Origin of the sequence: Aeromonas sp. R6-2 (assembly GCF_040908155.1) — a bacterium.
Taxonomy (GTDB): Bacteria; Pseudomonadota; Gammaproteobacteria; order Enterobacterales; family Aeromonadaceae; genus Aeromonas; species Aeromonas schubertii.
On record NZ_JBFODE010000006.1, the window covers coordinates 114731 to 169997 of the forward strand.

56 protein-coding genes (2 of these 56 cut by a window edge) are annotated in these 55267 nt (G+C 60.4%); 21 read left to right on the forward strand and 35 right to left on the reverse strand.

Annotated features, from left to right (window positions below):
* Positions 1–667: the 3' portion of a methyl-accepting chemotaxis protein gene (locus AB5Y48_RS00835; protein WP_050664863.1), read on the forward strand. It extends 860 nt beyond the left edge of the window; only the last 667 of its 1527 coding nucleotides appear in the window; its start codon lies off the left edge, out of view; its stop codon occupies positions 665–667.
* Here AB5Y48_RS00835 and AB5Y48_RS00840 read toward each other — a convergent pair.
* Positions 664–1401, reverse strand: a complete 738-nt coding sequence (locus AB5Y48_RS00840) for a hypothetical protein (RefSeq protein WP_050664864.1) — start codon at positions 1399–1401, stop codon at positions 664–666. The two genes, AB5Y48_RS00835 and AB5Y48_RS00840, sit on opposite strands and share 4 nt — an antisense overlap.
* Positions 1402–1603: 202 nt before the next feature.
* Between AB5Y48_RS00840 and AB5Y48_RS00845 the strand changes: the two genes are divergently transcribed.
* Entirely contained in the window at positions 1604–1927 is a 324-nt protein-coding gene (locus tag AB5Y48_RS00845; RefSeq protein WP_368163452.1) for a polyhydroxyalkanoic acid system family protein, read from the forward strand.
* 229 nt (positions 1928–2156) lie between these two features.
* Entirely contained in the window at positions 2157–3599 is a 1443-nt protein-coding gene (locus AB5Y48_RS00850; protein ID WP_368163454.1) for a wax ester/triacylglycerol synthase family O-acyltransferase, read from the forward strand.
* Positions 3600–3645: 46 nt separating this feature from the next.
* Here the strand turns inward: AB5Y48_RS00850 and AB5Y48_RS00855 are convergent, their stop codons facing one another.
* The 4 genes from AB5Y48_RS00855 to AB5Y48_RS00870 all read right to left on the reverse strand — a co-directional run bounded on the left by AB5Y48_RS00855 (position 3646) and on the right by AB5Y48_RS00870 (position 6952).
* Positions 3646–4440 carry a hypothetical protein gene (locus tag AB5Y48_RS00855; RefSeq protein WP_082177862.1) on the reverse strand — a complete coding sequence of 265 codons (795 nt, stop codon included), beginning with the start codon at positions 4438–4440 and terminating at the stop codon, positions 3646–3648.
* An 11-nt stretch (positions 4441–4451) separates the two neighbouring features.
* A complete protein-coding gene (locus AB5Y48_RS00860; RefSeq protein WP_136613519.1) occupies positions 4452–5126 on the reverse strand; it encodes a TetR/AcrR family transcriptional regulator in 675 nt (224 codons plus the stop codon).
* Positions 5110–6285, reverse strand: coding sequence for a patatin-like phospholipase family protein (locus AB5Y48_RS00865; RefSeq protein ID WP_368163455.1), 1176 nt, complete (start codon positions 6283–6285; stop codon positions 5110–5112). The genes AB5Y48_RS00860 and AB5Y48_RS00865 overlap by 17 nt, the downstream gene beginning before the upstream one ends.
* A 106-nt stretch (positions 6286–6391) precedes the next feature.
* A complete protein-coding gene (locus AB5Y48_RS00870; protein ID WP_368163456.1) occupies positions 6392–6952 on the reverse strand; it encodes a phasin family protein in 561 nt (186 codons plus the stop codon).
* A 263-nt stretch (positions 6953–7215) separates the two neighbouring features.
* On the opposite strand from AB5Y48_RS00870, the gene AB5Y48_RS00875 reads away from it, so the two are divergent.
* Entirely contained in the window at positions 7216–9186 is a 1971-nt protein-coding gene (locus AB5Y48_RS00875) for an SDR family oxidoreductase (RefSeq protein ID WP_060586134.1), read from the forward strand.
* A gap of 36 nt (positions 9187–9222) precedes the next feature.
* Here the strand turns inward: AB5Y48_RS00875 and AB5Y48_RS00880 are convergent, their stop codons facing one another.
* The 6 genes from AB5Y48_RS00880 to AB5Y48_RS00905 are packed head-to-tail and all read right to left on the reverse strand — an operon-like array spanning position 9223 to position 15178.
* On the reverse strand, positions 9223–10125 hold the full coding sequence (locus AB5Y48_RS00880; protein ID WP_050664871.1) for a triacylglycerol lipase: 903 nt from the start codon (positions 10123–10125) through the stop codon (positions 9223–9225).
* The gene (locus AB5Y48_RS00885; RefSeq protein ID WP_368163458.1) at positions 10122–11618 is read right to left on the reverse strand and encodes a SpoIIE family protein phosphatase; all 1497 of its coding nucleotides are present in this window, start codon (positions 11616–11618) and stop codon (positions 10122–10124) included. Before AB5Y48_RS00885 ends, AB5Y48_RS00880 begins: the two co-directional genes overlap by 4 nt.
* Before the next feature lies 1 nt (position 11619).
* The gene (locus AB5Y48_RS00890) at positions 11620–12291 is read right to left on the reverse strand and encodes a CpsD/CapB family tyrosine-protein kinase (protein WP_224160077.1); all 672 of its coding nucleotides are present in this window, start codon (positions 12289–12291) and stop codon (positions 11620–11622) included.
* Entirely contained in the window at positions 12291–14393 is a 2103-nt protein-coding gene (locus tag AB5Y48_RS00895; RefSeq protein WP_368163460.1) for an SLBB domain-containing protein, read from the reverse strand. The genes AB5Y48_RS00890 and AB5Y48_RS00895 overlap by 1 nt, the downstream gene beginning before the upstream one ends.
* Positions 14394–14411: 18 nt before the next feature.
* Positions 14412–14837 carry a hypothetical protein gene (locus AB5Y48_RS00900; protein WP_368163462.1) on the reverse strand — a complete coding sequence of 142 codons (426 nt, stop codon included), beginning with the start codon at positions 14835–14837 and terminating at the stop codon, positions 14412–14414.
* A complete protein-coding gene (locus AB5Y48_RS00905; protein WP_368163464.1) occupies positions 14834–15178 on the reverse strand; it encodes an STAS domain-containing protein in 345 nt (114 codons plus the stop codon). Before AB5Y48_RS00905 ends, AB5Y48_RS00900 begins: the two co-directional genes overlap by 4 nt.
* 243 nt (positions 15179–15421) lie before the next feature.
* On the opposite strand from AB5Y48_RS00905, the gene AB5Y48_RS00910 reads away from it, so the two are divergent.
* Complete coding sequence (locus tag AB5Y48_RS00910) at positions 15422–15910, forward strand: molybdopterin-binding protein (RefSeq protein WP_368163465.1); 489 nt, start codon at positions 15422–15424, stop codon at positions 15908–15910.
* 3 nt (positions 15911–15913) lie between these two features.
* Positions 15914–18085, forward strand: a complete 2172-nt coding sequence (locus AB5Y48_RS00915; RefSeq protein ID WP_368163466.1) for a response regulator — start codon at positions 15914–15916, stop codon at positions 18083–18085.
* A gap of 240 nt (positions 18086–18325) precedes the next feature.
* On the opposite strand, the gene AB5Y48_RS00920 is transcribed toward AB5Y48_RS00915, so the two are convergent.
* The 3 genes from AB5Y48_RS00920 to AB5Y48_RS00930 are packed head-to-tail and all read right to left on the reverse strand — an operon-like array spanning position 18326 to position 21230.
* Positions 18326–18961, reverse strand: a complete 636-nt coding sequence (locus AB5Y48_RS00920; RefSeq protein WP_050664875.1) for a sugar transferase — start codon at positions 18959–18961, stop codon at positions 18326–18328.
* Complete coding sequence (locus tag AB5Y48_RS00925) at positions 18958–20142, reverse strand: glycosyltransferase (protein WP_224160082.1); 1185 nt, start codon at positions 20140–20142, stop codon at positions 18958–18960. Before AB5Y48_RS00925 ends, AB5Y48_RS00920 begins: the two co-directional genes overlap by 4 nt.
* On the reverse strand, positions 20139–21230 hold the full coding sequence (locus AB5Y48_RS00930) for a glycosyltransferase (protein WP_224162429.1): 1092 nt from the start codon (positions 21228–21230) through the stop codon (positions 20139–20141). The genes AB5Y48_RS00925 and AB5Y48_RS00930 overlap by 4 nt, the downstream gene beginning before the upstream one ends.
* Positions 21231–21343: 113 nt before the next feature.
* On the opposite strand from AB5Y48_RS00930, the gene AB5Y48_RS00935 reads away from it, so the two are divergent.
* A complete protein-coding gene (locus tag AB5Y48_RS00935; RefSeq protein ID WP_050664877.1) occupies positions 21344–22705 on the forward strand; it encodes a Wzz/FepE/Etk N-terminal domain-containing protein in 1362 nt (453 codons plus the stop codon).
* A gap of 53 nt (positions 22706–22758) precedes the next feature.
* On the opposite strand, the gene AB5Y48_RS00940 is transcribed toward AB5Y48_RS00935, so the two are convergent.
* Positions 22759–23583 carry a DUF1194 domain-containing protein gene (locus AB5Y48_RS00940; RefSeq protein WP_368163468.1) on the reverse strand — a complete coding sequence of 275 codons (825 nt, stop codon included), beginning with the start codon at positions 23581–23583 and terminating at the stop codon, positions 22759–22761.
* A gap of 103 nt (positions 23584–23686) precedes the next feature.
* On the opposite strand from AB5Y48_RS00940, the gene AB5Y48_RS00945 reads away from it, so the two are divergent.
* Together AB5Y48_RS00945 and AB5Y48_RS00950 are read left to right on the forward strand one after the other, a co-directional pair.
* Positions 23687–24460, forward strand: coding sequence for an archaeosortase/exosortase family protein (locus AB5Y48_RS00945; RefSeq protein WP_368163470.1), 774 nt, complete (start codon positions 23687–23689; stop codon positions 24458–24460).
* Positions 24457–24924, forward strand: coding sequence for a hypothetical protein (locus tag AB5Y48_RS00950; protein ID WP_368163471.1), 468 nt, complete (start codon positions 24457–24459; stop codon positions 24922–24924). Before AB5Y48_RS00945 ends, AB5Y48_RS00950 begins: the two co-directional genes overlap by 4 nt.
* On the opposite strand, the gene AB5Y48_RS00955 is transcribed toward AB5Y48_RS00950, so the two are convergent.
* From AB5Y48_RS00955 to AB5Y48_RS00970, 4 genes are read right to left on the reverse strand one after another with little or no spacing between them, the layout of a single operon-like run.
* Complete coding sequence (locus AB5Y48_RS00955; protein ID WP_368163472.1) at positions 24893–25288, reverse strand: hypothetical protein; 396 nt, start codon at positions 25286–25288, stop codon at positions 24893–24895. The two genes, AB5Y48_RS00950 and AB5Y48_RS00955, sit on opposite strands and share 32 nt — an antisense overlap.
* A 49-nt stretch (positions 25289–25337) precedes the next feature.
* Positions 25338–27668 carry a hypothetical protein gene (locus AB5Y48_RS00960; protein WP_368163474.1) on the reverse strand — a complete coding sequence of 777 codons (2331 nt, stop codon included), beginning with the start codon at positions 27666–27668 and terminating at the stop codon, positions 25338–25340.
* Positions 27644–28804, reverse strand: coding sequence for a glycosyltransferase (locus tag AB5Y48_RS00965; RefSeq protein ID WP_368163476.1), 1161 nt, complete (start codon positions 28802–28804; stop codon positions 27644–27646). Before AB5Y48_RS00965 ends, AB5Y48_RS00960 begins: the two co-directional genes overlap by 25 nt.
* Positions 28801–29553: an acyltransferase gene (locus AB5Y48_RS00970; RefSeq protein WP_368163478.1), complete on the reverse strand. Its 753-nt coding sequence runs from the start codon at positions 29551–29553 to the stop codon at positions 28801–28803. The genes AB5Y48_RS00965 and AB5Y48_RS00970 overlap by 4 nt, the downstream gene beginning before the upstream one ends.
* Positions 29554–29797: 244 nt before the next feature.
* On the opposite strand from AB5Y48_RS00970, the gene AB5Y48_RS00975 reads away from it, so the two are divergent.
* From AB5Y48_RS00975 to AB5Y48_RS00990, 4 genes are read left to right on the forward strand one after another with little or no spacing between them, the layout of a single operon-like run.
* Positions 29798–31129 (forward strand): lipopolysaccharide biosynthesis protein, encoded by a 1332-nt coding sequence (locus AB5Y48_RS00975; protein WP_231686226.1) that lies wholly within the window; start codon positions 29798–29800, stop codon positions 31127–31129.
* Positions 31117–32469, forward strand: coding sequence for an O-antigen ligase family protein (locus tag AB5Y48_RS00980; protein WP_368163480.1), 1353 nt, complete (start codon positions 31117–31119; stop codon positions 32467–32469). Before AB5Y48_RS00975 ends, AB5Y48_RS00980 begins: the two co-directional genes overlap by 13 nt.
* A complete protein-coding gene (locus tag AB5Y48_RS00985; RefSeq protein ID WP_368163482.1) occupies positions 32462–33646 on the forward strand; it encodes a glycosyltransferase family 4 protein in 1185 nt (394 codons plus the stop codon). Before AB5Y48_RS00980 ends, AB5Y48_RS00985 begins: the two co-directional genes overlap by 8 nt.
* 3 nt (positions 33647–33649) lie before the next feature.
* Positions 33650–34693 carry a glycosyltransferase family 4 protein gene (locus AB5Y48_RS00990; protein WP_136613538.1) on the forward strand — a complete coding sequence of 348 codons (1044 nt, stop codon included), beginning with the start codon at positions 33650–33652 and terminating at the stop codon, positions 34691–34693.
* Between the two features lie 8 nt (positions 34694–34701).
* On the opposite strand, the gene AB5Y48_RS00995 is transcribed toward AB5Y48_RS00990, so the two are convergent.
* Entirely contained in the window at positions 34702–35688 is a 987-nt protein-coding gene (locus tag AB5Y48_RS00995; RefSeq protein ID WP_368163484.1) for a glycosyltransferase family 4 protein, read from the reverse strand.
* A 130-nt stretch (positions 35689–35818) separates the two neighbouring features.
* Here AB5Y48_RS00995 and AB5Y48_RS01000 point away from each other — a divergent pair, with 130 nt between their 5' ends.
* Positions 35819–36100, forward strand: a complete 282-nt coding sequence (locus AB5Y48_RS01000) for a YebG family protein (protein ID WP_050664889.1) — start codon at positions 35819–35821, stop codon at positions 36098–36100.
* Between the two features lie 173 nt (positions 36101–36273).
* Positions 36274–37557 carry a tyrosine-type recombinase/integrase gene (locus AB5Y48_RS01005; protein WP_368163485.1) on the forward strand — a complete coding sequence of 428 codons (1284 nt, stop codon included), beginning with the start codon at positions 36274–36276 and terminating at the stop codon, positions 37555–37557.
* A gap of 93 nt (positions 37558–37650) precedes the next feature.
* Here the strand turns inward: AB5Y48_RS01005 and AB5Y48_RS01010 are convergent, their stop codons facing one another.
* A complete protein-coding gene (locus tag AB5Y48_RS01010; RefSeq protein WP_157432334.1) occupies positions 37651–37824 on the reverse strand; it encodes a hypothetical protein in 174 nt (57 codons plus the stop codon).
* 253 nt (positions 37825–38077) lie between these two features.
* Between AB5Y48_RS01010 and AB5Y48_RS01015 the strand changes: the two genes are divergently transcribed.
* Entirely contained in the window at positions 38078–38341 is a 264-nt protein-coding gene (locus AB5Y48_RS01015; RefSeq protein WP_368163487.1) for a hypothetical protein, read from the forward strand.
* 302 nt (positions 38342–38643) lie between these two features.
* Here the strand turns inward: AB5Y48_RS01015 and AB5Y48_RS01020 are convergent, their stop codons facing one another.
* Positions 38644–38895, reverse strand: coding sequence for a DNA-binding protein (locus tag AB5Y48_RS01020; RefSeq protein WP_368163489.1), 252 nt, complete (start codon positions 38893–38895; stop codon positions 38644–38646).
* A gap of 272 nt (positions 38896–39167) precedes the next feature.
* Here AB5Y48_RS01020 and AB5Y48_RS01025 point away from each other — a divergent pair, with 272 nt between their 5' ends.
* Positions 39168–39362 (forward strand): DUF3653 domain-containing protein, encoded by a 195-nt coding sequence (locus AB5Y48_RS01025; RefSeq protein WP_227002243.1) that lies wholly within the window; start codon positions 39168–39170, stop codon positions 39360–39362.
* A gap of 252 nt (positions 39363–39614) precedes the next feature.
* Here AB5Y48_RS01025 and AB5Y48_RS01030 read toward each other — a convergent pair whose 3' ends face one another.
* The 9 genes from AB5Y48_RS01030 to AB5Y48_RS01070 all read right to left on the reverse strand — a co-directional run bounded on the left by AB5Y48_RS01030 (position 39615) and on the right by AB5Y48_RS01070 (position 48086).
* Complete coding sequence (locus AB5Y48_RS01030) at positions 39615–40580, reverse strand: BsuBI/PstI family type II restriction endonuclease (RefSeq protein ID WP_368163490.1); 966 nt, start codon at positions 40578–40580, stop codon at positions 39615–39617.
* On the reverse strand, positions 40577–42046 hold the full coding sequence (locus tag AB5Y48_RS01035; RefSeq protein WP_368163492.1) for an Eco57I restriction-modification methylase domain-containing protein: 1470 nt from the start codon (positions 42044–42046) through the stop codon (positions 40577–40579). Before AB5Y48_RS01035 ends, AB5Y48_RS01030 begins: the two co-directional genes overlap by 4 nt.
* Positions 42047–42504: 458 nt before the next feature.
* Positions 42505–43707, reverse strand: coding sequence for a zonular occludens toxin family protein (locus AB5Y48_RS01040; RefSeq protein ID WP_368163494.1), 1203 nt, complete (start codon positions 43705–43707; stop codon positions 42505–42507).
* Positions 43708–44022, reverse strand: coding sequence for a DUF2523 family protein (locus AB5Y48_RS01045; RefSeq protein ID WP_136613544.1), 315 nt, complete (start codon positions 44020–44022; stop codon positions 43708–43710).
* Between the two features lie 4 nt (positions 44023–44026).
* Positions 44027–45403, reverse strand: a complete 1377-nt coding sequence (locus AB5Y48_RS01050; protein ID WP_368163496.1) for a hypothetical protein — start codon at positions 45401–45403, stop codon at positions 44027–44029.
* Between the two features lie 119 nt (positions 45404–45522).
* Entirely contained in the window at positions 45523–45741 is a 219-nt protein-coding gene (locus AB5Y48_RS01055; RefSeq protein ID WP_368163497.1) for a Flexible pilin, read from the reverse strand.
* A gap of 298 nt (positions 45742–46039) precedes the next feature.
* A complete protein-coding gene (locus AB5Y48_RS01060) occupies positions 46040–46360 on the reverse strand; it encodes a hypothetical protein (protein WP_368163498.1) in 321 nt (106 codons plus the stop codon).
* Positions 46361–46399: 39 nt separating this feature from the next.
* Positions 46400–47848, reverse strand: a complete 1449-nt coding sequence (locus AB5Y48_RS01065; RefSeq protein WP_368163499.1) for a replication initiation factor domain-containing protein — start codon at positions 47846–47848, stop codon at positions 46400–46402.
* Positions 47835–48086, reverse strand: a complete 252-nt coding sequence (locus AB5Y48_RS01070) for a hypothetical protein (protein ID WP_368163500.1) — start codon at positions 48084–48086, stop codon at positions 47835–47837. Before AB5Y48_RS01070 ends, AB5Y48_RS01065 begins: the two co-directional genes overlap by 14 nt.
* A 125-nt stretch (positions 48087–48211) precedes the next feature.
* On the opposite strand from AB5Y48_RS01070, the gene AB5Y48_RS01075 reads away from it, so the two are divergent.
* The 4 genes from AB5Y48_RS01075 (at position 48212) to fabA (ending at position 52082) form a co-directional block, all read left to right on the forward strand.
* Positions 48212–48583: a helix-turn-helix domain-containing protein gene (locus AB5Y48_RS01075; RefSeq protein ID WP_368163502.1), complete on the forward strand. Its 372-nt coding sequence runs from the start codon at positions 48212–48214 to the stop codon at positions 48581–48583.
* Positions 48584–48846: 263 nt separating this feature from the next.
* On the forward strand, positions 48847–49290 hold the full coding sequence (locus AB5Y48_RS01080; RefSeq protein ID WP_368163503.1) for a hypothetical protein: 444 nt from the start codon (positions 48847–48849) through the stop codon (positions 49288–49290).
* A 183-nt stretch (positions 49291–49473) separates the two neighbouring features.
* On the forward strand, positions 49474–51450 hold the full coding sequence (locus tag AB5Y48_RS01085) for a Lon protease family protein (RefSeq protein ID WP_224160096.1): 1977 nt from the start codon (positions 49474–49476) through the stop codon (positions 51448–51450).
* 89 nt (positions 51451–51539) lie between these two features.
* Positions 51540–52082, forward strand: a complete 543-nt coding sequence (gene fabA / locus AB5Y48_RS01090; RefSeq protein WP_050664958.1) for a 3-hydroxyacyl-[acyl-carrier-protein] dehydratase FabA — start codon at positions 51540–51542, stop codon at positions 52080–52082.
* A gap of 49 nt (positions 52083–52131) precedes the next feature.
* On the opposite strand, the gene rmf is transcribed toward fabA, so the two are convergent.
* The 4 genes from rmf to rlmKL form a co-directional block, all read right to left on the reverse strand.
* Positions 52132–52314, reverse strand: coding sequence for a ribosome modulation factor (gene rmf, locus AB5Y48_RS01095; protein WP_082177869.1), 183 nt, complete (start codon positions 52312–52314; stop codon positions 52132–52134).
* A 162-nt stretch (positions 52315–52476) separates the two neighbouring features.
* On the reverse strand, positions 52477–54381 hold the full coding sequence (locus tag AB5Y48_RS01100; RefSeq protein WP_050664894.1) for an ABC transporter ATP-binding protein: 1905 nt from the start codon (positions 54379–54381) through the stop codon (positions 52477–52479).
* A gap of 9 nt (positions 54382–54390) precedes the next feature.
* Complete coding sequence (locus AB5Y48_RS01105) at positions 54391–54621, reverse strand: glutaredoxin family protein (protein WP_050664895.1); 231 nt, start codon at positions 54619–54621, stop codon at positions 54391–54393.
* Positions 54621–55267: the end of a bifunctional 23S rRNA (guanine(2069)-N(7))-methyltransferase RlmK/23S rRNA (guanine(2445)-N(2))-methyltransferase RlmL gene (gene rlmKL / locus AB5Y48_RS01110; protein ID WP_050664896.1), read on the reverse strand. It continues 1465 nt past the right edge of the window; 647 of the gene's 2112 nt are visible here — the last part of the coding sequence; its start codon lies beyond the right edge, outside the window; its stop codon occupies positions 54621–54623. The genes AB5Y48_RS01105 and rlmKL overlap by 1 nt, the downstream gene beginning before the upstream one ends.

The window sequence follows — 55267 nt, forward strand, 5'->3', positions numbered from 1 at the left end:
CAAGACCTCGGAAGCGACTGATGAGGCCAACCGTCACGTGGAGGCGGGTTTTCGCCAGGCGGGTCATGCCAATGAGGTGATCCACCAACTGGTCGACGAGGTGGAGCGGGTGGCCGCGCTTATTGAATCCCTGTCCAGCGAGAGCAGCAGCATTGGCACCATCGTCGAGGTGATCAATGCCATTGCCGAGCAGACCAACTTGCTCGCCCTCAATGCGGCCATTGAAGCGGCAAGGGCCGGGGATCATGGACGGGGCTTTGCGGTGGTGGCCGACGAGGTACGCACCCTCTCGGGGCGCACCCGCAGTTCAACCGAAGAGATCAGTGCCAGCATTCGCCGTCTGCAGCAGGCCACCAGTAATGTGGTCAGCGGGATGACCCAGAGCCGCGACCGGGCGGCGTCGGCTGGTTCCGAGGCTCAGGCCGTCCAAGAGGCGATGGCGGGGATAAAGGAGCAGGTGGGGCTCATCCGCGAGATGAACATGTACATTGCCCAGGCCGCCGAAGAGCAGCACTCGGTCGCCGAGGAGGTCAGCGGCAGCGTTAACCGAATCGCCAGCCTCAACAGCGATACCGCTGCCCGGGTCAATTCGACCGCGGAGGCGAGCAGCGACCTTCGCCATCTCTCCGGTGAGCTCGACCACCTGCTTAAAGAGTTTAAGGTTTAGCGGCCCAAACGGGCCGTTAACACCTCCACCCGCGAGGCAAACAGCCCCTCGATCACGGCCTGCTCGCGGCTGGCTATGGTGGCCAGAAACTCATCGGCCCGCCCCATGTGATGACAAGCCTGATACCCTCGCTCCACAAAAGAGAAGAGCTCGCCTAGCCCAGCCAGGTGGGCAGGTCCCGAGACAAGACGCAGGGTCGTCCCCGCAAACGCCTTTCTTGCCAATCTATCCAGGGTCTCGCCCAACTCGATCACCAGTGTGAGCTGATGCTCCCGGCTGGCCTGCTCTCCCACATCCAAAAAGGCATCGAGATAGTGTTGCGGGGTGATATGGTCGATGGTCTCCCTGCGTCGCAACGCCATCACCATGTGATAGTCGAGCTCTTCAGAGAGGGCGTCGAGCTCGATAGCCTTGGCCAGGACCTCCAGCCCTGATTGCGGCAAGACCCGCTCCGCCATGGGCATGACGCGCAGCAGATCCGCATCCCGCCGGGCACTGTCACCGGGCCCATAGAGATCGGTCAGGAAAAAACGGGCAGCCGGGGCATACCGCTTGCTCTCGAGGAGATCCCCATAGGTACACTCGAGTCGTTGAGCCTGCCACTGACGCACTCTGTCCCTGTCTCTGGCATCTTCCGGATGAGCCTGCATCAGCGCCCGCAGTTCGGCAACCTGCTTGAGATCGCGTTCGATGCGCTCAAGAGGAGGTTGGGCTGAGGGGAGGGAACGAGTCATAGTGCATCCTTCAAGATTGCGCTGTCATAAAGAGGTCGGCCATTTTACTGCGCTGCCACCCATTTTTCCCCTTCCCCTCGTTATTTGCCCTGTCGATACCATTAGTTTGTTATGTAAATCCCACTTATGTCGCCCTATCTCTTCACATGTTGTTCTCATGTGCTTAGTATCAGTAGCATTCGCCACCATTTGAGTATGATCCATGTTTCTCTATGAACCTCGTAGCAGCGGCTCCCTCTCCACCATACAGATTTCACGTCAGCATCAGTTGGGGCTCGCCGGTGCTCGTCTGGCCGCTGAGGCGATTGCCGCCGACCTGGCGAGCAATTATCAGCTCGATATGGAGTGGAGCGAGACACATCTGCTCGAATTTAAAGGCAGCGGTGTCGAAGGCTCCCTGACGCTGGGTGAGAGCCAACTCGAACTGGAAGTCAATCTTGGACTGTTTCTGTTGCCATTACGCAGTACTCTGGAGCAGGAGATCCTCGACTATATGGCTCATCGTATTCCCTGTCCTGCCGGTTGATATTACCACCTGTCAGAACTGGCTATTGACACTGCATGGGCACTTATACAGGTGCACGACAAATCATCGTTGAGTGAAATGAGGCTTTGGCCTTCATTTTTTATTTCTATCTTCCGGCGCGTAAAGGAATTCATAAGGGCTGGATAAGAATTCAAACATTATATTTGACTGCCGAACCATAGATGCACCGTATTGGACGTAATGTTTGAAACAATTTAAGGGAACTGACATGTCGTTGTGTGAAATGATCACTTGTGTCGATACCGCATGGTTGCGGATGGACAGACCCAATAATCTGATGCAGATAGTGGGTGTACTCATGTTTGACGGGCAACTCGATGAAGGGCAGCTGCGCCACAACCTGCTGCACACCATAGCCCAGCAACCCAGATTCAGACAGCGCGCCGTGTTGGAAGGCGGTGTCTATTACTGGCGTGAAGACACCGACTTCGATCTGGATCTCCACCTCAAGCGGGTCATTCTGCCGGGGGATGCGGGCCAACATGAGCTCGAGAAACTGGTCGCAGACTTTGCCTCGACCCCCCTTAACCCCCAGCGTCCTCTCTGGGAAATTCACCTGACTGACACCTCACTCGGGGGTCAGGCACTGGTGATGCGCTTCCATCATGCCATCGGTGACGGCTTCTCGCTGATCAAGGCCATGCTGACCATGATGGATGAGACCCCAACGCCAACCCGGGAGCGTGGACTCGGGCCAGCAGATCCCCATCACGAGCAACAGAGTGACGAGGATCACCATGGCAGCCGCCTGCTTCGAATGGGTCTGAAAATGACCGGCAAGATCTGGTCGAAATACATAGAGCTGGCCACCAATCCTGCTCGCATCATCGACTATGCGAAGATCACCCGGGATGTGACCTCCGAGCTGGTGACCATCGCCACGCTACCCGACGACAGCCCAACCCGTTTCAAGGGGGAGACGGGCAGTACCAAACGCGTCGCCTGGTCAGAGCAGATCCCTCTGCCCGATGTCAAGGCCGTGGGGCGCGTACTGGGTTGCTCTGTCAACGATCTGCTTATCGCCGCCGCAACGGGAGCGTTTCGTGGCTATCTGGAGGAGAAAGGAGACGGGACCGGCGATCTCTCCGTTCGCTCTCTGGTGCCGGTCAATATGCGCGGACCCCATGACAAGGGTGAGCTGGGTAATCGCTTCGGGCTGGTGGCGCTGGATCTGCCGGTCGATCTCGATAACCCGTTGCAGCGTCTCTACAAGGTGCGCGAGCGGATGCAGGCCTTGAAATCCTCGTGCCAACCCGCGGTGGTCCTGAACCTGCTCGAGGCGATAGGCATGGCCCCCAGGACGGTTCAGCAGCAGGTGGTCGAGGTACTGTCGGCCAAGGCCTCCATGGTGATCACCAATGTCCCGGGACCGCAACAGACCCTCTATCTGGCGGGCGCCCGGCTGCGTCAACCCCTCTTCTGGGTGCCCCAGGCCGGCGATATCGGCATTGGCGTCTCCATCCTCTCCTATGACGGTAAGGTGCAGCTGGGGCTTATCACCGACAAGAAGCGGATCCCGGACCCGGAGAAGATCGTCAATCGCTTCGCCCATGAGTTCGAACAACTGCTGTTGCTGGTACTGCTGGAGCCGGCCGACCTCCTTGAGGATCCCGAGGCCATCGAACACTATCTCTGCGCTGCCCAGGCATAAAAAGAAGGGCAGGCCATTGGCCTGCCCTTGCTCTTTGGGGTGTCCCTTACTCTTCGGCCACCTCTTCCCGGGCCGCTTCCACATCGAGGCGCTCCATGGCATCGAGGGGGTCGCATTCGGCGGCTTCGGCGTAGAGTGCCTCGGCCTCTTTCAGACGACTCTTGCCATGGAGCATGGCAATGGCGTTGGCATACTCCATGCGGGCGATGGCCGAGTCGGGCATCCACTCGAGGGCCGCCTTGAAGTGGCGCTCCACTTCATCCTTCTTGGCGCCGTAGGTAAGGCCACCTATCATGGCGCCCAACTTGTCGAGGATCTCCGCATGCCAGGCACCGAAGGCGATATGTGCCTCGGCATGATCCGGCGCCAGCGCCAGTGCCTTCTCAAGGCTCGCCCGCACCTTGTCCCCGAGCCCCTGAGAGAGGGCCTTGGAAACCGAGACCACTTGGCTATAGCGCCCCAGCGCCAGGGCGTGGAAGTACCAGGCATTGGCGTTGTCAGGATCAATTTTCTGCAGACGCTCGGCCTGGGCGGCCGCCTGCTCGAAGGCCTCACGCTTGGCATACTTGTCATCGAGCAGGTAGGAGGCGTGGATCACCAGGGCCTTGTTGACCACGTTGATCCCCTCATCACCGGCCGCGAGACCCAATTCGACAGCACGACCAAAGTCACCTGCATGGTAGGCCGCCCAGGCCTGCTGTACCGTCTCGTTATCGGGCCAGGGCTCGGCATCGCCGCGGTGCAGACGCTCCCAATGCTGAGCCAGCTTGTCGCCGGAGTAGTCATAGGCCGGGAAGGGGAAGGGGATAAATTCAGCCATCTTGTTCTCCATGTTGGACATCATGTCTCTCCCTAAGAAGCGGGACGTTGCGAGGTGTAGTGCTCCGCCAGCAGTTGCAGGTGCTCGCGGGCATCGGTTCTGAGATAAGGGGCGACCAGTTGCATCACCTGGTAGACGCCGAGGGCGATATCGGCATCTCCCCTTGGATTAAGGGCGCGCTGATAGGAGATCCAGAAAGTCCCTACCAACACCAGATTACGCGACAGGGCCTCCATCTGGGCTGCCGTGGCATTGAGCAATCGAGCCTGCTCCAGATGCAGGCACAAGGCATGCGCCGTGCGCTGCTTGCGGGCCAGCAAGGCGCGAAAATGGCTCTCTACCTGCCGATGGTTGCTCATTAACGTGCTGATATCATAGTAAAAAAAACGATATCGCCAAATTGACTCAAACATCAGATGCAAAAAAAGCCAGACATCCTCCGGCTCACCGGTCGGCTGGCTCATGGCATCAAGCAGGGGTGCCATTTGTAGCTCAAACTCCCCAAGCAGTGCCAACACTATCTCTTCTTTGTTACGAAAATGGTAATAGAGGTTCCCCTGGCTTATCCCCATCTCGGCGGCAATCGCGGAGGTGGTGACAGTGGGCTCCCCCAGCAGGTTGAACTGGGCCAGGGCCGTCTCGAGAATGCGCTCCCGGGTGCGCCGTTTGGGTTTTCCCCTGACGCAGGTCTTAGCGTTGCTCGTCATTGTGTCGTTCTCTCAGGCGATGGAGCCAGTCACCCAGGGTGCGCTCGAGATCGGCGGCCGCACTGCTGGAGGGGGAGATGAGGGAGCGCTCCTCCTCAAGCAGACCAAGATCCAGCTCCAGACCATGGCGCGCGAGCTTGGGGGCAAGCTCGGAGGCCCGACGCAACAGCTCGGCACGGGTATGCTGGTAGGCATGTTCACAGAGACGGCGGCGATCCCGATAGCTGAAGACGTTGGTAAAAAACATTTCGCGATCGGCCGGTGAGGGCTCAAACAACAACACATCCGCATCGGGGTACTGGTGGCGATAGCGGTCCATCCCGACGTGCATGCGCGAGTGAATAATGGCACGAAAGGTCTGCGCCAGTACCACCGGCAATCCGCTCTCGACCAGGCTCTCTGAGCCGACCTGGTGGCAACCGGCCAACTCCGCATCGAAGGGGACCAGGGGGTTGATGCAGAACACCAGATCGGCTCCCTCCTGCAGCGCTACCGAGGCGTGCAGCGTCTTGATGAGTGCGCCATCTACGTAATAACGCCCCTCGATAAACGACGGAGGGAAGAGACCCGGCAAGGCAGCCGACGCCTGTACCGCCGCCGAGATGGGGATGTGATCCAGCCCCGGCGTTCCGAAGGCAACGGGACGGCCGGTATCGAGCTCGGTCGCGATGACAAACAGGGGACTGCGCAGGGCACGAAAATCGTTGCTTCTGCCGGGCTTGGCAAAGAAATCGGTCAGGATCCGGTCAACCCCCTGATTATCAAACAGGCCGGCCGGGATAGATTTGGCCAGGTGCTGCATCGATTCAAACAGGGTGTGCTTCCAGGGGGTCTTGACGTAATCCCACAGGGATTCGGCCAGCAGGGCGGGAAACATCGCCAGGCGCTGGGCAAACTCGCCAAAGGCGGGGCGAAGCAGGGTTGAGGGGTCAAACAGATCGCCACTGTCGTCATTGATAAGGATGCGAGCCAGTTTGTGGGGAGGGACCCCGTTGGCCAGAATGGAGGCGATCACGGCGCCCGAGCTCACTCCCACATAACCATCGAGACGCTCCAGACGCAGCCCGTGGATCGATTCGGCCAGGGCCACACTGGCACCAATTTCATAGATCCCGCCGAGGGGACCACCTCCTGCCAGCGCTATCGCAATCTTGCTCATCTCACGCCTCCCATCGCTGCTCAAATATCAACCGATGGTTCGTTCCAATAAAAACCGGCCCTGGCGAGGGGCGAGGGCCGGTCTGTGTTAACGAGAGAGAAGAGCATCAGGAGACGACTGCCTCATCCTTCCTGATCTCCTCCTTGGCGGGCTCAACGAGCTCCATCTCCACCACCAGATCCTTGGTCTCCTCTTTCACCGGAGCCTTCTTGGGCGGTGCCTTTTTCGGGGGAGCCTTGCGGGCAACCGGGGCCGGCTTGGCCTGGGGAGCGGCTTCTTCTTGCTCTTGTGCCTCGATCAACTGCTGTACGACCTCGGTCAGCTCGGCCATACGCTTGGAGAGCTTGTCGATATCCTTGCGAGTCGGGATCCCCAAGCTGGCAACGGCGCGGGCCACACGCTCCTCAAACACCTGCTCCAGGCGTCCCCAGGTACCGGAGGTCTTGTCAGCCATGGCGGCAATCTTCTGATCGGCTGCATGGCGGGTCTTGGCCTGCAGGGCTTCACCTTCCTGAACCAGAGCATCGAAGATCTTGCCACCCTCTTCGTGGGCCTTGGCATAGGCACCGAGGCCGGCCAGCCAGATCTGCTGAGTCGATTCCTTGATGGTGGAGGCGAGTTGGTTGTCGGTGACAGAGCCTGCCAACGCTTTGAGTTTCTTGGCCATGATCTTCTCCTTGAGTATCTATTTCAACAAACGTAACGGCGATCACAACATGATGATGGAATGTTGTATCTCGGCACCTTTTGCCTGCCTTTCAACACCAGTCTAGGGAGAAAAAATAGAGGGTTCTACCTAATAATGGAACCCATCAACATCATATATGTGGCATTGGTCATGTAATAAAACTGACAATTTAAAATTGATGTAAGTCATGTTATATCTAGCGCAAGTAATGTCTTACTCAGTACGCCATGGATGTTTTCGATATGGAATATTTTGTTACCGGTGGAAGCGGCTTTATCGGCCGTCGTTTGATTAAAAAATTGCTGGAGCGTGGCGAAAGCAGAGTCTATTTCCTGATGCGCGAACAGCATAGGGAGAAACTGGAAGAGCTCTATCATTTCTGGCAGGTTGACGAACATCGCGCCATTCCTGTGTTTGGGGATCTCACCGACCCTATGCTGGGCGTCTCTTCACAGCAGTTGGAAGCCATGCGGGGGCGGGTCGATCACTTCTTCCATCTGGCCGCTATTTACGATCTCAATGCCCCGGCCGATGTCCAGGTTCGCGTCAATGTGGAGGGTACCCGTCAGGCGTTGTTGCTGGCCGAGTCACTGCAGGGGTGCCGTTTTCATCACTGCAGCTCAATTGCCGCTGCGGGTTTGTTCGATGGACTGTTCCGGGAAGACATGTTCGATGAAGCAGAGCATCTGGACATGCCTTACTTCAAGACCAAGCACGACGCCGAGGGGCTGGTTCGCGATCACACTACCCTGGCCTGGCGCATCTACCGACCGGCCATCGTCGTCGGTGACTCTCGCACCGGCGAGATGGACAAGGTCGATGGCCCCTATTACTTCTTCAAGATGATCCAGAAACTGCGCCGTATGTTGCCCCCCTGGATGCCGGCTCTGGGCATAGAGGGCGGTCGCATCAACGTGGTACCTGTGGACTTCGTGGTCGACGCCATGGACTATCTGGCGCACCTGGAAGGGGAGGATGGCAAGTGCTTCCACCTGACCGATCCCAACCCCATGCGTGTCGGAGACATGCTGGCCACCTTCTCCAGGGCAGCCCATGCTCCGGAGCCGGCCATTCGCATCAACGCCAGCCTCTTTAACGTGATCCCGCGCCATCTGATGACCATGTTGATGGCCCTGACACCGGTGCGGCGTATTCGTGATGCGGCCATCGAGGATCTGGGGCTTCCCAAAGACATCTTCCGCCTCATCAGTTATCCAACCCGTTTCGACAGTCGTGAGACCCTGCGTGCCCTCAAGGGGAGTGGCATCGAGGTTCCCGCACTGCATAGCTATGCCTGGCGCCTGTGGGACTATTGGGAGCGGCATCTCGATCCGGATCTCTTTATCGACCGCACCCTGCGTGGGCGGGTAGAGGGCAAGGTGGTGCTGATCACCGGGGCTACGTCGGGGATTGGCAAGGCGACCGCCCGTCGCCTCCTCGAAGCGGGCGCCACCGTGGTGACCATAGCCCGCGATCCGGTCAAGATCGCCGAGACCCAGGCCGAGTTTGCCGAGGCGGGCTTTACCCTGCATGCCTATCAGGGGGATATCGCCAATCTGGAGGAGGCCTCAACCATCACGGCGCAGATCCTGGCCGACCACGGTCCGGTCGAGGTACTGATCAATAATGCGGGCCGCTCCATCCGTCGCGCCATCGAAGACTCTTTCGACCGCTTCCACGATCTCGAGCGGACCATGCAGCTCAACTACTTCGGTGCACTCAAGGTGATCATGGGGGTACTCCCCGATATGATTGAGCGCAAGCGCGGCCATATCATCAACATCTCCTCCATCGGGGTGTTGACCAATGCCCCCCGGTTCTCGGCCTATGTCTCCTCCAAGGCAGCCCTAGATGCCTGGGTGCGTACCGCCGCCTCCGAGTTTGCCGACAAGGGGGTCAACTTCTCCATCATCAACATGCCGCTGGTGAAGACCCCCATGGTGGCGCCCACCAAGGTCTATGACCAGGTCCCCATGCTGACGTCGGAAGAGGCTGCCGACATGGTGTGTGACACTATCATCAACAAGCATGTGCGACTGGCGACCCGGCTCGGGGTCTTCGGGCAACTGGTGCATGCGGTGGCCCCCCGGGTGGCACAGGTCATCATGAACACCAGTTTTCGCACCTTCTCGGATCCCAAGGATGGCGATCGCTCCAAGGCCAGTGCCGATCAGGCGGCCATCTCGACCCTGATCAAGGGGATCCACTTCTAACGAAAGGGAAGTGATGAGTGAGCAGAGGGCCTGAGATCAGGCCCTCTCTTTTTGTGGCTCGGAGTCGGCAAGTGATGCCTCGATAAGGGTCGTCAGCACGGGCAGATAGAGAAGGCTCAGATGGCCGACCCCGACCAGAGGCACATCCTCCAGACCCGCCATATGCTGACGGTCCTGGGGCATGACGAAGTTGTCATGGGTGGTGCGAACCGACACCCCCGTAACAGGAATAGGCATGGCGGCGAAGCGTTGCAACCAACCCGATCCGGGCTCCATCTCTCGGGCGTTGTCTCCAATCCCCAAGTTGGCGAGTTCACTCCCCTGATGGGGCGTCGCCAGGGTCACGAGGCGATCCACCTTGCCGGCGCCATGCAGCGCCAGATAGTCACGGCAGACCAGGCCCCCCATACTATGCCCAATGAGCGTCACCCGAGTGGCTCCCGTTGCAATGAGAACCGCGTCGATGCGTCGCGCCAGCTGGGGCACCATGTCGTCGATATGGCCAAAGGGAGGGGTCAGCGAGAGGGTCGCCACCACGTGCCCTCGTCTCTCGAGCCTGCGTACCAGAGGCAGCCAGATCCCCCGGTTGCAACCATAGCCGTGAACCAGCAGCAGTGGGCGTCGACACGGGGCCATCCGGTCGTGCCTCATCAAGACGGTTTCAAAGGGAATGAGCCAGTTAAAGGTGAGGATATAGGCGTAGAGCTCGAACCCTATCATCCATAGCCACCCCCTCACCCCAAGCGGCGGTGCCGGCGAGGCAAAGAAGCGGGAGAAGCCCCAGGTAGCCAGCACGACCATGACTCTCAACACCAGTTGAACCAGGAGCACAAAGAGCACGCTACCTGCCAGACCCAGACCAAAGAGCAGGTGCCCCAAGGCCCCAAACATTACCACTTCGACAAGCAGCAACAGCTGCATCTGCCGGTTCATCGTCACTGTGTTGCCTCCAGCAAGATAAGCGTCATGTCATCATCGGGCCCATTTGGATGGCGGGCATCAAACCAGGTGAGCAGTCGCTCGGCCGCCGACTCGAGCGGCAGTGGTGCCAACTCGGCCAGCACGGCGTCGAGTTCGCGCTCCACGCCGCCGCCATCGCGGGCCTCGATGAGGCCGTCTGTCATCAGCAGCAATCGCTCCCCGGGTTGCAGCTGAACCCGCCACTCCCGATACCCCCCCTGTGGCAGCAGGCCCGGCAGAGGGCCGATTTCACCTTCGGGAGCCGCCCCCGCCACCGTAATCCGCCAGGGGAGGGGATGGCCCGCACTGGCCCAGCAGCACGCTCCACCAGGCTCGAGCCTCACCATCACCCCCGTGATGAGTGCCGTCCCCAGGGTGGGATCGTCGCGCACGATGCGGGAGAGATGCTCCAGCAGCATCGCCGGGGCCTGAACCTCTTGGGAGAGGAGCAGGCCGCGCAGATAACCGGCATAGGCGTGGGCAAAAAACTTGGCCACCTCATCGTGTCCCATCACATCCCCAAGCCAGAGCAGGGAGCCACTACAGAGCAGCAGATCACCGCCTCCCCGGGAGGCGTTACGGGTTCGAAGGGCCCCATGCCACCCGATGGGAAGCGGCCCCAACTCAGGCCTCAGGGCTGCGGTATAGCGGCGATCCAGGGTATCTCCCCACTGCTGCTGCAACTGTCCGGCGCGCTTGAGTATCCTGTCTACGGTGCGCAGCAGGATCCGTTTATCCACCGGCTTGGTCAACAGATCGTCGATCCCGAGTGCACTGACCCTGCTCTGGGTCTCCTCATCCCCATGGCCGGTAAGAAAGATGAAGGGGATGACGCCGGTCGAGGCCTCTCGCATCAAACGGCGACGGAAGGTGATCCCGTCAGTGCCCTCCATCTCGATATCCGATAGCACCAGGTCGACCCGGCAACCCTCACCATCCGAGGGGTTGATGAGACCAAGCGCCACGTCGGGGGAGGAGACCGCTATCACCTGATAGTGCTCCTTCAGATAATTTTCGAGCAGTACCCGGGTCGCCCTGTCGTCGTCAATCACCAGCAGGGTCGGGCGCACCGAATCCAGCACACCTTGCCGTCTCAAGACCAGTCGATTGAGCCCGTCATGAACCTCGCTGGAGAGCTCGTCAAAGAGCGACGACAGAAGCAGCAGGCCATATCCCCCTTCGGCCACACCGGGATGATGTACGGGACCAAGGGGTGCAGGCGCCCCCCCATCATCAGCCAACTCCAGCACGAGGGCATTCCCTTGCTGACGCAACGTGAGGTGTAGTCGGGTCGCCGCCGGTCGGGTGTGGCGTACCACGTTGGTGGCCGCCTCACTGAGGCCCAGCAGCCAGCGATCCTGCTCGCGGCTCTCAAGCCCCAATTGTTCGAGACGCAGCATAAGTCCTCGGCGCAGGGCGCGAACGCCCTCCAGGGTGGCCGACTCGGAGAGTTGAAGCAGGTTCCTTTCCATCTTAGAGGGACATATTGAGCAGGGGGGTGCGACGCAGCCACCCCTCGAGACGACGCAGGGGAAGCCAGCGTCGCCAGGGAGCCAGGGCGGTGAGAAGCTGCTCTCGCAGTGTTGGCGTGTGGCGATCGTTGTAGACACATCCCAGCAACCTGGCCTCTCTGGCGCGCAGGCGACTCACTGCCGTTTCTACCTGGTGCGCCGGGGTGACACCGCACAGCACGACCATCAGGCAGGCCTCACAGAAGGCACAGATCTGCTCCGCCGGCAGGTTGCCGTGATTGACGGCATTGAGCGGGGAGGTATCGACCAGCACCACGTCATACTCCTTGAGCCAGCCACCCAGCAGCCCCTCGACGGCTTCACGGCGACGGAAGGGAAGCAAATTCTGGCTCGGAGCCGGCATCAGGGAGAGGCGCTCCTCTTGCAGCAGGGGGGAGGGGGGGGCATCCGGGGTCCAGGGTAGCGGCGCCTCGCTCAGACCATGGTGATGCAGATCGAAATCTACCAGCAGGGTACGCAATCCATCCACGGCGGCACGGCGGGCCAGTGCCCGGCACAGACTGGTGGTGCCTTCACCGCCACAGGCGGAGGTGATCGCCAGGGTACGTATCCCGCTGCTGAGGGTCGCGGCGTAGATGCGTTCAAGTTCCAGGTAGTGAACCGGTATGCCCATCACAGACTCCCTATCAACACGGCCACCGACAAGGTGGTGGCGATATCACGCATGCCATCCATGAAGATGGCCCACCCACTGCTCTTGGCATCGGGGATAAAGACCGTGTCCCCGGCACGCAGTAGCGGCAACCGGGAAAAGTCCGGCTCCCGCACAAACCCGTCGAGATCGAAACTGCGCGCCTGATCCCCCTCGGCACTGCTGGCCTGATTCACCACTATGATGTTCTTGATATAGGCAGTACTGGTAGGCCCCCCCGCCTCGGCCAACAGATCGAGCAATGTCATGGCGCTGGTGAAGCGGTAGCGGCCCGGCCTGGCGATGGCACCGAGTACGCGAACCGTCTCCTCCTTGGGCTCATCAATCCAGGGGCGATTCTTTTCGGGGATATAGATGGAGTCTCCCACCACCACCCGGGGGAGCAGCGTCTCGTCACCGGTTTCGAAATAGCGCGAGAGATCGAGGCGGGTCACCCGGGCCCGGGTTCCATCCCGATGGGCGATCCGCACGTTGCGCAGATCCGCATTGGCGGTAGGCCCGTCGGCTGCCGACAGAATGTCGAGAAACCCCATCTGATCGTTAAAGGCGTAGCGGCCGGGGGCCCCGACCTGACCAAACACATAGATAGAGCTCTGGGGCGATTGCCGTACCCACTGGGACTTGTTGTCGCTGGGGTCGGTGGGCAGTTCGGGGATCATGATGGTGTAGCCGGCCCGAACCTTTGGCAGGGCACCCAGATCGCCGCCCTGATGGAGGAAGTGGTCCAGATCAAACAGGGTCGGGTTGGCGCGGCTTCCCTGTTTTTCCAGGATCTGCACCTTGGCAATATCGGCCCGTTCGTTGGGGCCTCCCGCATGAGCCAACAGATCGAGCAGGCTCATCTCGTCTGACCATTCGTAGCGACCCGGCAGGCGCACGGCCCCGAGCACCATGACGGCGCGTCCGGGCGCGACCTTGAGCCAGGACTTCTCGTTGATGTCGGTCTTCTCGGGAATGAAGATGGCGTCGCCGGGCTGCACCTTGGGCAGGGACGCAGAGAGCCCCTCCGTGTAGCCTTGCAGGTCAAAGGCCTCGACCCGGCCGTTGCTGCGCAGCAGCCGGATCTGGCGACTCTCGGCATAACGGGTCGGCCCTCCTGCATTGGCCAGGATATCGAGAAAGGTATCGCCCTCTTTCCCCTCATAGGCCCCCGGTTTGAACACCTCTCCCATGATATAGACGGTGCGGGCCCCCCGTTTTATCTGCTCCTCGTCCTTGGGGACAAAGATGGTGGCTCCGGGGGCGAGCTCGGGTAGCAGGGCGCTGTTGCCCGAATCGAGATAGGCCTTGAGATCGAACAACCTGGGTTCGTTACCATTGATGATGCGTATACGCTCCACCCCGGCAAAGCGGGTTACCCCGCCCGCACGCATCAGGAGATCGACCACACTATTGCCACTCTTGAAGCTGAAGGCTCCGGGGTTGTTCACCTCACCAAAGACCTTGATCGCCTTGTCGGCATCCCCCGCATCCCCGCCAGCCGCCAAGGTTGCCGCATCAAAATCGATCTGGACGTTGCCGATTAAAGGGGAGGCGGGTACGAAGACCACATCCAGAGAATTCAAGGGTGGGAGCAAGGAGAGATCGCCACTATCGAGGTAACGCTTGTAATCGAAGCTCATCACCTCCTTGCCGCGGCGAACCTGCATGTTGTTGAGCTGGGCACCCGGTACCAGGCCACCGGCCGCATCGATAGCCAGTTGCACGTTGCCATCGGGGGGGAGATCGTAACTGCCTGGCTTGTGCACATAGCCCATGACGGTCACCAGCAGGCGCCGCTCGAGCAAACGGATCTTGAGATTGTCGAGGCTGCTGAAGGCCTTGCCCAGCTGGGTGCGGATTGCGCTCTCGGCCTGGGAGAGGGTCATCCCCGCCAAAGAAAGCCCCCCCACCTCGGGCAGGTTGATGCGACGCTCGCGATCGAGTGAGAAGGGTTGCGAGAAGGCCTCTTCACCGGGTAAGTCGATCTGCAGGCGATCGCCCGGCTCGAGGAGTGACTCGGCCTGACCCGGCAGGGCCAGAATGAGACAGACAATGCAGATCAGACGGCGCAGCAGGATCATCGGCGTTTCTCATCCTTGTTAGCTTGGGGGGGATCCGGCTCCCCATTCGTTAAGCTTGCGGCCACTCCAGCTACCGCAGCCAGTCTGCTCTTGCCACCACACAAGACGAGAGCGTTCCTGCTCAACCTCACTGGCCAATAGCCCCTGATGTCGCCAGGCATCGACCCAGAGTCGACTGTGCGCCTCGCGCAGCACACGCCGGCGTAGCGCCATCAGGCTTGCTTTGCCCGCTGGCAAACAGGCCTGATAACCGAGGGCGTCGAGTCGGTGCAGGGCATCATCGATAGCCATCTGGCGCTGCTCAAATGTCTGCCACGCATCACGCTCTGCCTCACCCCTGGGGTAGGCCGTTGGCCTTGACTCGGCCATGCCCCCCTCACCACCGGGGGGCCAACTGGCGCACCCTTGCAGCAACAGAGGCAAGAGCCAGAGAAGCCGCATCATGAGGCCACCCTGGTACTCTGCTGCAAATAGGCCTTCTGGCTCTCGAAACAGGGTATCACCTTGCTGATATGGAGCATCTCCAGCAGATCCCTGGGCTGCCCCGGGCCACAGATTAGGGTCAAACGATGCCCGTTCATTATCAAACGTTTATAGAGAAATACCAATGCCCCGATGCCGGAGGAGTCGATAAAATAGACCTCGCTCAAATCCGCGACCACATCCCCCTGATGGACAGAGAGCTCGTCGAGCACTCCCCTGAGCTCATTGACCGTGACCGCATCAACCTCTTTGTCCAGCACCAGCACCTGGGCCCCGTTGAGTTGATATCGCATGGTGTTCATCACCGTACCTCCCTGCCTTGGGGATCCCCCCTCGAGGGGAGCTCAGCAAGGAGCGTGCCGCCCTCAAAATCCCGTGGGTAATCGTGCTTTTCTTCCCAAAATGGCAAGCAGTGAGAGAGAGGGCGGTGCAGAATGCAATTGCATACCCTCAAACTGCACAAAAATGAGGAAAAAAGAACCATACGAGGCCGGAACGATTCTTGAATGAGCCCCAATGTCGCTCGATGACATGGAGTCCTCCTCATGAAAGTCCTAACCCTGTGCCTGACCCTGTTACTCTCCGTGCCCGCCATCGCCCTTGATGCCCCGGCCGGCAAGCCAATTCTGACCATAGAAGGCAAGATCACCCAAACCAATATGGGCAACAAGGCGCTGCTCGATGCATCCATGCTCGATGCCTTGCCCAGTGCCGACATCGTGACCCAGACCCCCTGGTATGACAAAGCACGCGCCTTCAATGGCCCCACCCTCAAATCCTTGCTGGCCATGGTGGGCGCGAAAGGAACCTCGCTTAAGATCACGGCCCTGAACGACTATTCGGTGGTGATACCGATAGAGGATGCAGACCTCTACGGGGTGATCCTGGCCCGCACCATCGATGGTAAGCCGCTCAAGATACGGGACAAGGGACCGCTTTTTATGATGTATCCCTATGATCAGGTTCCCAAGCTGCGCAGCAAGCTCTATTACGATCGCGCCATCTGGCAGATAGCCCGCATCGAGGTGGAGTAAACCATGTCTTCCCTGCAGCCCTTCCATCAGCGCACCCTGATAGGAAGCATTCTGGTCCTGATCCTGGCCATGGTAGGTATCACCCTGGTCCAGTATCACCAGCTTGGCGATCTGGAGCGCTACAGCTCCCAGGGGGAAGACAACGTGATGTGGAACTATTTCCAGCTCTATAACGAGGGGCTGCGCCTGCAATACGATATAGAGCGTAAGGGCGATGAGGAGGTGCTGCTGCGCTACGGTATCTTCGTCAGCCGCATCGACCTCATCTATCAATCCCGCGATCGTCATATCATGCAACACACAGAGGCCTACCAGGCGGCGATCCCGGCCCTGCGCCGCTTCGTTGAGGAGGCCGACCCCAATATGGAGGAGGAGACCGTCTCCCCTCAGACCCGCCGCTGGCTGGGAGAGCAGATTGCCAGGCTGCTCCCTCTGCTGCACGCCCTGACGTTGGAGATGAACAACCAGTCTTCTCTGTTTGATCAACAGCGCAAGGAGACGGTCAAGGAGCAGATCGTCATCACGGTCAGCATCGCCCTGTTCCAGTTTGGCCTGTTGACCTTCTTCGCCCTGATGGCATGGCGCCAGTTTCGCCAGGTACACAGACACCACTATGCCTTGCGCAAACTCAACGAGAAGCTGGTGCGCGCCAACCGGGAAGCCGAAGCCGGGAAACGGGCCAAGAGCACCTTTATCGCCAATATGAGCCATGAGATCCGCACTCCCATGAACGGGGTGATCGGCATGATCTCCCTGCTCGAGGATGAGCTGACCGAGCCCCGCCACGTGGGGTATATGCACACCGCCAGGGAGTCTGCTGAATACCTTCTGGCCCTGCTCAATGACATCCTCGATCTCTCCAAGCTCGAGGCAGGGAAAATCGCCCTGCACCCGGCACCCTCAAGTCTTGAACAGATGATCCAGGAGCTCGCAGAGTTGGTCAGGCCAAACTATGAGAGCAAGGGGCTCTCATTTTCGTGGCAGATCGCTCCCGACGTGCCTCACTGGATCCAGATTGATGAGCTCAGGGTTCGGCAAATCCTGCTGAACCTTATCTCCAATGCCATCAAGTTCACCGATGAGGGGGAGGTTCGGGTGTTGGTCGGGGCAGACCATCAATTGGGGGAGTGCTGGCAATATCGCATCACGGTGGCCGATACAGGGATAGGGATCACTCAACAGCAGATGTCGGCCCTGTTCCAGCGCTTCGTGCAGGCCGATCCCTCCATCACCCGCCACTATGGGGGGTCCGGGCTTGGCCTTGAGATCTCCCGCTCCCTGGCGCGTCTCATGGGGGGGGAGATCCGGGTCGAGAGCACCCCGGGGCAGGGGAGCCGCTTCACCCTCATCGTCTCGGTGCTGGAAGCCATGCCACAACCCATAACGGCACAACCTCGGCCGACTCAGCGCCGCGGGGCACGATCACAAGGCCGGGTACTGCTGGTGGACGACAATCTGACCAATCTGACGGTCTTCGGCGTCATGCTGGAGCAGGGGGGATATGAGGTCACCCGGGCCCAAAGCGGAGAGGCGGCCCTCGAATCGCTGGCTGGCGCTCCATTCGACATCGTCTTGATGGATATACAGATGCCCGGTATCGATGGCATCGAGGCCAGCCGCCGTATCAGAGCCTCGGGAGAGGCCTGGGCCAACCTGCCCATTGTGGCATTGACTGCCGATGCCATGCCCGATGCCGAGCAGCGTTATCTCTCGCTGGGCATGAATGCCTATCTGACCAAACCCCTGCGCCGGGATGCCTTGCTGCGTACCCTCTCCAGGCTGCTGTCCCATCGGCCCTTGGTCGCCGTTCATGGCCAGGTGATGGTGGTCGACGACAATCAGGTCAATCTGAGCGTGGCCAGCGCCATGCTGCATAAACTCGGCTGGGGCGTCTGTGAAGCCCACTCTGGCGAGGAGGCGTATCGGCTCTGTCGTGAACGCCACTTCGATCTGGTGCTGATGGATATCCACATGGCCGAGCTCGATGGACTCGAGACCAGCCGTCGCCTCAATACCCTGCCCGAATCGCAGAGGCCCGGCCAGATCCTGGCCCTGACCGCAGATTGCAGCCCCGATCTCCCCAAAGCCTGCCTATCGGCCGGCATGATAGGGATCCTCCCCAAGCCGGTGACTCGCCAGGCGCTCGAGCAGGCCCTCGAAAAGATCCACCCATAGTCTGCGCTCACCCGATAACACCTTCCCGTGATGCTCCTGTCACCATCCAGTCGGCGTGCCGTGCGCTGACGACCAGCCATAAAGGGGTCGACACTTCAGCGGCATAGTTATCAATGTGGCCCGATGAGGGAAGCAGGAGGCCGCACTCACACGATGCCCCTGCAGGAGAGGCCGTTTCGGGGAGTGCTAAAGCAATGAAAGCAATGAGAGCCGAAGGGGCGAAGCATGCCGCCCCCGACATTAGCGCCCCTTAAGCCCAACCATCACCATCAGGGTGAGCCAGACGATGGTCAGATCCTGTACCAGCCAGCGCCAGGGGTGGTGCAGCTGGACGATATAGGCGAGATCGAAGGCGAGCTTGCTGCGCACGCTGGCGAGATCCTCGTCATACCCCTGATTGACCTGGGCCAGGCCGGTGATCCCGGGTAATACATCGAAGGTGCGCTCGATAAAGAAGGGGATGGCCCCCTCCAGGCGATTGGCGATGCCGGGGCGCTCGGGGCGGGGTCCTATCAGCGACATCTCCCCGCGCAAGACATTGATCAGCTGCGGCAGCTCATCGAGGCGGCTGCGGCGCAGGAAACGGCCCACACGGGTAATACGGGGGTCTTCCTTTTGGCACCACACAGGGCCACTCTGCTGCTCGGCATCGCTTCGCATGGTGCGAAATTTCAGCATATAGAAGAGGGTACTGCGATCGGGAAGGGCGGCACCAATACGCATCTGGCGAAAGATGACCGGCCCCGGGGAGTCGAGCCGCACGGCCAGGGCGATCAGGGGCCAAAGCGGAGCCGAGATCGCCAGGGCGGTGGCCGCACCGGCCACGTCCATTCCCCGCTTGATGCGGCGGGTCAACAAAGAGAGGCTTGTCTTCATGATGGTGACTCCGTCTTCTTCCACTTAAGGGGGCGATGCAGCAGATAGCGAACCGCACCGAGCCCGTTGTACCAGTGACCCAATACCAGATAGTGCAGGCTTGCCCATTTCCCCGGCAGGGGCACCCGTGTCCAATGCAGCAGGGCCACAGTGCCGTAACCGAGGGTCTGTAGCAGTGCCAGCACCAGATAGAGGGGGTGATCCTGCGCCAGCACCAGACTCGCCCCCCAGATCAAGAGCAGACACCAGGGCATCAACACCCTGAGCCCCTTGCCGCTGGCGAAGTTGAGTGCGGTCCAGCCATGGCGGGGGTGAAGCAGGGGGAGCAAGCGCAGCAATTGCTGCACGTTGCCGGCCCCGATCCGCTGACGGCGGCTGGCCTCAAGCTCGGGGTTTGAGATCTCCAGCTCCAGGGCTGGCACCCGTCGCTCATAACGGGCGTGATACCCCTTGAGGAGCGCCAGGCAGGGGAGCATAAAATCGTCGTTGATGGTATCGGCAGGGAGGAGCGTAACGGCCGCGCGACGCAGCATATAGCAGGCCCCATGGGCCCCCAGCATCTCCCCGCGGCTCGCTTCGGCATGCTTGATGTTGCTCTGATAGCGCCAGTACTGCTCCTCGCCGACCGAGCCTACCTGCCAGAAGCGGTAACCCCCACCCACCACGCCGACATGGCGATCCCGGAAATGCGCCACCATCAGCAGCAGCGCATCGGCCGGCAACAGGGCCGAGAGGTCGGTCAGGCAGATGAGCTCGCTGTCACACCGGGTCAACGCCTCGTTAAGCACGGCGACCTTGCCCCGATTGTGTTCATGCACCCACAGGGTGACCGCTAATTCGGCAAACTCGGGGCGCGCCAACAGGGTTCGGGTGATAGCAACACTCTCATCGCTACAGCCATCGAAATGGAGCATCACCTTGAGCCGGCCGGGGGGATAGTCGAGGCAGATGAGGTTGTAGAGCTTGGCTTCCATCAAAGGAGCCTCGTTATAGACCGGCATGACCAGCGTCACCGTCGGCAAGGCCTCATCCCCTCCACGGTTGCGATAGCCCCGAGCACGCGGCTCGGGCAGGGGCAGCGGCGCGCGTCCCTCCCAGCGCAGCAGCAGGGGATAACCCAGATGGTGATAGACAACCAGCAAGGCGGCTATCCACAGGCTCCACGTCAGCAGTGTGTTCATCGTCTCTTCTCCTCGTCTGGAAAATAGGAGTGGCCATAGGCAGTTACCATGGCCTGCTCGCAGCCGTGACGCTTTACGAAGTGGCGGGGACAGCCCCCCTTCGGATGTCGCAAGGCGTCAAGCAGGGAGTGGGCCAGCGCCGCGTCACTGCGCTCCTTGAGCAACGTGCCGGTCTCGGGGCACACCGCCTCGCCACAGCCTCCCACCGCGAAGGCGATCACCGGGGTATTGCAGGATTGGGCCTCGAGAAGGGTCAGCGGGAGTCCTTCTGACTTAGAGGGGAGCACCATCAGATCGAGCGCCTGATAGAAGTGGGGCATCTGCTCCACCTGACCGAGAAAATGGACCCGATGGGACAATCCCAGCTGCGAGGCTTGATCGCGCAATGCATTTTGCAACGATCCATCCCCGGCCAGCGCAAGATGCACCTCATCGGGCAGCCGGGTCAGGGCGCGCAATAGCAGGGCGTGATCCTTGACGGGCTCCAGCCGTGCGGCGCAGCCGAGCAATGGGCCGTGCGGGGGCAGGGCCAGGCGCTGGCGCGCCTCTTGCCGATCTCCCGGAGTGAAATGGGTCGTATCGATACCATTGCGGATCACGGTTGGGCGAGCCCAGGGGAACCAGCGGAGCAAGCCGTCGGCCACTTCACTCGCATCGGCCACCAGCGCGGGTCTGAGCAGCCGCAAGGCACTGCCGGCCAGGGAGCGGGCCTGCGGGCTCTCGAGATACCAGGCATCGTGTTCGGTGTGCACCAGACGGCAGCCCGCCAGCCTGGCGGCGACGCCTCCGTAGAGCAGAGGGCCAAGGTGATGGGTGTGAACCACGGCAATACGGGCCCGGCGCAGCAATCGCGCCAGTTGCCAGCAGAGGGTGAGGCTCACCCCCTGTCCCTTGTCGATAAAGTGAAGGGGACCGGCTCCATGTCGCAGGCGACCCCAGTGATCGCAGCTACTGCGCTCGCTTCCCTCAAGGGCAATAACATGAGTGGGCCAGGGGCTGGCCTGCTGCAGGTTGAGCACCATGGTCTCGAGCCCCCCGGGGGCCAGGTGTTGCACTATCTGGGCGACAGCCCCTCTCTGATGACCCATCTCGCCGCCTCCTCTGATCCCTGTGTCATCGGGTACAGCGAAACTCATGCCAGCTTGTTAGGCCTCAATCTTGCTTGGCCTTGACCGGGAGAACGGGAAGAGGAAGAGAACCGATGGATCAGAGCTGGAGCCAGCGCCTCTATCTGCTGCTTTGCGCCGCCTGGCGCCAACGCTGGCGGATCATCATTCCCGTGCTCATCTTCCCCTGGGTGGGGCTTGCCGTTGGCCTCTTCTCACCCAAGGTCTACGAGAGTCGAACCACCTTTCTGCTGCCCCAGGAACTCTCCCAGATGCCAAGCCTGCGCGATCTGATGCTCAGTGACTCGAGTCTCAAGGATCGCTTTCAGGTACTAGAGGCCCTGCTTCGCAGCCGCTTCGTGATGGACGGGGTGGCGAAAGAGAGCGGTCTCATCAGTGACGAGACCCCCCCCAAGGCCCGGGATGCCATCGTCGAGGGGCTCTCGGCCTCGGTCTCGCTCTCCCTCATCGGCAACGAGGTGCTCGAACTTACCATCAAGTCAGACTCGCCCAAGCAGAGCGCCGAGCTGCTCGAGGCCATCTCTCGCCGCTTTCTCTACAACATCATCAGCCGCGACAAGCAGTCGGCGGAGACCTCAGAGCGTTTCTTGCAAAGCCAGCTGAGCGAGCGCAGCCAATCCCTGCAAGAGGCAGAGCAGGCGCTGGCTCGCTACCGTGCCGAGCACTCCGCCTCCTTGCCCGAGCAACAATCCCTCAATGCGGCGCGCCGTTACGATCTGCAAAGCCGCCGCAGTGAGAAGAGCACCGCCCTGGAAGTGGCTCGCGAGGCCCTGGCCCAGACGGCGAACAGCCGCAGCGATGCGATGCGGCTGCTCGATGAGAACATCGCCAGACTCGAGAGTGAACTGATGCTGCTTCGCAGCCGTTATACGGACCAGCACAGTGAGGTGCAGGCCTTGAACTACCGACTCGGGCGCCTCAAAGAGGAGCGCCAGAGAGCCCCCGATCCGGCCACCCTGCAAGAGAGCGATGGCTGGCGCCTGGCCAAGGCCCGAGTCGATGCCCTGGCCCAGGAGTTGGCCGGGTTCGATCAGCAGATCGCCGCCATGGATAGCGCCATCGCCCAGGAGGGGGAGGTGGCACAAACCGTCGCCAGGATGGAGCGCGAGGTCACGGTACGCCGCGAGCTCTATCAGGATCTCTCCATTCGCCTTGAGAAGAGCCGTCTCTCCGGAGCCCTGGGCGGGTTTGAACAGGGGGACAGGGTCAAGGTGATCGACAAACCCTATGCGGGGGGAACCCCGGTCAACAAACCCCTCTGGCTCTTCCTGCTGGCGGGAATCGTCGGCGGCATCGGCATCGGTCTCTCCTTGGCCATCGCCTGCGAACTTCTCGACACCAGTTTGCGCCGCACCGACCAACTGGCACGTCTGACCGGCGTCCCCGTGCTCGGCCGAATTCCCGCCATTACGCCTGAGCGCTGGCTACAGGAGTAGCCCGGACAGGGGGAAAAGGTGAGGGGACTTTCGCCCCCTCCTGAGTACACCCTTCAGCCAATCGCCATGGCTGCCGTCGGTGTGACACGCACCCGCCAGCGCCAGGCCATCAGCAGTGGCAGCCCCAACAACAGCTGAGCCGGCAGGGGAAGATCCTCGATAGGGGCCGCCAACGCCCCTTCCGGAATCACCCCCCCCTGGATCTCGGCCGAGAGCTTGCGCTCCAGTGCCGTACCAAAGTCGGCGAAGGTGGTGGCATTCATCACGAACGCATCCTGCCCCCCGGCGATATTGTCCAGGTACCACTGCTGCAGCTCGCCCGGGGCATAGTCCTGCCCGATGGCGATACCGTTGATGGTGTCGATCCCCGAGGCCAGCAGCTGATCCCGTACCGTGGCGGTATCCAGCCCCGCATTGGCCATGCCATCCCCCGACACGTCCATCACCTGGCGAGCCGAGGTGAAGTCATTGGTGTCGAACTGGAGGCCGCCAAAGGCCATCGCCGAGCCTGGTGCCGTCATCCCCGAATAGGGGCGTACCAGGGCATCCAGGGTGGCGGCAAACTCGTTGATCGAGGTCATGTCATAGAGGTGGAACCAGTCGGTCATCACCGACTGCTGGGTTGCACCGCTCCACATGATCAACTGAACGGCGATCGAGCCGCTCTTTCCGTCGCTGGTGTCCAGGATGGAGTTTTGTACATCGCTGCTGTAAAAGGCATCCACATACCCCTGCAACTGCAAGTTAAACTCGCTGGCCGAGACGCTGCCCGAGACATCCATCAAGAGCTGTAGCTCTGTATCCACATAGGTCAGGGCCTGTGCATGCAAGGGCGACAACAAGACCCCGCACAACAGACCGATCCGTTTATAGCGCATATCACCTCCTCCCTGGCCATGATTGGCGTGGGTGACAATGGATAAATCGTGCCAACGGCGCGTTTCTTGCTACCGCCTCTTCAATGACCACAAAGGAGGCCCTATGGCGGCGAGTCGTACGGTTCACAGCTGGCGCTGGGCCCCCTGGTGGCTGCTCCTTTGCCTCATCGCCCAGTGGCTCAGCGCCTGGGTGAACTACCACAACGTCAGCCTGTTGATTGTGCTCTTGCTGCTCATGTGGTTCGCGATTGCGTTGCAAAGTGCACCCGGTCTTTGCGTTTCGCCGATGGTGATCACGCTTGTCACCCCCTTGCTGCTTGTCCCGAGTGCATCCCTGCGCGCCATCGCCACCCTGCTGCTACTGGCAAGCCTGACCCCCAAGGCTGACAAGCGGGAGCGAGCCATGCTCTCCATTGTCCTGGCCTTTACTCTGGCGGTACTGTGGGGGCATCAACTATTCGGGCTGTTCTCGGGCTGGCTGCTCAATCTGGATGCCAGAGGGGTGGGGCTGTGGCTGGAGCTGCTGGGGGCGTCTCCCGATATAGAGGGCAACCGGGTGGCCCGCGTCGGTGGCCATAGCCTGGTGGTGCTCAAGGGGTGCTCCTCGTTCGCCCAGCTCTATCTCGTCGTCATCGCCTGGCTGGTCGCGGCCCTCTGGTATGGCCATCGAACGCGAGGAGCCGAGCTGGTTCGGTTGCTGCTTTGCCTGCTCATCGCCATCGGCGCCAACCAGCTTCGTCTGCTGCTGATGAGCCTGGATCTGCAGTGGTATCGTCTGCTCCACACCGGAAGTGTGGCCCAGCTCTACCAATGGCTGGTGATGATGGGAGTCCTGCTGCTGCTGTTTCTCCCCCCCAGGCAAGGCACTCCCCCATGATCCCCCTGCGCCAACTTGCGGGCTATCTGCTGCTGGGAGTGCTTCTGGTGGGGCAGGGGGCAAGCCTCTGGTGGCGTCAGCAGCGCCCGGCCCCGGAGCCGGCTCACCGCCTTGTCATGGCCGAGCTGGCGACCCTCGGCTGGATCCCTTATCGGGCCGAGCCGCTGCTGGGTGGCAGTTACGCCCGCTGGATCTTCCGTCACCCCCGCTGTGACCAGCTGCTGAGCGTGCTGCCCATCGAGCCGGATCGGGAGGCGATGGGGCTCTCGCTGGGGCAACCCGGGGAGTGGCAGGGGGTGCGCTTCGCGGGTCGCAACGTCGAAGCGCTCCCTCTTCTCACCTATCGACTCATTCAGGGGTGGCGCGGATGGTGGGGGCTGGCCCGCGAGCCGCTCTATCGCGTCAGCCTGGCTCACCACTGCCTGAGACTGCTCAGTGACGCGATACCACCTGCAGGGCATTGACCGGCAGTGACGGATCGTAGCGCAGCTCCAGCGTCACGGCGCGTGGCGCCAGCAGCCTGGCCAGCTGGCTCAGTCGGTTGCTGGCGAGCCTTGCATCGGCCAGGGGATCCCCCTGATCGGCCGGCCCGGCACTCAGGGTCAAACTGACCGGATCCCGCTCGGCGATGTAGCGGTGCAGGGTCTGCTCCTGCTCCGGATTGAGGGCCAGATCGCTCTGGCGATATTCCAGGGTCAACGGTGTGGCGCTCTGCTGCTGACCGCGCAGCTGCTGGATCATCTGCAGCGTGGCGGCCGGGTCGGACTGGGGCTTGGCGCTGCAACCGGCCAACAGGCAAACGGCCAGCACGAACAGAGGGCGTGTCATAGGATTCTCCGGCGCGGTATCTTTCCCGATTCAATCACCGAACCGGCGCTCAATGCAACCTTGCCGCCAGCCTGGTAATAGCATTGCGAGCGCGCGCCCAGTGCTGCTCGGGCAGCGCCTCGGCCTCGGCCCAGCGGCTCGGTGTTTGCTGCCAGAGCCGGGTAAGCAGGGCTGCCGCCTCGGGATTGTCCCGGGCCTTCTCGGCCAGCCAACGCAGCCAGCGGCCATCTTCGATGCCCTGTTGCAGCCTCAACAGATCGAGACCTATCTCACGACGCTGGCATGACTCGGCCCCCAACAGCAAGAAGTCCTGCTCCCGTCCATCGGTGGGGTCGAAGGGGCGGGCGGTGGGCATGCGCCCGTGCCACTGGATCAGGCCGTCGGCCCCGCTGCGCCAGAGGTAGAAACCGGCCGCCGCGCGGGGCGTCCCCAGATTGTAGAGCCACACGGACTTGCCCATTCCCTTGAGCCGCTCCACCTGCTCGCGATCGGCGCCAAATCCGGCGTTGATCAGCGCCAGCTCGATCTGGGCCAGCAGGGGAGCCTGGCTCGGGTGGTTCAAATGTGCCGCCAGACGCACCCCTGGGATGGCCCGATGGAGCGTATTGGCCTCGGCCTGCAGGGCCGGCAGGGTCTCAAGACGCGGCTCATCGGCCAGGCTCCAGTAGAGGGGCGGTAATCCCAGCGCACGCCAGCGCCGCTCGCTCTTTGCCACCGCCTCGGTCGCCACACTGTGTCCCTCCAGCCACCAGCGTTTAAGGGGGGTGTAGGCGAGCAGGGGCCAACTCATGCCATGGCCGGCCAGGGCCTGGCCGACCCGGGTCAGCCCCATCACATCCTGCGGCAGAGGCGGGGAGAGCGGCGCCACCCCGAGGGCCTCGAGCCGCGCCAGATCACACTCCAGCGCCGCCCCCTGATCACCACCAAACCAGGCCAGCGTCGGTGATAGCTCAAGATAGATCCCCGCCGGATGCGCCGGTGGCGGCAGGGCCAGTGGCAATACCCTCACTCGCAGGGGTTGCACCACCAACTCTCCGTGGCTGAGCAGTTGCACCGCCCCCTCATAGAGGCCTGCCGGGGTTCCCTCTGGCACTCTGACAGCCAGGTGCAGCTGCCTGGGCAGGCCTGCGGGCAAGGTGACGCCATCCACCCCCTCCTGCAGTTGGCTCTCCTCGAGACGCAGCAGACTGGAGGCCGCCGCCTCCCGTTGCCAACGCCAGATGCCGAGGTAGGGGGTCAGCGTGAGGGTATGCCCCCGATAGCCGGGGGGGGTCACCAGCAGGGTCGGAGCCTCATCGCCGACACCGGATGTCATGGCGTAACTCAGTAACAGGCGTGAGCCGGCTGCCGCGACAATCTCGGGCTCACCGGCCTCTCCCTGCGGCGACAGGGCAAGGGGGCGGTCACTTTTGGGCGTGGGCCTCTGCAGTTGCCAGCGCTCGAGGAAAAGCTGGCGCCGTTTATCCTCTACCTTCTCCTCGTCGGCCGGGCCACTGAGGGGACGCAGCAACAGGCCGGCGAGAAAGCGGGCCTCGGGGCTGTGGCCAATCGGGCGGATCACCAGGGGGCCACCCGGATGCACCAGGGTGAGGCTCACCGCGCCTCCCTGGCGTGCCCCCAACTGACGCCAGGGGTCCGGCGGCCAGTGCTCCTGTCGCCCTGCCAGATAGCGCTCTTGCAGCCAACGCTCGGCATCGAGGCGCTGCTCCCAGAGGCGCTCCCCATTGACTTCGATGGCCCGCTCAAGAGGATGGGGAAAGAGCTCCCACTCCCCGGGCTCTTCCAGCCAGAGGGTGAGGCGATAAGTCCCCGAAGCGGCCATCAGGGTGATCCGCTCCACCCCGCGCAAACCGTCGCGGATCAGGGCATCCCCGGCGGGGCGCTGCACCGGGGCGAGCCGCCCCTCGATGCGAGGGTCGCCGGGCACCAGCGGGGCAAACCCCGCCATCAGGGGGCTGTCTGCCGCCCCCAGATCCAGGGCCTGTGTGGTGGTGGCGAGGCGCAGGCCCGGCTCGAGGCGCCACCGATGCAGCGTCAGGGGGGGGTCACCGTCGGCCATAAAGAGGGTGATTCGCTTGAGCTGGTCGAGCGCCAGCCCCCTCGGCTCCTGGGTGCGCCACTCGCTTAAGGGGAAGCGCAGCAAGAAGGGGCCCGCAGGCAACCGCCGCTCCAGATTGACCCGGGTGCGATAGTTGACCGAGTGGGCATCATCGACCTGCAGGATCAGGGTGACCAGATCCTTGGCTCGGCTCTCTCCCTCGATGACCAGCTCATGCTGCCCGTCGAAAGGGGCATCCAGGGTCTGCGGATCCAGGCGCTGGGGGGTAGCCGTCCCGCTTAAGGGGAGCAGCAGGCTCAGGCCAAGGAGTGCAGCCAGCACTTGAGCGTCTCCCCTCGCTGAGTCCACCCCTCATCGCTCACCTGCTGGCGACGCAGGGAGCGACCGCCATGAGCGGTCAGCACCGACCAGGTGTCCGCCTCGAGCCAGGGGCCCTGGGGCGCATCCAGAGCGGCCCGGGTGATCGCCTTGGCCAGTCCTTGTGGCGTGCGCTCGGCAACTACCACTTGCTCACGATAACCGTCGAGCGCGGGGAAATCGGTGCTCACCACCGGCTTGCCTGCAGCCAGATATTCCCGCAGCTTCAAGGGGTTACAGGTGCGGATCTGGGGGGTGTCGCGAAACGGCAGCAGACTCACCTGCCAGTGATGCAGATAGGCCGGCAGCTGGGCATGGGGGCGCGGCCCGAGCAGGTGAATATTTGCAATCCCCCTCAGTGCACCGAGATCGCAGTGATGGGGACCTATCAGCACCAGATCCCAGTGGGGCAGGGCCCGGGCCGTTTCGGCCAGCAGTGGCAGATCGATCCAGCTCGAGAGACTGCCATAGAAGCCGGCGATGGGGCGCCCGCGGGGCAAGTCGGCGGGCCTCTGCCCCCCGGCCGAGAAGCGATCCAGGTCCACCCCGTGGGGAAGCAACCGGGTCTTGTGGGCCGGGAAGCACTCGGCCAGGGCCGGGCTGGCGGCGATGATGAGGCTGGCGCGAGCCACCAGCGCCTGCTCGCACTCCCTGGCCATGGCGTGATCCACCCCCTCCAGGGCGCCAAAATCATCGCCACAGTAGTAGATGATGGCCTGCTCCCCGAGATGTCCGGCCAAGGCTATTGCGCTGGGCAGGGAGAGCCAGAGCAGGGGCCGCTCCAGCCAGGGGGCTCGCCTTCGGATCTGACGGGCAAGCCAGGGGCCATTGACCCGCCGCACCCACTCCTGCCCGTGCCAGGGAAGCGCCAGGGGAGAGAGCACCTCCATCCCTGGCGGGGTGGCCGCCGGGGAGGCGTCCGTGGTGGCGGCGCAAAACTTGCGTCCGATCCGGCCAAGATCGCGCCAGCCGGGGGTGCGCAGGCCGATGGAGTTGACCCAGAGCACTCGATAGTCGGGCAAGAGACGACGGATCAGATGCTGGGTGCTGGAGGGGTGAGCCCCCCAATCCTCACCGAGGACCACCAGTTGACGACTCATGCCAGGCTCTCCCTGGTATCGGCGGCCTCTGCCGGCGCGCGCTCACAAAGAGAGCGGATCACCCGGGCCGGATTGCCGGCCGCCACGACATCCGCGGGGAGATCCCGGGTCACCACGCTACCTGCCGCCACCACGGTACCGCGCCCTATGCGCACCCCGGCCATCACCATGACGCCGGTGGCCAGCCAGACGTGATCCTCGAGGATAATGTCTCCCACCTGGCTCTCCTGGTCGGGCTCACCTCTTGCCCTGGCTTCGGCATCGAGAGGATGACCGGGATAGCCGGCGAGGAAGGCCCGCCCGGCGATGCGCACATGATCCCCCAGCACCACCCGACGCCCGACGGCGATGGTGGTCTGCCAGCCGATCCCCACGTTATTGCCTATCTCCAGAGTGGGGGAATGGAGCCCGCAGGTACGGCCACTGAAGGTGGTGGCCGCGCTGAGGCGACAGTCGCTCCCGACCCGGATGGTGAGGGGCCCGGTCACCAGCGGCATGCCGCCATAGAGATAGAGGCGTGGCGCACTCGTCTCAAGCCTCGATTGAAACAAAGGTGTCCAGTAGAGGGTACGCAGCAGATGAGTACCGAGCCCGTTGATGAGCAGATGCAGCCGTCGCAGCCCGGCGTGCAGGTACGGGATCACCGGCATCTGGACCGTCCGGCTCCCCTTGGCCAGCCGCCACAGGGCGCGTGCCGGTGGCGTCTCCCCCCGCTTGGCCCACTGCTTTAACCGTGCAAGATATTGCATAGAGGCTCCTTCGAATGATCGGATGCAAACACGCCTTAGCTGGCGTTAGCAGGGTTCGGGCCAACCCCGGTAAGTGGCGTAACGACCCATGGGTTCCCTCGCCCGGGTGCAATTTGCGATGCGAACTCGTCCCCGGGGCTGTGCATTTTGCTCAAACAGGGCCCCCACGCCCGACCATTCGGGCAGCAGGGGGGATGGCCTGCTCCTTGCACCTGTCGGGAAAACCGGGGAGAGGGACTCAAGCATGGACTCGATCGCGCCGTCAGCCCGCTGGCATGCGCTCAAGCCACAACTCATCGTCATGGGTTACTACGGGGTGGGACTGTTGCTGATGCGCGGGATCTCGCTGCTGCTGCTGCCCCTGCTGACCCACGCCCTCACCCCCGACGAGTATGGCGAGCTCGAGCTGCTGCTCTCGGTGATCAACCTGGGCTCCCTGCTGCTGGGGTTGGGGCTGGTCGAGGCACTCTACCGCTTTGCCGGGGTAGCCGATGCCACCCAGCGCCGAGCTGTGGTGGCCCGTGCCATGGGGCTGGCCTGGCTTATCGCCCTGTTGTCGCTCCCCCTCTGCTGGCTGGCGGCCCCGTTGGTGCAAGGCTGGCTCCCCCTGGCCACGCCACTCTCACACCTGCGCTGGGTGCTGCTCGCCTTGCCCTTTGAGGCGGTGATCGCCATTCCCCTGGCCTGGCTGCGCATGCGCGACCAGGCCCGTCTCTTCTTCTTCGCCACCGTGGGCAAGACCCTGTTGCAGACGGCCATGACCCTGAGTGGCCTGGCCCTTGGCTGGGGCGTCGCCGGGGTCCTCGCCTCCGGCACCCTCAGCTGCCTGTTGTTGGCCCTCTGGTTGACCCATTGGCAGTGGAGCGACAGTGGCATCACCTGGCCTGGCGCCTTTAGCTGGCGTCTGATGGGCTATGGTGGCCCCGTGCTGGTGAGCGGCCTGGCCGGGTTTGCCTTAAGCGGGGTGGATCGCTTCTGGCTGGCCGGTGTGGCCGGTGCCGGCGAGCTGGCCCAATATGCGGTGGCCAGCAAGCTGGCTCTGGCGGTGGGGATCTTGCTCCAGCCCTTCGGGCTCTGGTGGTATCCGCGCCGCTTTCAACTGCTGCACGAGGCCAATGGCCGCGAGGATAACGCCCGTATCAGCGTGCTGGGGGCCGCCGTCGGCTTTCTGATCGCCGGCCTGGTGGGAATGATTGCCCCCTGGCTCATCACCTGGCTCACTCCCCAAAGCTACCACGGTGCCAGTCAATGGATCCCGCCGCTGGTGCTGGCCATGGCCCTTCGCAACGTCTCGGATCTGCTCAATCTGGGCTGCTTTTCCGGGGAGCGCAGCCACAGCCAGATGATCATCAACCTGGGCACCAGCCTGGCGGGGTTACTGCTCTTTGCCCTGCTCATTCCCCCCTACGGGGTGGCCGGTGTGGTCTGGAGCCTGCTGCTGATCTACGGGGGGAGGGCGCTGGCCTTCTATCTGGTGAGCCAACGTCTGCTCTGGCTCCCGTATCGCCTCTCGCCGCTGCTCGCCAGCGCCCTGCTTGGCCTCTTGCTGGTCGGAGCCGGCCAATGGCACGCCTGAGCCCTTTGTGGCTGCCCCTGGGATGCGTGCTGCTCGCCTCGCTGCTGTGGTGGAAGCTGCCCCATCCCATGTTGCTACCCGCGCTGGGTCTGGCGTTGCCGGCCCTGTTGCTGGCCCTGCGCAGCCCCATGTGGATGGTGCTCGGATTTATCGTCTTCTCCTTCTTTCGCCTGCACGAAGTGTTTCCCTTTCTCTACCCCTTGCGCATCCCCCAGCTGCTCGCCATGGCCGCCATCGCCGCCCTGCTCTGGCATATCTTCTGGACCGGACGGCTCACCCCCTGGTGGTCACCCCAGCTCACCTGGCTCACCCTGTTATTCCTACACACGACCCTAGGTGCGCTGCTCGCCGCCAACCGGGGTGAGGCCATGGCCAGCTGGAGCGGCAGCTATGTGAAGATCTACCTGATGACCCTGGCCTGCGCCTGGCTGCTGCGCACCCCGCGCGAGTTCAGCCTGGTGGTGCGGGTCATCACCCTGTCAGCGGCCCTGGTGGCCCTGGTGGCGCTCTATAACAAGAGTGCCGGCATCGGCCTGGTCGAGGGAACCCGGGTCACCATTGGTCGTGAACTCGGATCCGTGTTGGGGGACCCGAACGACCTATCCCTGGTGCTGCTGTTCGGGGCCGGCTTCTCCTTAAGCCTGCTGTTATCGGATGCTGACGGAAAGGGATGGCGCCTGATCGGAGCCCTCGGCGTTGTGCTGGTCAGCGGCGCCATCATCGCCACCCAGAGTCGGGGGGGGTTGCTCGGACTGTGCGCCGTCAGTGCCCTGTTTGCCTGGCATAGGGTGCGCTCCAAAGCGCTGCTCATCACCCTGGGCGTACTGGCTCTGATGGCGCTCTTCGTGCTGGCCGGGATCAGTGGCCGCGCCTCGGGAGGGGCCGCCGAGAGCGGCGTCGATGCCTCGGCCATGGGACGCCTCTACGCCTGGCAGGCTGCCTGGGGCATGGCGCTGGATCACCCGTTTCTCGGCGTGGGACTGAGCAACTTCTATTACAACTACTTCTTCTACAGCCCCCACTGGGATGGACTCAACCATGCGGTTCACTCCACCTGGTTCGGGGTACTGGCCGAGACCGGCTTTATCGGTATCGCTCTCTTCGTCACCATGGTGGGCACCACGCTTAAGGGTGCATGGCGGGCGAGGGGAGAGGCTGCCCGGGCAGATCCGGCCATCAGACAGGCCCTCGAGGGGGTGACCGCCTCCCTGTGCGGCTTCATTATTTCCGGCTCGTTTCTGACCCAGGGCTTTACCTGGCCCGTCTACATCGAGCTCGCCATCACGGTGGCGCTGCTGCGCTACCTTCACCACCCAAACAAGGAGCAACCCCATGGCTGAGACCCTGTTACTGGTCCACTATGGCGAGGACTGGATCCGTGGCAGCGAGCGCTGCCTGCTCGATCTCATGGCTCACATGGACTGTCAGCGCTATCGCCCCCTGCTCTGGACCAACTCCCCGGCACTACTGCACGAGGCGCACAAACTGGGGATCGAGGGAGAGCTCGACGAGTTTCCCCTGCTACTCGGCTGGCGCGCCCCCCGCTTCGATATCACCGGCTACGCCCGCTTGCGGCGCAAGGCGCGCGAACTGATCGCAGGTCACGACGTCCGCCTGATCCACGTCAACAGTGCCGCACCCTGCCAATGGCTGGTGCCGGTGGCGCGCGCCCTGTCGCTCCCCCTGTTGTGTCATCTCCATGCTCGTTATCTGCCACGGGATCGCTACACCCTGAGAGTGCACGGGGCCAGTCGTCTCATCGGGGTGAGCAGCGTCGTGCTCGAGGCCTGGTCCCGGGACGGGGTCCCCCCCCACCATCTCGGCTGCATCCCGAACGGCGTGGATCTGCCTCGCCTGATGCAGGCGTCGGCAATCCCCCTGCGCCAATGGCTGGAGCTTTCCCCCGACACCCTGCTGATGGCGGCCGTCGGCTCGCTCATTCCACGCAAGGGGATAGACAGATTGTTCGAGGCCATGAGCCTGGCGCGGGAGGCGGGGGCAAAGGTGCACCTGGCCCTGCTCGGTAGCGGCCCTGAGGAGGCGCAGCTGAGGGCTCTGGCCGAAGAGCGCGGGATAGCGCCCCATGTCTCCTGGCTCGGAGAGCAGCCAGAGGTGGGGCGCTGGCTGCGCGGCGGGGTCGATCTGGTGGTCTCGGGGGCCAGGGAGGAGGTCTTCGGCCTTACCCTGGCCGAGGCTGCCGCTCTGGGACTTCCCACCCTTGCCTTTCGGGTCGGGGGGATCCCCGAGGTCGTTCAACACGATCGCACCGGCCTGCTCTGCCCGGATGGGGACACAGCCGCCATGGCCGGTGCCATGCTGCATCTGGTCGAGCCCACCGTACGCCAGCGCCTCGGTGAGGCCGGCAGAGAGCATGCCTTGCACCACTTCACCATGGCGCGCTATGTGGGTGCTATCGAGCGGGAATGGCAACGCTTGCTCAATAGCAGACCCGAGCCCGGCCCGGCCTTTCCCGGCCTGTGGCGTTGGCTGGGGCGGCGTATCGGACAGGGGGGCTAGCTGATGGCGCTGCTGATCGTCGATCCCATCGCCTTTCGTGGCGGCTCCAAGGTGGCCACCGAAACCCTGCTCTCCCTGTTGCCAACCGAGGGCGCCCGGGTTCTGACCCGAGACCGCGACTCCTGGCATGCCCAAGCCTGTCGGCGACTTTGGCTGCCGCGCTGGTTACAGGGGCGTGAGCAGGGGTGGGGTTATCTGCTCAAGCAGGGGGTCATACTGCTGCAGATCCTGGGACAGGGGAGAGGGGTGAGCGCCCTGATCGGCGCCTCCGGGCCCGGGGTCGATCTGGCGGTCCACTGGGCCGCCCGGCTGCTGCGTGTGCCTGTCGTGCAGTTTGTCCACGGCCCGGTGGGCACCTCTGGCGTCGCCCGCCGGGCCTTGGCCAGGGTCGACCGTCTCTTCTATCTCGAGAGCGCCCGGGCAAGCCTGGAGCGTCTGCTCGACCAGCCCTTGCCGGCGCACTGGCAGCCGTTTCAAAATGGCCTCAGCCAACGGAGTTGGCCCACGCTCTCGATGGGGCAAGGGGTGCTTTGGGCTGCATCGCTGCTGCGCTGGAAGGGGCTCGAATTGATGCTCGATGCTCACCGCCAGATGCATGAGCCGCAGCCCCTGCATGTCTGTTATCTCACTCCGAAGGAGACGGGCCAACCGGTGAGCAAGATTGCCCCTGGGCAACGCGGTGTCCACTGGTATTCGGCCCCCCGGGATCTCGATGCGATCCGCTCCCGCTGCTCTGTCTTTGTCTCAACCAGCCATCAGGAGCCCTTTGGTCTCTCTCTGCTCGAGGCCATGGCCGCCGGTCTGTGCGTCGTGCTGCCCCGCGATGGCGCTTACTGGGATCGGGAGCTCAAGGAAGGGGTGCACTGCGTCAAGTACGAGCCCGGCTCCTGCGCCGATCTCGCCCGTGTTCTCGATACATTGTGTCGTGACCCGAAGCGGGTCCGCAGCCTGGGTGAGGCGGCGGCCCGTCTCGCCTCTGAGCGCTATCGCGCCGAGCTGACCTGGCAGGCCCCGCGCCAGTATCTGCTTGGCCTGATAGGGGTCTGAATAACCGCTTATCCCAGGTAAACGGCGAGGATCTCGCTCATGCGGCTCTCGACGCTATAGCCTGCCACTACCGTATGGCGTGCCCGGTTGCCCATCTGCAACCGCTCGGCGGCCGAGAGCGAGAGCCAGTCGTTAAGCTTCGCCGCCATGGCCAGCCGATCTCCCGGTGGGATCAACCAGCCGTTGCGCCTATGGTCAATGAGGGAGGGGATCCCCCCCACCGCAAAGCTGCAAAGCGGGATGCCATGGGCCATCGCCTCGAGCGCCGCCAGGGGGAGCCCCTCATGGGTTGAGGTGATGCAGAGCAGGTCTATCTCTTTCCAATGCGCCGCCATCTCGCAAAAACCGTGAAACTGAACCCGATCAGCGTACTGGCGAACCAGCCTGCTATGTAGCGGCCCTTCACCGTAGAGGTGAAACTCTCCCTCGGGGCAAAGGCCTGCCAACTGGCAGAAGAGAGCGGGATCTTTTTCTTCGCTGAGGCGGCCGACGAAGGCGATGCGCCTACCCATCAGTGATGAGCGCTCGCTCGGCAACGGCACAAAATTGGGAATAAGGTGCGCCTTGCCGTTGAGTTTTGCGGCGATCTCACCGCTCACCGCGATGCATTTTGCAAGGGGAGCGGTCCAGCGATCCAGCCGGCTATAGAAGGCAAGGCGCCCCCGGCCATCATCACCGCTGTGAAAGGTCGAGACCACGGGCACCCCACCGAGCGCGCCGAGCAGACGCCCCAGGATCCCCGCCTTGTAGCCGTGGGTATGGAGCAGATCGACCCGATCGCCCAACAGCAGCGGCAGCAGGCGACGCCAGTGACTGAGCACCCGAAAGGGGAGCCTCTCCTGCACAAGGCGCATCACGAAAGGGCTCTGACCATGATCGCAGAGCAACACCACTTCGGCCTCCATGCCGTGCTCACTCAGCGCCCTGGCCAGATGGCAGACATGGGTCTCAATACCCCCAATACCTCTTGCATCGATCAGCAACCAGACTCGCATCGCGCTTCTCTCCCATGGGTTTACCCCGATTGAGCAGAAAACAGGCCAATGTGTCACGGTGGTGGGCAGAGATTGATATGCTGTATATCCATACATATACTTACTCTGTTTCCATCCTCAGGAGTCCATCATGGCCGTTACTATTCAATACGTTGTCGTACGCGCAGGAGTTGAAAAGATGACCTTTACCAGCAAGAAGGAGGCCGATGCCTATGACAAGCTGCTCGATCTGAGCGACGAGCTGACCCGGTTGCTCGAGCTGGCACCGGTCGAGCTTGCAGAGCCCGACCGTGAGCGGCTCGCCTTCTATTTGGCCAGCCAGCGAGAGGCTCTTGCCGCCCTGCTGCGTGGCGGCAAGGGGGCTCCCAATGAGGAAAAGAGCCCCAAGAAAGCGCTCAAGCAGGTGGCCTGAGTCTCGTCTTATTCACTTTTTTGGATGCTTAGTCAAATAAGCCCCCTATATCCCCGAGAATTTTGAGACAACAACGAATATGGCGTGAATAGTGTCACGCTAACGACGGGGGCCAAGCCCCCAAGACCCGCAGTCATGCCGCCCCGGCGGCATGGGGCCAGAGAGAGCCATCGATGAATCCACTCCTTCCCCCCGCCATGCCCCTGTTTGACACCCTTGCCCACCTCGAAGAGGGCAATGGTCAGGTTAACCAGTACCTGGCCAGCCTGAGTTTGACCCGCATCCCGGATGCGGGGCTCGTCTATGAGTTGGCCGTAGACTGGCTGCTCGAGCAGCGCCACAGCGAGAACAACTACAAGACCTACCGCAGTGAACTCACCACCTTCTTGCATTGGTGCTTCGAGCAGGCCTGCATCAGCCCCAAGGATCTCACCCGCCGCATCATGATGCGCTATCTGGAGTTTTGTCAGGCTCCGCCGGTCGAACTCATCGGCTATTACAACGTCGCCCAGTTTGTTCGGGACAAGGAGTGGGGAGAGCGGTTGGCCAACCCGGCCTGGCGTCCCTTTCTGGGCAAAAAGGAGGATGGCCGGCCCCAGCCCTATCGTCTGAGTGAGCCGGCCATGCGCACCAAGCTGGCCATCCTCTCCGCCTTCTTCCAGTTCCTCATTCAGGAGGAGTACATGGAGAGAAATCCGGCGCTGCTCCTGCAACGCACCAAGCGGCCGGTGGAGGGGAGCGAAGAGAGTGTGCAGGCCTTTAGCGAGCTGCAGTGGTCCTATGTGGTACAGGCCGCCGAGGAGCTGGCCCATGCCCAGCCCGAGCAGCATGAACGCACCCTCTTTCTGGTTCGTCTCATGTATGCCTGTTACCTGCGCATCTCTGAAGTCGCCGCCAGGCCAGGTTTTAGCCCTGTGATGAGCCAGTTTCGCCGCGACAACAAGACAGGCGTTTGGGGCTATCACATTCCCTGCAGCAAGGGAGGAAAGCGGCGCACCGTGGCGGTCTCGGCAGCGTTGCTGCAGGGGCTCGAACGTTATCGTGGCTTTCTTGGCCTCTCACCGCTGCCAGCCCCGGGGGAAAATACACCGCTATTTGTACGTCACAAGGCGGCCGGACACGGCCGCGAGCAGGGGGAGCTCAACGCCAATCTGGGGATCCGTCAGCTCAGGGAGCTGATCGGCAATGTCATCACGGCTGGCGCCAATCTGGCCGAGCAGGCCGGGCACTGGCAAGACGCCGCCGAGATGCGCACCCTGACCGTGCACGCCATTCGTCATACCGGCATTACCCACGACATCAACCTCAACGGTCGCCCGCTCTCCCACGTTCAGGCCGACGCAGGGCACGACAGCATAGAGACCACCTCCCGATATCTTCACACCAGCCATGCGGAGCGCCATGAGAGTGCGCGCAGCAAACCTCTTGATCGTCTGGCGCCGGCGCGTGAGAGATAACGGTCGCGATTTTTAAAACAAGTGAGAGCATTGTCCCGCTCTTGACCCTTGTTGGAGGAGGCGTGAAGAAGGGAGCGGGACAAAGAGAGAGGGTCAGGGCTCTTCGCTGTAGTCGCCAAGCCGCTGCGCCGCCTCGAACACCAGGGCGGCCATATGAGGGGGAAGATTGGCACTGAGCGCCTGCAGCTGACGGATCAGCTCCTTGTCACTCATGGCCCAGGGATGATTGGTGGGAAGGCCGGTCACGGCCTGGGTGTGCATCAGCATAAGATACTCCGCAGAAAACGCAGGGGATGGTACTAAAGGCGGGGTGAAGGCGCCACTGTCATCATTCAGACCGCCCCAAGAGGGAATTTATTACCCGTTGTGCGGGTAAATATCTGTCGTCACCGCGCGTTTCGTATAGAAAATCGCCTTCTAAAACAGCCCGCAGTGCAGGGAGGGCAGGGGACTTAACCACTGGCTTTAATAGTGGACTCTTGTCTCAAAATGGGACGTTTCGGGTGTCAGGGGAGGGACTATGGCGGATGCTTGGGATAACTACGCCGAGCAGGAGAGGGCGTCATCGGATTTTCTGGTCGAGCGGGAGCATGTGGTGGGAGAGGGGGCTTTGCTGGATCAGCTAGCTAGTCTGGCCGACCTCTATGTGGTCAGGCGGCAGGGAGATCGGATGGCGGGGTTGACCGACTTGGGCGATGACCTGCTCAAGATCGCAGACCAAGAAACTAAGGAAGGCGTTTCACCTTCGACCGATTTACTGCGGGAATTGTATCGCCGTAGATAAACACATGGCGCCGTTATCTCTCACGACAGATGCCGATAAATAGGGTTATCGGCATCATTCGTGAGTTACTCTCATCTACTTTTTCTTCGGTTTGTCAGTCTCTTTCACCGTAGTTCTGGGGTGCTTATCTGCATATTCCTTTGGAACGTATTGTCCTGTTTCTGCGTCTCGGTATTTCGGTGCAGGTCTCTTTGCCATTAAAGCATCCTCTATAGTTTGTTAGCCAGGCCTCATGAGAGGCTTAATTTTTATCGCATAATACATTTTTGTGATCAAGTTGAACGATTCAGGGTGATGTGAGATCAGGTTTCTGAGCCTGAGTTATTATCCCATGATGATGTAGTTCCGAGCTCACACTGGGCCAGCAGTTCTTCCAGTGTGTAGTTCGGCTGGCCACGCAGTTTGACGCGAGCACGCTCCACATCATCAAACGCCGCCGTCAGCAGTGCCGGATCACCATCTTCAAGAGCGGCTTGCAGATAGGCAACCATCTCGGCTTCGCTGGTCAGGCTGTCAGCCACATCAAAACGGCTCCAGGACGCTTTTGGCTTCATTCCTTATCCTCCGTATCAGTCACTTCGCATAATTTCACGTTTTGTTAAACGCCCATCTGAAACCCGCCGATAAACCGTGCCTTGCAATTTTGCAGGTTTATCAGGTATTTACACGGATGGAACGAGAGTTGACCAAAAACTTCATTTTTCGCTGGTTTGAATGCGGTTTATCAGTAGAGGAGACGGCAAAATTATGTTTCGTTTCTGTGAGGCAGGTCACAATCTGGGATAAAGGCAAAGAGATCCCGCCCGTCTGCAAGCGTGTGATGCGCATGGCCTCGGGGAGAGAGCTCCCGAGCATCTGGAAGCACTGGGAGGGGTGGAGGATGGCCAATGACTGCCTGATAGCCCCCAACGGCGTCAGGTACGACCGGCGAAGGCTGGAGGCTATCGCAGTGATCCAGACCGAGCGGTCAGAGAGGCAGAACGAGGCCTATCACTGGCGTAAGAGGTTAGGCGTATCGTAACAGGTGGGGGCAGTGGCCCCCATTTTGTTGGGTTGATAGAAAAGAGACTCGTCGGCGCGGAGCGCCGCAAAAGCTGGAGGCTGCGCCCCCCGCGCTTTTGTAAGGTCGCCCCTGCTCTACACACTCGCCCGAGTGGGCCGAGGCCGAGAGGTTGCCCGTATGGCCCCACCCCCGAGTGTCCAAGGGGTTCAGATGGGGTAGGGGATGGGGTAGAATTCCCCCCGTATTACTATACGGGGGGAGATAGATCCGTCAGCCTTCGACATCATCGATAGGGTAAGGCCCGAGAAACCGAACACCGTTGAAGTGAATCAAGTGAGAGGGAGCATCAGCCACCCACACCTCAGTTTCCCATGCAATTTCACCAAGATAACGCCCCATAAGGGTCCGGTTAGGAAAGGCTGTCACATAGACAAGCCCTGCTGTTGACCCAGCAAACAGCTTAGCAAGCTCTGCATACCGCTTCCCATCGACCGGCCCGTGACTGGTAACAGACTCCACAAGTAGCAGCCAGTTCTTCGCAGTGAAGTGCAGCACTACGTCAGGCATCTTACCGTGTGAATCCACATCGACACCCAGTCCTGCCAGCAAGGGTTCGTCGAAATAGCCCCACTTGTCGCCTGTGTCACCGGCATAGACCAGCACGCTACCCGGCGCAAAGCGCGGGGCGAAGTCCTCGATGATGGCCCGGATCAGTTCGCTATGCTCTCCAGGGCTTAGAGTGATTTGCTGACCCGGGGCAATCTCAACAGGGATAAGGTTCTGCTCCCGCTCCTTGGCATAACGGGCAACCAACGTATCACGCTTGGCCAGATAGTTGGCGAGGCTATCATGCCATGCTGGGGTGCCGAAGGTACGAAGCAAAACCAGTGCAGTGGGTTCAATCTGATAAACAGCCTTAGGGCTGTTCACTGGGCGATCTGGTTTGTCTGGGTTGTAGAGGACCACGCCAGCGTCGCAAAACTGGTGCATGGACTGGCGACGGAATGCCTCGCGAGTGTTGGGCGCATAATCTTTGCCATAGTGTTTCCGTGCCCAATCCATGATAGGCGTGATACCTACAAGCGGGTTTTCTGCGTCAACCCACGCCTTGCCAGGAGTGAGGTTCAGAAGCGCCAGCAGGCACAGAGCGGTACGCTCGTTTTGCTGTGATCGGGGTAGACCCAAAGCAACAATAATTTGCTGCGCCGCCTCGATGTAGTCATTTTGGTTTTTCATGCGGTTAGGGTTCCTAGCTTGGCATCTATCTGTTCTTGCGTAAGCGCTCCGTGCTGCATAGCCCATTTGCCAAGTTCTATCAAAATGTCACGACTCGGGTACTTCATCTGCTTGAGGTCCGTTGCATTGACCTGCGTATGGCCGTTAAAGCGACGGAAATATTCATCTACCGCGGTTGTGTTCAGGAACACGACAAGCCCACGGGCCAGTGCCTCGGGTAATCCGTGTTTATCATCGTGGAACAGGTTCATGTGATTCTCGAAGCCCAGCACGGAATGCTCGCCAAAAACGGCAGGATCAACCACGCTTGCCACCACACGGCGCTTTTCCTCCTTCGAGGAAAAACGCCGAACTACGCAATAAAACCCGTTAGGGTAGAGCCACTTTTCTGTCTCAGCGTTGCGCATGATCGCGTTGGGTTTCTTCAACCCCGCCACAGGCCAGACGGTGCCGGTCATGCTTAAGTGGCCGGGATAGATCAATGGGACGGTGCCCGGCTCAGGCATGTCACGCAGATGCGCTTTAAGACGGAAATCTACTACCGGGCCAGTAGAAACCTTCACGCCAATGTCAGTTAGCGAGTAACGCACGCTAGGTGATAGCTCAATAGCACTTTTCTCGGTTGTGGTCGGCACATGAATGAACCGAGCCGGGTCATCCGGGAACACAATCCGGTCAAATGGGTGTTCGTGTGTCGTCATATCGGAAAAGCTGTCATCGGTCGAAGTCGTGACCGTGACCGGCCCTTGCTGGGCTCCACGTTCCAAGCGGATGATGATGTTTTCCTGTAGCACCTCGTCATCCTTGAACGCCTTGTTGCGTGACTCGAACAGGTGCATGTGTCGGATTGCCGCTCGCTCAAGGATGAAGTCACGGAAAGGGCGGTAATACGGTCCGTTGCAAAAGCTACGTGGGATGATGGCCACGATCTGCCCACCGGGCGCAGCCTCACCCACGGCCAATGCGACAAAAGCAGAATACAGATTCACCGTCTCTATACCGACAGTTCTCAAGGCTAATCTGTGTGCTGACTTGCTGTTGATCTTCTTATAAGGCGGATTGAGGATCGCATGGGTATAACCTCGATCCTGCAGACCTTCTGCTGTTGCCAGCTCGATGTAATCACCTGCAATGACCTTAGACTTCACTCGGCTGTATCCGGCCAAGTGCTTCGCAAGGTGCTCCCGCAGTTTCTCATCAATCTCGTAGGCCGTAGCCTCGACAGACTCAAAACCAAAGCCACTCGCCAGCCAGCGGTCAAGAAAGGCGCAAGACAGCGCGCCCAGTCCTGCGCCTGCGTCTAGTAGGCGGCAGGTTTGCTCTGTGCTAGGGGGAAATAGTGATGCCATAAAACGAGCAACGCTAGAAGGCGTCATAAACTGGCCGAACTCAGCTTTGTGTTTATGTGCAGTGCGGGAAGCCACTTCGCGGCGCACACTATCTACTGTGTCTAGTTGTTGACGCATACAAAAAATCCTCATTCGCACGGAGCAATAACAGCAACGCTCTTGGTAATTCATTAAGCAATGATGGCCGGGTATCTTAGCCGTTTTGAGAACCCCCAACCATCACATATGCCATGAGCCTTGCTATCAGTCGTCAACAAGTTGAGAGCCCTCAGTCCCCACTGCGCGCTAATCCCCCGACGAATCGGGCCGTAAACGGCCCTTGCGGGGGGCGCTTGGGGGACCAACAGCAGGCGTTGACGCTGTAAGTGCAGTGGCCTTTAGGGTTTGGCAGGAAGGGGGAGGAGGGTGCCCGAACGGGCAGGGTTTAAAGAACCTCGCAATGAGTGCATACCCCTACGAAGCTCCGAGGTGGCTCGGTGTTGCGGTCATAGCTAAAGCTATGCCCTTGGGTATGCCCCGCGCGCGGGGCATGGCTGCTGAAAACTCGAGTGGGCCGACACCCAGCGCCCATTTTGCTATGTCCGGTTATCACCTGGCTGTGATGACTTCTGGTCAGCGGCATAGAGGCCAGCGTTATACTTGCGCCGCAGGGTATCCCCATCGGGGTCGCAATACACATCCACCGGCTGCCCCTCATACTTGACGACAGCATGGCAACCGCTAATAGGCTCAACCATAGCAAACTGATCCGGCCAATCATCGCTGTTCAATGGACTGAAATTGTCCCCCTTGCGTAGGGAGAAGCAATAGCTCACCTGATAATCACCCAAGTTGTCTTTGATCAACTGATGACAAGTAATGACCAGTTTTGAACCTGCCCACGGCCCTACAGAAAAAACCCCGCCACTAACCGCAGCAGGAGCGCCGCTAGGACGTACCCCAGCACCGGACGAATCACCCACCGCCCCAGCAGCCGCAGAAGCGGCAGGAGAGGGCGCAGAGGCCTTAGCAGGTGCATCAATATAGTCCGGCTTGATGAAGCCAAAGAAGATGCACAGTCCAATAAAGACCAGAAAAAAAAGTATTTTAGGATCTCGGAGTATCGAGCTGCCCGCAATTGTATCCGAGACCTTACCCGTTGTAGTTGAGTCATAGAGTTTAAAAACATACTTCGGCACCTTGTTAAATGGCTTGGCTTGCAACACATCAGACATGGATGACCCGCTATTATCCGCCAGATGCAGAACAGTCTTATAGCGGCCCCCAATGCCGAGCAGGCCCATATTCGTATGACGAATGGCGGTTTCCGCCGCCGCCCGAATAACGGCATGCACCTTTTTGATGTTCGGAGTAGTAAAGACGAAATCCCAGTTGTGGTGCCGGTGCATATCAAAGGCCACATCAATAGTCTCGGGACGCTCGTCCGCCTTGGCCACATCGGGCCCACCTGGGTAATCGAGGCGGTCCAAATCGCTCTGCCGCCATGCAGGCGGAAAAATCCGCTGCACTTCATCGACAAGGAAAAAAGCGCCCTTGGGGGCCCAGTGATAGAAACGGGCGAACCGGTCGCGGCCATCTTGGGATTCGGTCTCGATGTAGGTCACCTGAAAGTCATCAGGCACCGCCTTGCCCAGTACCTCGCGGCACCGGTCAGTCGTAAAGCCGCGCACGTTGGTGATGATATGGCGACCGGCCTTGATGGCGGGGATCACATCTGTGTGAATGGCTCCCGAGGATTTGTAGGAGCCGGGGGCGCCGTGATGAATCTTAATCGACATTTACCACCCCATCATATTGAGCAAAAAGCGCGTCACAAACGCCTGTGACAAGATGGCCAGCCCCTTATCCAGATGCAGATAGAGCAAAATGCCGCGCATCTCGGCAGGCAGGGCATTGAAGGAGGTGGAGATCAGCTCACTGAAATGGATATTAACCAGAATCTCCTTGGCCACATCCCATGAGAAGGTGAGCAAAAATAGCTTGAACTCCACCCATGAAATAATCAGCTTGACCGCCAGCCATGCGCCGAACTGCACCAACAGTTGATAGATATCGTTAAAGAAAGAACCAAAGAACTCCCCGAGCCATTCCATGTCATTACCTCTTGAATATCACCATCAGGGCGACGAAGTAGAAAATAAACATCATCATCGCCGCCAGCGTCTGCCAATAATCTTTAGATGGGGGACACACTCGATAGTCGGTCCCGTCATAAGTAAACAGGTCGAAACATTCAAGCACCCCTGATGAACCAGAGAGATTAAAGTCAAAGACCGTTTTCACATCCTTGGCAATATCATCATACTTTGCCGAGAGGGCTTTATTAGCGTCGCTCAGTTGCTTCTCCATCGCGGCCACATCAAAGAAGCAATCCTTGCCGTTGCACTTGGATTGATAATGTCCGCCTTTGACGGCGAGCGGATTATCCCCAGAGCCTGGCATTTTGGAATAATCGATGCCCGATGCACCGCTATCCCCAGAACCAGAACCAGACTCCAACAGTCCCTTGATATCCTGAAGCGCCCAAATCATCTCGCGTTCATTCTCATTAGACCTATACAGTCTATCTTGCACAAAGGAAATGGAATCTTGATTCCAACCATTACCCGATCCCGAGGAACCATTATTAGGCGAATTCCTAATGGCGATTAAGTTATCTGTTATTTGCCTTAAATAACCACTTAACTCACTGGTGTTATATTTGGTGGCACTTGCATCTCTTCCCGCTTGCATGGTCAAATCAATCATGAATTGCACATCATCTTTAGTCCATGCACCATCCCCCGCAACTGGAGGCTTAGAAATTTTAGCATCTAATGAAGACATTTTAAAATCAATAGACTTTAAAGCCTCCATCGATTCTCTTTCATAAAAAACAGAACTATTTTGAGAAAACAGATTAACAAGATTTTGATTTAAAGACCTAAAATCAGCAGATAAATTTTTCCCTAAAGATGAAATACCATTGCCAACTAGACCGACATGCCAAGCCACATCATTAACATCTGCACCCAACCCACGAAACAAGGGCGCGAGATCAGCGACATTATCAGGACCCACAAATGTATTAGGATAAACACCTCGGCCACCGGAATTATTCCCGCCAGAGTTATCCCCGCCAGAATTATCCCCGCCAGAGTTATCCCCGCCAGAATTACCCCCGCCAGAATTATCCCCGCCAGAGTTATCCCCGCCAGAGTTATCCCCGCCAGAATTATCCCCACCAGAACCGTCAGCCGGTACACACTCTACACCAGTCGTAAAAACAGGACCCAAAAGATTGGGATCTTTAGAGTTCGGCATAGTAAGGCAAAGTTGATCGCAATTAACATAACAACCCCCCAAGGTTGAGCGTGAATTTTTAATACAAACAGGACGGACCCAGCTCTGGTCAATATAACCAAGGTTTATTCCTTTCGGGCAAGATGCCATCGCCGCCATGGGAAAACAGAAAAGGATAAATAGAAACCGCACAAGCCCCCCCTTAAAACAAAAGGGCAGCCTAAGCCGCCCTTATTTAGATACTGAATGCGCTTCGGTATCCCTCAACAAAAAACAGAAACCACAGCGTCCCAATCAGCAGGGACATGAAGTTAAGCCTTACGGATGAGGGCGATCAGGATACCGACACCCACCACGGCAGCGACCACGGCCATCACCTTGGGCGAGGTGGCCATCACATCGGCCTGGGCAGTGTCCAGCGCAGCCTTGGCCGCATCGGCGGCAGTCCCCTCGGCAAACGCGGCAGTGGTGGACAGGCCAACAGCGGCACCGATGCAGGCATTACGAAACGCAACAACCGGATTTTTCATGAGATTTATCCTCGTTTAGCACTAACTATGACTCGGGCAAGTGCGCCCAGTTTTAAACCGATAACCCAGATGGTTAATCCCATCCCAAAGGCCATCGTTACAGTGGAATAATCAAGCTGGAACCAGTTTGATATATCCGTTAATTTCGTGTGCTCCTGTACGCTCAGGAGCACATATTGGCAATCACCCGCTTCGGACAATCGGGCGTAACCCTCGGCGGTGATATCGAGACAGACCATTGTCGCGCCCTCGTCGTCGCTCGCTGCGCGCTCTCGCTCCTCCTCCTCGGTGCGCGGTATTACGCCGGCTTCTTGGTCGGCTGGAAGCCGACGACCACGTTACGGGTCGGGTTTTGCGGGTCAGCCTCGAGAATGAGATCCACGGCGACCAGCTTGGGGCAGTCGGCCATTTCCTTGATGGTGGCCGAGTCGTTACGCAGGGCCAGTTGACGCACCTCATAGCCCCACGAAGTGATATTACACTCGGGCTTGTTGACGTTATTGGCCGGGGCCAGATATTCGACTTGTGCGAAATCATAGGGCACCGGAGAGCCGGATTTGCGAGATACACCGAAACCGTGAGTAACACGGGTAATCAAAATACCAGTCAGCAGAGACATGACTTTTCTCCTTGAAGAACCTTAGTGAGGTCAGATTATCTAGGTCGAGAATAACGAGCATTCGCCCATTAATATCTCAGGGGGTAACGGCATTCTTAACCGCGCCGGAATATCATCGGGCTCCAAGTGCGCTGTTAATTGGTTAATAATGTTCTCGGGGGCCATCCCCTCAACATTGGCTAACCAATTAACAAGGCGTCCCGCCATCCGCGACATATTAAAAACGGCGTTGTCACGGCTGGTTTTGAATTTGTTTTTAAAGGTGGTGACCCGTACCGGCATGGTCTCTTGCTCGCTGACGGCATCAAGCCATTTGGCAAACTGCGGATACATGCCGGCAAAATAGGGGTCTGGGTTTATCAATACATCGAGCGGGATCACTCTGTCTTTATTGTGCAGCTCCCCCTCAGCACGCACCCAACCTGGGTGCTCGTCCGATTGCATCTGTTTGCCCTTCTCATAGATACGGCAGCACTTGCCGTTGATGCGGCTCCCCACATAGAACGAACACCCCTTGGTCGGGGCCATGCCGTAGCGCTTGGCGATGCCCTTGGATATCTCGGCTATCACGAACTCGCCTGACTCGATTTTCATCCATGACGGGGCTCGGCCCCGCTGCGGGTGAAACTCGCCAGCCTCGGCACCGGCAATCGCGCCTTGGTAGGAGATCACCTCACCGCTGTAGTCATCGAGCGCCAAGTCCACCCGAGTGATGCGGACCGATGGCATGTGAGAGATAACGAGATGCAGCATTTGAAAATCGAGGGCGGCACAGCCCACGCCGGAGAAACTGACCATGCAGCCATGATTGGCAGCGCCCCATGCCACCAGACCGCAGGGGAGGCCATCACACAGCAGATTGGCCGAGTGGGCGTAACCGTGCAGACCGGCAGAGCGAGGGGAGAGGGTAAAGCGTGGTCCCGGGATGGGCACGCCAATGGTCTCGTTCAACTCGCGCAGCCACAGCTCCAGCTCAGCGCAGCAAAGGGCGTCGAGCAACTGGACGCCGTAGCTGTCAATCAAGTCATTGTAGGCATGCCAGAATTTGGCCTCGGGCACCACCTCAAACTCGGAGAACTCCAGCAGGGTAGAGCAGAGGGCCTTGAGCTCCTTGGCCATGTCGGCGCGGGAGCGATACTCGGAGGCCAAGGCCGTCTCCATCATTTCGGTCATGGACGGGGTCCAGACAGGGTAGGGGGCTTTGACGGCGAACGGATCGGGCTGGCCGTCCGAGGAGGGCAGGGGGTTGAACACCACCGGACGGGCCCACAGGTTACGCAACCCCTCGATGGCCGGCGCAGGATAGGCCGCCTTGATAAAGCGGTTAGCGGTCGGGAAGCGTGGGATCGCCTTGAGCAGTGCGCCTTGCTTGGCCAAGTCGGTCATGCGGCGCAGCTCGTCGGGCGTCCATGTAAACGAGAGATAGTCGATCAGGGTTTTATTGCCGATAACCCTATTTATCGGCATCGCGGCGTTATGACCAGTCATCGAAAAAGACCCCTTGGTCATAGAACCCGCGCCATGTGGCTTCCGTCACCTCGACCAGCTCAAACACCGTATCGGGGTACGTCATAGAGAGGTAGATCCGCAGCTCATGCAAATCGCGGAACATCTCAACCTGACCCGCGATGCAGGCGGAGAAATCGCCCGTCGGCTCAGCCTGAAAGTAGACCTTGCGCTCTGTGAGCGCCGGCAGGTCTAGGTTTTGTGGGCTATAGTGGGTCATGATTCGAGCATTCAAATGATTTGTTGAATGGATTGAATCATGTAAATGAATGAATGGAAACAAGGGCATTTTGGCCGATTTTGGGTATGATGGCCCCAATAGAGGTTCGACTCAGGAGCAACAAAATGGACTCAAAGACATTGATTGAGGCTTACATGAGAGCCAAAAAATTCTCTCAGTACCAAGAAGCAGCCGCAGACCTTGGATTTACTAGCTCTTACATATCCGCCCTTGTAAAAGGAAAGTCGCAACTCACTGATACCACAGCAAAAAAGCTCGCCGAGGAAATCGGCCTCGACGTCAAAGAAGTGCTACTCAGCCTACACGCCGTCAAGGAGACCGATCCCGAGCTAAAGAAGGCGTGGTACGACATACTGACAACGTACTCAAAAGCAACCGGCGCGGCGCTAACCCTTGCCGTAGCTGTGTTGATGAGCCCTGGGCCTGAGCAAGACGTTACTTCGCATAATATATATTATGTTAAATTAACTATGTAAGTGAACCCTATCACTGGTGCTATCACTTCGCCCATCGCCTTTGGAGGCCATTCGGCTGGTGCTCGCAACAGCACTTGTCTAGAGAGACAGCTCTCGGGCATCAGCAACTTGATAGTGGCACGGCCTTGGCCAAAGGCGCCCTCTTGTCTGCCATCAACAAGGGTGCCATGCTGCCGGGGCTCGTTCATAGGTTCTTAGCGGCTCTCGCAATATGGACGTTCAAGTGGCTAGCGCCACTTATTTCACTCGCTTAAGGATTCATCATGTTCAAACAGACTGCCTTACTACTCTCTCTCGCCCTGATGGGCATGACTCCGGCTTACGCCATTAGCGCCAAGTATCGTCAACAACTGGAACAGTCCGGGTGTACCCAGGTCACTGAGGCCCAGGGCTGCGACATTCACAAGAGCAAGGCCGAAAACGCAGCCGCCGGATTTGGCTCCGTCGCCACTCCAGCCAGTCCCTATGCCGGTCACTGGATTGCCACGCAGCCCCAGACCGGTGCCACCGTGGCCCATATCCGTATCGATGCCAAGGATCAGGTATGGGTCAACAACAAGAAGCTGAAGGCCAAGAAATCTGATGGCGCCCTGATCGTCAAGGATGGCTATATCACCTACACCATTCAGGGGGATCGCCGGCTCAAGGGAGAGGATACTTGGTTTGACAGCGATGCCGGCACCAGAGGCATCATCACAGCCCAATAAGCCGAACGGGGAGCGCGCCTCCCCGTTTCTCACTCCCCTCCCCTGATATTCCTCCCCGGGCGCCCGCTGCAAAGGTCTCTTCCGAGCGCACCATTTTGTGACTTCGGCCGGTAATGGCGGCCAATGCCCGATGTGATGTGTGTATAATGAGCCCATTATCTGCCCATCATCGGATCATAATAAGTGGCTGAATTATCACCAGAAGAGCTTAAGCCTGACTTTGGCAACACCGAGTTTCGCCCCCTGTCGGCGCTGGAGCCGCTCACCTTTGCGGATCTGCAACCACGCGCCATCTCCGGTATTCATCGCCTGGCCAACTTCTCTGGCGACTCCCCTGTCATGCTGCTCAACGGCTTTCCCGGTGTGGACTATGAAGCGGTCTGCAACCAGCTGATCGAGGGCGTCACCGGCCAGGACTCGGATCTCTTCGATCTCTGCTTTACCGAGAACCTCAACAACCCCTTCAAGCCCATCTGGCTGCAGTTGCAACCGGGCACGGGTTATGAGTTTTGCGAGATGGTGGCCGAGCTGCTCAAGCTGGCCAACCACCACCTGGATGCCGAGCGTCTGGTCACCCGCATCATGAGAAAGCAAAACGATGATCCCAAGATCGACGATTTTCTCTCGGACTTGACCGCTCATGTGGCCCTGGGGCTCGAATTCCAGCACCCGGTGCTTATCAACCTGCTGATCCACCATGAGCAGAAGCAGGCGCCCATCATCTATGGGCGCGATCTCAACTGGGACACCCTGTTTGGCTCCATCAACTACCAGACGGAGCAGGGCTCTGTCTATGCCAACCACCACCTGCTCGAGCCTGGCCTGGTGCGCGAGGCCAATGGTGGCTACCTCATCCTTCCCCTCGATGAGCTGCTGGCCCAACCCCACCTCTGGTTCAAGCTCAAAAACGCCATGCAGAAGGGCGAGCTGGACTGGAACGCCTTCCAGGAAGGCAAGACCCTTACCCCCTTCTTCTCTCCCGAGCCCACCCCGGTCAAGCTCAAGCTGATCCTGGTGGGCGATCGCCTGGATGTGGCCGAGTTCCAGCAACTCGACAGGGACATGAGCGAGCGTATCTTCCTGCGTGCCGAGCTGGTCTCCGAAGTGAGCGTCGAGCTGCAGCTCGACGAGTTCACCCGCTATCTGGCCGGACTGATGCAGCAGTGGCATCTGCTGGACTTCACGCCGGATGCGGTGGCGGCCCTCTGCCGTCACGCCTCACGTCTGTGTGATCACCAGGAGTGGCTCTCTCTGGCCGATGTGCAGATCAGTGCCCTGATGCGTCTGGCAGATGGTGTCGCCCGGGATGCCGGCGCCGAGCAGATCTCCGGTGATCATATCCGCGAGGCTCTGGGCGAGCAGGATTTTCGCCTCAACTATCTGGTTGAACAGTCGGATCTGGGCGTCATCGATGGCCAGATCCTGCTGCAGACCGACGGCGAGGAGATCGGCCAGATCAATGGTCTCTCGGTTATCCAGGTGGCCGGCCACCCCTATGACTTTGGCGAGCCGGTCCGCCTGACCGCCACCGTCCACATGGGAGATGGCGATGTGGCAGACATCGAGCGCAAGGCAGAGCTGGCCGGTCACATCCACGCCAAGGCGATGATGATCATCCACGGCTACCTCTCCAACAAGTTTGGGGCCGAGAACCCCTCCCCCCTCTCCGCCAATCTGGTGTTCGAGCAGTCCTATCACGAGATTGACGGCGACAGCGCCTCCCTCACCGGTCTGTGTGCCCTGCTCTCGGCCCTCGCCCGCCAACCCATCTTCCAGCACTTCGCCGTGACGGGCGCGGTCGATCAGTTCGGCAACGTGCAGCCGGTGGGCGGGGTGAACGAGAAGATTGAAGGCTTCTTCCGGGTCTGCCAGATCCACGGCCTCACCGGTAAACAGGGGATCATACTGCCCGCCACCAACAACCTGCAGCTCAACCTCTCGGACGAGGTGATCGAGGCGGTAGAGGCCGGCCAGTTTCATATCCACCCGGTCAGCCATGTGGAAGAGGCCATCGAGCTGCTCACCGGCTGTATCGCCGGCGAGCCGGACAAGGAGGAGACTCTGTTTGGTCGTATCCAGACCCGTCTGGACGAGCTCAACGGCACCCTGCCCCGCCAGGGTTTGTTGCGCCGGCTGCTGGGGCGCCTGTTTAGCCTGTAAGAGAGATCGGAGTTGTTTAGCGAACAGGTGTACGCTAAATTGGCCGGGCATTGAACGTCAACGAGAAGGATTGACCCGTGATCGAAGAAATGACCGCTCCCCGCCTCTCCCTTTGTGAACAGGGCAAAGAGAGCTTTACCCGTGAAGAGCTGCTCGCTTGCAGCCGTGGCGAGCTCTTTGGTGAGGGGAACAGCCAGCTCCCCGCCCCCAATATGCTGATGATGGATCGCATCGTGACCATCAACGACAAGGGTGGTGAGTACGCTAAGGGCGAGATCCTGGCCGAGCTGGATATCACGCCTGACCTCTGGTTCTTCGATTGCCACTTCCCCGGGGATCCCGTCATGCCCGGTTGCCTGGGCCTGGACGCCATGTGGCAGCTGGTTGGCTTCTTCCTCGGCTGGAAGGGTGGCCCCGGCAAGGGTCGCGCCCTGGGGGTTGGTGAAGTAAAATTCACCGGTCAAATCCTGCCGACCGCCAAGAAGGTCACCTACAAGATCACCATGAAGCGGGTCATCAACCGCAAGCTGGTGATGGGGATCGCCGACGGTGTGGTCGAGGTAGACGGTCGACCCATCTACAGTGCGACCGATCTCAAGGTGGGCCTGTTCCAGGACACCAGCAGCTTCTAAGCAAAATGACCAAGGGGCCCAGCGGGCCCCTTGTCGTTGTATCCTGTCGTTACTTCATATTCATGAAGAGGCCTGAACCCCGTCCTTCCATGGCATCTCGCCAACCCCCGAGCCAATGACCACGGGCATCTAGGCACTGATAGGGACAAGCCTCCTTATGTTTGCCGGCAACGCCAGCCTGATAACCACGAGCGCGAGCCCTTTCCAGACGGTCCCGTTTCTGTCTCTTCATCATTCTTGACCCTCTTTGCGTGGAAAAAAAAGTCGACCAATTTTGCACCGGTCGACTTTCATCATTATCCCAATCGGGAGGGCGGGTCAAACCCAATTTTTCATCATCTCGTCACTGTGTGACACAAGCGTATGAAGTGGGTGAACTTTCGATGACGGGTTATCAGTCACCGTTTTTTATACCCTCCAACTCCTCCCAGCGCAGGAAGGCCTCCTCGAGACCGTTCTCGGCCGCCGCCAGGGCTTCCAGCCTGGGCTGGGTCTGCTCACTGGGCAAAGAGAAGAAACCGGGAGCATTGATCTCGGCCTGCAGGGTGGCGATCTCGGCCTCCAGCGTCTCGAGACGAGCAGGCAGGGCATCGAGCTCGAGCTGCAACTTGTAGGAGAGCTTCTTGCTCTTCCTGGCTTCGGGTGCAGGGGTTGGCGCCACGACGGGCACAGGCTCGCTCTTCTTCACCGGCTGACTCACCTGCTGACTGCGGGTGTGCATCATGTCGGCATAGCCACCCACGTAGTCGCTGATCCGCCCGTCTCCTTCGAAGAACCAGCAGCCGGTCACCGTGTTGTCGATGAAACGGCGATCGTGGCTCACCAACAGCAGAGTGCCCGGGTAATCCGCCAGCAGCTCTTCGAGCAGTTCGAGGGTTTCGACGTCGAGATCGTTGGTCGGCTCGTCGAGGATCAGCAGGTTGCTCGGCTTTAAGAACAACTTGGCCAGCAGCAGGCGGTTCTTCTCGCCCCCCGACAGAGCCCGCACCGGGGTACGCGCCCGCTTGGGTTCGAACAGGAAGTCTTGCAGGTAACCGAGGATGTGACGGGTACGTCCACCGACGGTCACCTCCTGCTTGCCTTCCCCCACGTTCTCCATCACGGTCTGCTCGGGGTTGAGCTGCTCACGATACTGATCGAAGTAAGCCACCTCGAGGTTGGTGCCCTGACGAAGCTGTCCAGCGTTGGGCTCGAGATCCCCGAGCAGCAGCTTGATGAGGGTCGACTTGCCACAGCCGTTGGGACCGACCAGGGCAATCTTGTCACCGCGCTGCACCAACAGCTCCAGACGGGTGAAGAGGGTCTTGTCATCAAACGAGAGACTCACTCCCTGAGCCTCGAACACCAGCTTGCCGGAGCGACCCGCATCCTCCATCTGGAGTCTGGCCTTGCCTTGCAGCTCACGGCGCTCGCGACGCTCCATGCGCATCGCCTTGAGGGCGCGCACTCGCCCCTCGTTGCGGGTACGGCGGGCCTTGATCCCCTGGCGTACCCACACCTCTTCCTGGGCCAGCTTGCGATCGAACTCGGCGTTTTGCAGCTCCTCGACCCGCAGTGCCTCCTCCTTGCCGATGAGGTACTGATCGTAATCCCCGGGCCAGGAGGTGATCTTGCCGCGATCGAGATCGATGATGCGGGTCGACAGGCGGTGGATAAACTCCCGATCGTGGGAGATAAAGACGATGGCGCCGCGAAAATCTTTCAGGAAGTTCTCGAGCCACTGAATGGCGTCGATATCCAGGTGGTTGGTCGGCTCGTCGAGCAGCAGGATGTCCGGATCACTGGCCAGGGCACGGGCCAGAGCCACCTTGCGCAGCCACCCGCCGGAGAGGCTGGAGAGCCTGGCCTCCGGATCGAGACCGAGCAGTTGCAGCACCTGATTGATGCGGGTCTCGAACTGCCAGCCCTGGCAGTGATCGAGCTGCTCTTGCAGGCGGCTCATGGTGCGGATGTGCTGATCGCTCGGATCCTTGGCCACCAGGAGCGAGGCCTGATGGTAGTCCTTGAGCAGCTCCCCCACCAGAGAGAGGCCCTCGGCGGCGTAGTCGAACACACTGTGCTCACTCGAGGCCGGCGGATCCTGCTCGAGACGGGCGATTTTCAAATCCTGCTGGATGATGAGACGACCGTCGTCCAGGTTCATCTCGCCAGCCAGGATCTTCATCAGGGTGGACTTGCCTGCCCCGTTACGCCCGACCAGACAGAGGCGCTCGCCACGCTCGATCTGCAGATCGGCCTGATCGAGCAAGGGGGCATCACTAAACGAAAGGCAGGCGCCGTGCAGGGTCAACAGAGCCATCGTGATTCCTTAAGGGTGTATAGCGGTGAAGCGGCGCAGTGCCGCCAGATCGAACGGCCAGCCGAGCTCACGCCCGGCCTCGTCACGCAGCACCGGGATGCGCACCCGGTAGGCGTCAAGCCAGGCCGGGTCGTCGAGAATGTCGCAGCGCCGGGTGATGCTGGCGAGCCCTGCCGTCTCCAGCAGGGCCCAGGCCTCCTCACAGAGGTGACAGCCGTCGGTATGAAACAGGGTCAGCATCAGTCCTTCACATGATGAATGAGCCAGCAGTTGTGGATCTGCGGGTTGCGCTCGAAGTCTTTGGGCAGGGTCTGCTTGCTGATGTTTTGCACCTCAAGGCCCAGATCGGCCACGCCCTCCATGTCCATCTTGAAGTGGCGCTTGTTGTTGGAGAAGACCAGGGTCCCTTCCGGTGCCAGCAGGCGCTTGAGATGGCCGAGCAGGATCAGGTGATCGCGCTGCACATCGAAGGTCGACTCCATCCGCTTGGAGTTGGAGAAGGTAGGCGGGTCGATGAAGATGAGATCGTACTGCCCCTGCGCCTCGCTCAGCCATTGCAGGCAATCTTCCTGCACAAACTGGTGCTGGCGACCGCTCAGACCGTTCAGGCGCATGTTGTCCTGTGCCCAGTTGAGGTAGGTGCGCGACATGTCCACCGTGGTGGTCTCGCGGGCACCGCCCAGCGCAGCATGCACGGTGGCGCTGCCGGTGTAGGCAAACAGGTTGAGGAAACGGGCTCCCTTGGCCATCTCGCCGAGCTTGCGGCGGGTGGTGCGGTGATCGAGGAAGAGCCCCGTATCGAGGTAGTCGTGCAGGTTGACCCAGAGCCTGGCACCGTATTCGTTCACCTCGAAGCGCTGCTTCTCTTCGGCCAGCTTCTGGTACT

Excerpts from the sequence above, each read along its gene's own strand:
- AB5Y48_RS00840 (WP_050664864.1), bottom strand. The coding sequence starts at position 1,401 with ATGACTCGTTCCCTCCCCTCAGCCCAACCTCCTCTTGAGCGCATCGAA.
- AB5Y48_RS00845 (WP_368163452.1), top strand. The coding sequence starts at position 1,604 with ATGTTTCTCTATGAACCTCGTAGCAGCGGCTCCCTCTCCACCATACAG.
- AB5Y48_RS00850 (WP_368163454.1), top strand. The coding sequence starts at position 2,157 with ATGTCGTTGTGTGAAATGATCACTTGTGTCGATACCGCATGGTTGCGG.
- AB5Y48_RS00855 (WP_082177862.1), bottom strand. The coding sequence starts at position 4,440 with ATGTCCAACATGGAGAACAAGATGGCTGAATTTATCCCCTTCCCCTTC.
- AB5Y48_RS00860 (WP_136613519.1), bottom strand. The coding sequence starts at position 5,126 with ATGACGAGCAACGCTAAGACCTGCGTCAGGGGAAAACCCAAACGGCGC.
- AB5Y48_RS00865 (WP_368163455.1), bottom strand. The coding sequence starts at position 6,285 with ATGAGCAAGATTGCGATAGCGCTGGCAGGAGGTGGTCCCCTCGGCGGG.
- AB5Y48_RS00870 (WP_368163456.1), bottom strand. The coding sequence starts at position 6,952 with ATGGCCAAGAAACTCAAAGCGTTGGCAGGCTCTGTCACCGACAACCAA.
- AB5Y48_RS00875 (WP_060586134.1), top strand. The coding sequence starts at position 7,216 with ATGGAATATTTTGTTACCGGTGGAAGCGGCTTTATCGGCCGTCGTTTG.
- AB5Y48_RS00885 (WP_368163458.1), bottom strand. The coding sequence starts at position 11,618 with ATGGAAAGGAACCTGCTTCAACTCTCCGAGTCGGCCACCCTGGAGGGC.
- AB5Y48_RS00890 (WP_224160077.1), bottom strand. The coding sequence starts at position 12,291 with ATGGGCATACCGGTTCACTACCTGGAACTTGAACGCATCTACGCCGCG.
- AB5Y48_RS00895 (WP_368163460.1), bottom strand. The coding sequence starts at position 14,393 with ATGATCCTGCTGCGCCGTCTGATCTGCATTGTCTGTCTCATTCTGGCC.
- AB5Y48_RS00900 (WP_368163462.1), bottom strand. The coding sequence starts at position 14,837 with ATGATGCGGCTTCTCTGGCTCTTGCCTCTGTTGCTGCAAGGGTGCGCC.
- AB5Y48_RS00905 (WP_368163464.1), bottom strand. The coding sequence starts at position 15,178 with ATGAACACCATGCGATATCAACTCAACGGGGCCCAGGTGCTGGTGCTG.
- AB5Y48_RS00910 (WP_368163465.1), top strand. The coding sequence starts at position 15,422 with ATGAAAGTCCTAACCCTGTGCCTGACCCTGTTACTCTCCGTGCCCGCC.
- AB5Y48_RS00915 (WP_368163466.1), top strand. The coding sequence starts at position 15,914 with ATGTCTTCCCTGCAGCCCTTCCATCAGCGCACCCTGATAGGAAGCATT.
- AB5Y48_RS00920 (WP_050664875.1), bottom strand. The coding sequence starts at position 18,961 with ATGAAGACAAGCCTCTCTTTGTTGACCCGCCGCATCAAGCGGGGAATG.
- AB5Y48_RS00925 (WP_224160082.1), bottom strand. The coding sequence starts at position 20,142 with ATGAACACACTGCTGACGTGGAGCCTGTGGATAGCCGCCTTGCTGGTT.
- AB5Y48_RS00930 (WP_224162429.1), bottom strand. The coding sequence starts at position 21,230 with ATGGGTCATCAGAGAGGGGCTGTCGCCCAGATAGTGCAACACCTGGCC.
- AB5Y48_RS00935 (WP_050664877.1), top strand. The coding sequence starts at position 21,344 with ATGGATCAGAGCTGGAGCCAGCGCCTCTATCTGCTGCTTTGCGCCGCC.
- AB5Y48_RS00940 (WP_368163468.1), bottom strand. The coding sequence starts at position 23,583 with ATGCGCTATAAACGGATCGGTCTGTTGTGCGGGGTCTTGTTGTCGCCC.
- AB5Y48_RS00945 (WP_368163470.1), top strand. The coding sequence starts at position 23,687 with ATGGCGGCGAGTCGTACGGTTCACAGCTGGCGCTGGGCCCCCTGGTGG.
- AB5Y48_RS00950 (WP_368163471.1), top strand. The coding sequence starts at position 24,457 with ATGATCCCCCTGCGCCAACTTGCGGGCTATCTGCTGCTGGGAGTGCTT.
- AB5Y48_RS00955 (WP_368163472.1), bottom strand. The coding sequence starts at position 25,288 with ATGACACGCCCTCTGTTCGTGCTGGCCGTTTGCCTGTTGGCCGGTTGC.
- AB5Y48_RS00965 (WP_368163476.1), bottom strand. The coding sequence starts at position 28,804 with ATGAGTCGTCAACTGGTGGTCCTCGGTGAGGATTGGGGGGCTCACCCC.
- AB5Y48_RS00970 (WP_368163478.1), bottom strand. The coding sequence starts at position 29,553 with ATGCAATATCTTGCACGGTTAAAGCAGTGGGCCAAGCGGGGGGAGACG.
- AB5Y48_RS00975 (WP_231686226.1), top strand. The coding sequence starts at position 29,798 with ATGGACTCGATCGCGCCGTCAGCCCGCTGGCATGCGCTCAAGCCACAA.
- AB5Y48_RS00980 (WP_368163480.1), top strand. The coding sequence starts at position 31,117 with ATGGCACGCCTGAGCCCTTTGTGGCTGCCCCTGGGATGCGTGCTGCTC.
- AB5Y48_RS00985 (WP_368163482.1), top strand. The coding sequence starts at position 32,462 with ATGGCTGAGACCCTGTTACTGGTCCACTATGGCGAGGACTGGATCCGT.
- AB5Y48_RS00990 (WP_136613538.1), top strand. The coding sequence starts at position 33,650 with ATGGCGCTGCTGATCGTCGATCCCATCGCCTTTCGTGGCGGCTCCAAG.
- AB5Y48_RS00995 (WP_368163484.1), bottom strand. The coding sequence starts at position 35,688 with ATGCGAGTCTGGTTGCTGATCGATGCAAGAGGTATTGGGGGTATTGAG.
- AB5Y48_RS01000 (WP_050664889.1), top strand. The coding sequence starts at position 35,819 with ATGGCCGTTACTATTCAATACGTTGTCGTACGCGCAGGAGTTGAAAAG.
- AB5Y48_RS01005 (WP_368163485.1), top strand. The coding sequence starts at position 36,274 with ATGAATCCACTCCTTCCCCCCGCCATGCCCCTGTTTGACACCCTTGCC.
- AB5Y48_RS01010 (WP_157432334.1), bottom strand. The coding sequence starts at position 37,824 with ATGCTGATGCACACCCAGGCCGTGACCGGCCTTCCCACCAATCATCCC.
- AB5Y48_RS01015 (WP_368163487.1), top strand. The coding sequence starts at position 38,078 with ATGGCGGATGCTTGGGATAACTACGCCGAGCAGGAGAGGGCGTCATCG.
- AB5Y48_RS01020 (WP_368163489.1), bottom strand. The coding sequence starts at position 38,895 with ATGAAGCCAAAAGCGTCCTGGAGCCGTTTTGATGTGGCTGACAGCCTG.
- AB5Y48_RS01025 (WP_227002243.1), top strand. The coding sequence starts at position 39,168 with ATGGCCTCGGGGAGAGAGCTCCCGAGCATCTGGAAGCACTGGGAGGGG.
- AB5Y48_RS01030 (WP_368163490.1), bottom strand. The coding sequence starts at position 40,580 with ATGAAAAACCAAAATGACTACATCGAGGCGGCGCAGCAAATTATTGTT.
- AB5Y48_RS01035 (WP_368163492.1), bottom strand. The coding sequence starts at position 42,046 with ATGCGTCAACAACTAGACACAGTAGATAGTGTGCGCCGCGAAGTGGCT.
- AB5Y48_RS01040 (WP_368163494.1), bottom strand. The coding sequence starts at position 43,707 with ATGTCGATTAAGATTCATCACGGCGCCCCCGGCTCCTACAAATCCTCG.
- AB5Y48_RS01045 (WP_136613544.1), bottom strand. The coding sequence starts at position 44,022 with ATGGAATGGCTCGGGGAGTTCTTTGGTTCTTTCTTTAACGATATCTAT.
- AB5Y48_RS01055 (WP_368163497.1), bottom strand. The coding sequence starts at position 45,741 with ATGAAAAATCCGGTTGTTGCGTTTCGTAATGCCTGCATCGGTGCCGCT.
- AB5Y48_RS01060 (WP_368163498.1), bottom strand. The coding sequence starts at position 46,360 with ATGTCTCTGCTGACTGGTATTTTGATTACCCGTGTTACTCACGGTTTC.
- AB5Y48_RS01065 (WP_368163499.1), bottom strand. The coding sequence starts at position 47,848 with ATGACTGGTCATAACGCCGCGATGCCGATAAATAGGGTTATCGGCAAT.
- AB5Y48_RS01070 (WP_368163500.1), bottom strand. The coding sequence starts at position 48,086 with ATGACCCACTATAGCCCACAAAACCTAGACCTGCCGGCGCTCACAGAG.
- AB5Y48_RS01075 (WP_368163502.1), top strand. The coding sequence starts at position 48,212 with ATGGACTCAAAGACATTGATTGAGGCTTACATGAGAGCCAAAAAATTC.
- AB5Y48_RS01080 (WP_368163503.1), top strand. The coding sequence starts at position 48,847 with ATGTTCAAACAGACTGCCTTACTACTCTCTCTCGCCCTGATGGGCATG.
- fabA (WP_050664958.1), top strand. The coding sequence starts at position 51,540 with ATGACCGCTCCCCGCCTCTCCCTTTGTGAACAGGGCAAAGAGAGCTTT.
- rmf (WP_082177869.1), bottom strand. The coding sequence starts at position 52,314 with ATGAAGAGACAGAAACGGGACCGTCTGGAAAGGGCTCGCGCTCGTGGT.
- AB5Y48_RS01100 (WP_050664894.1), bottom strand. The coding sequence starts at position 54,381 with ATGGCTCTGTTGACCCTGCACGGCGCCTGCCTTTCGTTTAGTGATGCC.
- AB5Y48_RS01105 (WP_050664895.1), bottom strand. The coding sequence starts at position 54,621 with ATGCTGACCCTGTTTCATACCGACGGCTGTCACCTCTGTGAGGAGGCC.